At 69.9% G+C, this 54,915-nt stretch carries 50 protein-coding genes and 1 tRNA gene (1 of these 51 cut by a window edge); 25 read left to right on the top strand and 26 right to left on the bottom strand.

The features are described from left to right. The 3 genes from FB384_RS23030 to FB384_RS23020 form a co-directional block, all read left to right on the top strand. A partial coding sequence (locus tag FB384_RS23030; RefSeq protein ID WP_183786923.1) for an ATP-binding cassette domain-containing protein occupies window positions 1-701 on the top strand: 701 nt, incomplete at its 5' end. Next, window positions 698-1,552 (top strand): ABC transporter permease, encoded by an 855-nt coding sequence (locus FB384_RS23025; protein ID WP_183786922.1) that lies wholly within the window; start codon window positions 698-700, stop codon window positions 1,550-1,552. The genes FB384_RS23030 and FB384_RS23025, both read left to right, overlap by 4 nt. A 515-nt stretch (window positions 1,553-2,067) precedes the next feature. After that, window positions 2,068-3,837 (top strand): L-lactate permease, encoded by a 1,770-nt coding sequence (locus FB384_RS23020; RefSeq protein ID WP_183786921.1) that lies wholly within the window; start codon window positions 2,068-2,070, stop codon window positions 3,835-3,837. Between the two features lie 120 nt (window positions 3,838-3,957). Here the strand turns inward: FB384_RS23020 and FB384_RS23010 are convergent, their stop codons facing one another. The 3 genes from FB384_RS23010 to FB384_RS23000 all read right to left on the bottom strand — a co-directional run bounded on the left by FB384_RS23010 (window position 3,958) and on the right by FB384_RS23000 (window position 6,377). Further along, window positions 3,958-4,389 (bottom strand): carboxymuconolactone decarboxylase family protein, encoded by a 432-nt coding sequence (locus FB384_RS23010; RefSeq protein WP_183786920.1) that lies wholly within the window; start codon window positions 4,387-4,389, stop codon window positions 3,958-3,960. Continuing rightward, window positions 4,386-4,850 (bottom strand): MerR family transcriptional regulator, encoded by a 465-nt coding sequence (locus tag FB384_RS23005; RefSeq protein WP_183786919.1) that lies wholly within the window; start codon window positions 4,848-4,850, stop codon window positions 4,386-4,388. The genes FB384_RS23010 and FB384_RS23005 overlap by 4 nt, the downstream gene beginning before the upstream one ends. 207 nt (window positions 4,851-5,057) lie before the next feature. Continuing rightward, a complete protein-coding gene (locus tag FB384_RS23000) occupies window positions 5,058-6,377 on the bottom strand; it encodes a M20/M25/M40 family metallo-hydrolase (protein ID WP_183786918.1) in 1,320 nt (439 codons plus the stop codon). A 110-nt stretch (window positions 6,378-6,487) separates the two neighbouring features. On the opposite strand from FB384_RS23000, the gene FB384_RS22995 reads away from it, so the two are divergent. From FB384_RS22995 to FB384_RS22985, 3 genes are all read left to right on the top strand, one after another. Beyond that, window positions 6,488-6,574, top strand: a tRNA-Leu gene (locus FB384_RS22995). A 424-nt stretch (window positions 6,575-6,998) separates the two neighbouring features. Continuing rightward, window positions 6,999-8,546, top strand: a complete 1,548-nt coding sequence (locus FB384_RS22990; RefSeq protein WP_183786917.1) for a sodium-dependent transporter — start codon at window positions 6,999-7,001, stop codon at window positions 8,544-8,546. Continuing rightward, on the top strand, window positions 8,546-8,659 hold the full coding sequence (locus FB384_RS22985) for a methionine/alanine import family NSS transporter small subunit (protein WP_183786916.1): 114 nt from the start codon (window positions 8,546-8,548) through the stop codon (window positions 8,657-8,659). Before FB384_RS22990 ends, FB384_RS22985 begins: the two co-directional genes overlap by 1 nt. Window positions 8,660-8,687: 28 nt before the next feature. Here FB384_RS22985 and bioD read toward each other — a convergent pair whose 3' ends face one another. The 6 genes from bioD to FB384_RS22955 form a co-directional block, all read right to left on the bottom strand. Further along, window positions 8,688-9,386 (bottom strand): dethiobiotin synthase, encoded by a 699-nt coding sequence (gene bioD / locus FB384_RS22980; RefSeq protein ID WP_183786935.1) that lies wholly within the window; start codon window positions 9,384-9,386, stop codon window positions 8,688-8,690. Next, window positions 9,383-10,516, bottom strand: a complete 1,134-nt coding sequence (locus FB384_RS22975; RefSeq protein ID WP_183786915.1) for an 8-amino-7-oxononanoate synthase — start codon at window positions 10,514-10,516, stop codon at window positions 9,383-9,385. The genes bioD and FB384_RS22975 overlap by 4 nt, the downstream gene beginning before the upstream one ends. Then, window positions 10,513-11,778, bottom strand: coding sequence for an adenosylmethionine--8-amino-7-oxononanoate transaminase (locus tag FB384_RS22970; RefSeq protein WP_183786914.1), 1,266 nt, complete (start codon window positions 11,776-11,778; stop codon window positions 10,513-10,515). The genes FB384_RS22975 and FB384_RS22970 overlap by 4 nt, the downstream gene beginning before the upstream one ends. Beyond that, entirely contained in the window at window positions 11,775-12,848 is a 1,074-nt protein-coding gene (gene bioB / locus FB384_RS22965) for a biotin synthase BioB (RefSeq protein ID WP_183786913.1), read from the bottom strand. The genes FB384_RS22970 and bioB overlap by 4 nt, the downstream gene beginning before the upstream one ends. A 199-nt stretch (window positions 12,849-13,047) precedes the next feature. Beyond that, window positions 13,048-14,274, bottom strand: coding sequence for an ethanolamine utilization protein EutH (gene eutH / locus FB384_RS22960; protein ID WP_183786912.1), 1,227 nt, complete (start codon window positions 14,272-14,274; stop codon window positions 13,048-13,050). Window positions 14,275-14,303: 29 nt separating this feature from the next. Continuing rightward, window positions 14,304-15,566, bottom strand: a complete 1,263-nt coding sequence (locus FB384_RS22955) for a D-arabinono-1,4-lactone oxidase (RefSeq protein WP_183786911.1) — start codon at window positions 15,564-15,566, stop codon at window positions 14,304-14,306. A gap of 493 nt (window positions 15,567-16,059) precedes the next feature. Here FB384_RS22955 and FB384_RS22950 point away from each other — a divergent pair, with 493 nt between their 5' ends. Further along, window positions 16,060-16,806 (top strand): FadR/GntR family transcriptional regulator, encoded by a 747-nt coding sequence (locus tag FB384_RS22950; RefSeq protein ID WP_183786910.1) that lies wholly within the window; start codon window positions 16,060-16,062, stop codon window positions 16,804-16,806. Window positions 16,807-16,837: 31 nt separating this feature from the next. Then, on the top strand, window positions 16,838-17,551 hold the full coding sequence (locus FB384_RS22945; RefSeq protein ID WP_183786909.1) for a cache domain-containing protein: 714 nt from the start codon (window positions 16,838-16,840) through the stop codon (window positions 17,549-17,551). A gap of 133 nt (window positions 17,552-17,684) precedes the next feature. On the opposite strand, the gene FB384_RS22940 is transcribed toward FB384_RS22945, so the two are convergent. The 6 genes from FB384_RS22940 to FB384_RS22915 form a co-directional block, all read right to left on the bottom strand. Further along, the gene (locus tag FB384_RS22940) at window positions 17,685-18,323 is read right to left on the bottom strand and encodes a DUF305 domain-containing protein (protein ID WP_183786908.1); all 639 of its coding nucleotides are present in this window, start codon (window positions 18,321-18,323) and stop codon (window positions 17,685-17,687) included. A 69-nt stretch (window positions 18,324-18,392) separates the two neighbouring features. Further along, entirely contained in the window at window positions 18,393-18,845 is a 453-nt protein-coding gene (locus FB384_RS22935; RefSeq protein ID WP_183786907.1) for a DUF6153 family protein, read from the bottom strand. 185 nt (window positions 18,846-19,030) lie between these two features. After that, the gene (locus FB384_RS22930) at window positions 19,031-19,963 is read right to left on the bottom strand and encodes a dioxygenase family protein (RefSeq protein WP_183786906.1); all 933 of its coding nucleotides are present in this window, start codon (window positions 19,961-19,963) and stop codon (window positions 19,031-19,033) included. 64 nt (window positions 19,964-20,027) lie between these two features. Continuing rightward, window positions 20,028-21,848, bottom strand: a complete 1,821-nt coding sequence (locus FB384_RS22925; protein WP_183786905.1) for an FAD-dependent oxidoreductase — start codon at window positions 21,846-21,848, stop codon at window positions 20,028-20,030. A 130-nt stretch (window positions 21,849-21,978) separates the two neighbouring features. Then, window positions 21,979-22,905 (bottom strand): helix-turn-helix domain-containing protein, encoded by a 927-nt coding sequence (locus tag FB384_RS22920; RefSeq protein WP_183786904.1) that lies wholly within the window; start codon window positions 22,903-22,905, stop codon window positions 21,979-21,981. An 88-nt stretch (window positions 22,906-22,993) separates the two neighbouring features. Further along, entirely contained in the window at window positions 22,994-23,980 is a 987-nt protein-coding gene (locus tag FB384_RS22915) for an AraC-like ligand-binding domain-containing protein (protein ID WP_183786903.1), read from the bottom strand. Window positions 23,981-24,178: 198 nt separating this feature from the next. Here FB384_RS22915 and FB384_RS22910 point away from each other — a divergent pair, with 198 nt between their 5' ends. The 6 genes from FB384_RS22910 to FB384_RS22885 all read left to right on the top strand — a co-directional run bounded on the left by FB384_RS22910 (window position 24,179) and on the right by FB384_RS22885 (window position 29,880). After that, complete coding sequence (locus tag FB384_RS22910) at window positions 24,179-25,132, top strand: VOC family protein (protein WP_183786902.1); 954 nt, start codon at window positions 24,179-24,181, stop codon at window positions 25,130-25,132. A 20-nt stretch (window positions 25,133-25,152) separates the two neighbouring features. Further along, the gene (locus tag FB384_RS22905; RefSeq protein ID WP_221213561.1) at window positions 25,153-26,175 is read left to right on the top strand and encodes an alpha/beta fold hydrolase; all 1,023 of its coding nucleotides are present in this window, start codon (window positions 25,153-25,155) and stop codon (window positions 26,173-26,175) included. Beyond that, on the top strand, window positions 26,172-27,350 hold the full coding sequence (locus FB384_RS22900) for an acyl-CoA dehydrogenase family protein (protein ID WP_183786901.1): 1,179 nt from the start codon (window positions 26,172-26,174) through the stop codon (window positions 27,348-27,350). Before FB384_RS22905 ends, FB384_RS22900 begins: the two co-directional genes overlap by 4 nt. Continuing rightward, on the top strand, window positions 27,350-27,859 hold the full coding sequence (locus FB384_RS22895; RefSeq protein ID WP_183786900.1) for a flavin reductase family protein: 510 nt from the start codon (window positions 27,350-27,352) through the stop codon (window positions 27,857-27,859). Before FB384_RS22900 ends, FB384_RS22895 begins: the two co-directional genes overlap by 1 nt. Continuing rightward, window positions 27,856-28,494, top strand: coding sequence for an alpha/beta hydrolase (locus FB384_RS22890; protein WP_323985412.1), 639 nt, complete (start codon window positions 27,856-27,858; stop codon window positions 28,492-28,494). The genes FB384_RS22895 and FB384_RS22890 overlap by 4 nt, the downstream gene beginning before the upstream one ends. A gap of 594 nt (window positions 28,495-29,088) precedes the next feature. Next, window positions 29,089-29,880, top strand: a complete 792-nt coding sequence (locus FB384_RS22885) for a class I SAM-dependent methyltransferase (protein ID WP_258938445.1) — start codon at window positions 29,089-29,091, stop codon at window positions 29,878-29,880. A gap of 165 nt (window positions 29,881-30,045) precedes the next feature. Here FB384_RS22885 and FB384_RS22880 read toward each other — a convergent pair whose 3' ends face one another. Continuing rightward, window positions 30,046-30,525 (bottom strand): RrF2 family transcriptional regulator, encoded by a 480-nt coding sequence (locus FB384_RS22880; RefSeq protein WP_323985411.1) that lies wholly within the window; start codon window positions 30,523-30,525, stop codon window positions 30,046-30,048. A gap of 206 nt (window positions 30,526-30,731) precedes the next feature. Here FB384_RS22880 and FB384_RS22875 point away from each other — a divergent pair, with 206 nt between their 5' ends. Then, window positions 30,732-31,850, top strand: coding sequence for an NADH:flavin oxidoreductase (locus FB384_RS22875; RefSeq protein ID WP_183786898.1), 1,119 nt, complete (start codon window positions 30,732-30,734; stop codon window positions 31,848-31,850). An 80-nt stretch (window positions 31,851-31,930) separates the two neighbouring features. Here FB384_RS22875 and FB384_RS22870 read toward each other — a convergent pair whose 3' ends face one another. Together FB384_RS22870 and FB384_RS22865 are read right to left on the bottom strand one after the other, a co-directional pair. Beyond that, window positions 31,931-33,277 carry an MFS transporter gene (locus tag FB384_RS22870; protein ID WP_183786897.1) on the bottom strand — a complete coding sequence of 449 codons (1,347 nt, stop codon included), beginning with the start codon at window positions 33,275-33,277 and terminating at the stop codon, window positions 31,931-31,933. Window positions 33,278-33,460: 183 nt separating this feature from the next. Then, on the bottom strand, window positions 33,461-34,081 hold the full coding sequence (locus FB384_RS22865; RefSeq protein WP_183786896.1) for a TetR family transcriptional regulator: 621 nt from the start codon (window positions 34,079-34,081) through the stop codon (window positions 33,461-33,463). A 113-nt stretch (window positions 34,082-34,194) separates the two neighbouring features. Here FB384_RS22865 and FB384_RS22860 point away from each other — a divergent pair, with 113 nt between their 5' ends. From FB384_RS22860 to FB384_RS22850, 3 genes are read left to right on the top strand one after another with little or no spacing between them, the layout of a single operon-like run. Then, entirely contained in the window at window positions 34,195-35,085 is an 891-nt protein-coding gene (locus FB384_RS22860; RefSeq protein ID WP_183786895.1) for a hotdog family protein, read from the top strand. Further along, on the top strand, window positions 35,085-35,915 hold the full coding sequence (locus FB384_RS22855) for an alpha/beta fold hydrolase (RefSeq protein ID WP_183786894.1): 831 nt from the start codon (window positions 35,085-35,087) through the stop codon (window positions 35,913-35,915). Before FB384_RS22860 ends, FB384_RS22855 begins: the two co-directional genes overlap by 1 nt. Further along, window positions 35,902-37,545 carry an AMP-binding protein gene (locus tag FB384_RS22850; RefSeq protein ID WP_183786893.1) on the top strand — a complete coding sequence of 548 codons (1,644 nt, stop codon included), beginning with the start codon at window positions 35,902-35,904 and terminating at the stop codon, window positions 37,543-37,545. Before FB384_RS22855 ends, FB384_RS22850 begins: the two co-directional genes overlap by 14 nt. A 30-nt stretch (window positions 37,546-37,575) precedes the next feature. On the opposite strand, the gene FB384_RS22845 is transcribed toward FB384_RS22850, so the two are convergent. After that, window positions 37,576-38,754, bottom strand: coding sequence for an LLM class flavin-dependent oxidoreductase (locus FB384_RS22845; RefSeq protein ID WP_183786892.1), 1,179 nt, complete (start codon window positions 38,752-38,754; stop codon window positions 37,576-37,578). A 198-nt stretch (window positions 38,755-38,952) separates the two neighbouring features. Here FB384_RS22845 and FB384_RS27400 point away from each other — a divergent pair, with 198 nt between their 5' ends. Both FB384_RS27400 and FB384_RS22835 read left to right on the top strand, forming a co-directional pair. Beyond that, a complete protein-coding gene (locus tag FB384_RS27400) occupies window positions 38,953-40,455 on the top strand; it encodes a fatty acid desaturase (protein WP_183786891.1) in 1,503 nt (500 codons plus the stop codon). Window positions 40,456-40,496: 41 nt separating this feature from the next. Continuing rightward, on the top strand, window positions 40,497-41,135 hold the full coding sequence (locus FB384_RS22835; protein WP_183786931.1) for a TetR/AcrR family transcriptional regulator: 639 nt from the start codon (window positions 40,497-40,499) through the stop codon (window positions 41,133-41,135). Between the two features lie 8 nt (window positions 41,136-41,143). On the opposite strand, the gene FB384_RS22830 is transcribed toward FB384_RS22835, so the two are convergent. Both FB384_RS22830 and FB384_RS22825 read right to left on the bottom strand, forming a co-directional pair. Then, window positions 41,144-41,830, bottom strand: a complete 687-nt coding sequence (locus tag FB384_RS22830; RefSeq protein ID WP_183786890.1) for a response regulator — start codon at window positions 41,828-41,830, stop codon at window positions 41,144-41,146. A 62-nt stretch (window positions 41,831-41,892) separates the two neighbouring features. Beyond that, on the bottom strand, window positions 41,893-43,515 hold the full coding sequence (locus tag FB384_RS22825) for an ATP-binding protein (protein WP_221213560.1): 1,623 nt from the start codon (window positions 43,513-43,515) through the stop codon (window positions 41,893-41,895). A 197-nt stretch (window positions 43,516-43,712) separates the two neighbouring features. On the opposite strand from FB384_RS22825, the gene FB384_RS22820 reads away from it, so the two are divergent. Beyond that, window positions 43,713-45,134 (top strand): CitMHS family transporter, encoded by a 1,422-nt coding sequence (locus FB384_RS22820; protein ID WP_183786889.1) that lies wholly within the window; start codon window positions 43,713-43,715, stop codon window positions 45,132-45,134. Window positions 45,135-45,138: 4 nt separating this feature from the next. On the opposite strand, the gene FB384_RS22815 is transcribed toward FB384_RS22820, so the two are convergent. Further along, on the bottom strand, window positions 45,139-46,056 hold the full coding sequence (locus FB384_RS22815; protein ID WP_323985410.1) for a serine hydrolase: 918 nt from the start codon (window positions 46,054-46,056) through the stop codon (window positions 45,139-45,141). Then, window positions 46,053-47,069 carry a LysR family transcriptional regulator gene (locus tag FB384_RS22810; protein ID WP_183786888.1) on the bottom strand — a complete coding sequence of 339 codons (1,017 nt, stop codon included), beginning with the start codon at window positions 47,067-47,069 and terminating at the stop codon, window positions 46,053-46,055. The genes FB384_RS22815 and FB384_RS22810 overlap by 4 nt, the downstream gene beginning before the upstream one ends. 132 nt (window positions 47,070-47,201) lie before the next feature. On the opposite strand from FB384_RS22810, the gene bla reads away from it, so the two are divergent. Then, window positions 47,202-48,122, top strand: coding sequence for a class A beta-lactamase (gene bla, locus FB384_RS22805; protein ID WP_183786887.1), 921 nt, complete (start codon window positions 47,202-47,204; stop codon window positions 48,120-48,122). Window positions 48,123-48,193: 71 nt separating this feature from the next. On the opposite strand, the gene FB384_RS22800 is transcribed toward bla, so the two are convergent. From FB384_RS22800 to FB384_RS22790, 3 genes are read right to left on the bottom strand one after another with little or no spacing between them, the layout of a single operon-like run. Continuing rightward, window positions 48,194-50,377: a xanthine dehydrogenase family protein molybdopterin-binding subunit gene (locus tag FB384_RS22800; RefSeq protein WP_183786886.1), complete on the bottom strand. Its 2,184-nt coding sequence runs from the start codon at window positions 50,375-50,377 to the stop codon at window positions 48,194-48,196. Further along, entirely contained in the window at window positions 50,374-51,336 is a 963-nt protein-coding gene (locus tag FB384_RS22795; protein ID WP_183786885.1) for an FAD binding domain-containing protein, read from the bottom strand. Before FB384_RS22795 ends, FB384_RS22800 begins: the two co-directional genes overlap by 4 nt. Then, entirely contained in the window at window positions 51,323-51,796 is a 474-nt protein-coding gene (locus FB384_RS22790; RefSeq protein WP_183786884.1) for a (2Fe-2S)-binding protein, read from the bottom strand. Before FB384_RS22790 ends, FB384_RS22795 begins: the two co-directional genes overlap by 14 nt. Window positions 51,797-51,963: 167 nt before the next feature. Here FB384_RS22790 and FB384_RS22785 point away from each other — a divergent pair, with 167 nt between their 5' ends. The 3 genes from FB384_RS22785 to FB384_RS22775 form a co-directional block, all read left to right on the top strand. Continuing rightward, window positions 51,964-52,542, top strand: a complete 579-nt coding sequence (locus FB384_RS22785; RefSeq protein ID WP_183786883.1) for a TetR/AcrR family transcriptional regulator — start codon at window positions 51,964-51,966, stop codon at window positions 52,540-52,542. A gap of 82 nt (window positions 52,543-52,624) precedes the next feature. Next, window positions 52,625-53,770: a polysaccharide pyruvyl transferase family protein gene (locus FB384_RS22780; protein WP_183786882.1), complete on the top strand. Its 1,146-nt coding sequence runs from the start codon at window positions 52,625-52,627 to the stop codon at window positions 53,768-53,770. Window positions 53,771-54,188: 418 nt separating this feature from the next. Then, window positions 54,189-54,915, top strand: partial view of a glycine cleavage T C-terminal barrel domain-containing protein gene (locus FB384_RS22775; RefSeq protein ID WP_183786881.1) — the 5' portion only. It continues 497 nt past the right edge of the window; 727 of the gene's 1,224 nt are visible here — the first part of the coding sequence; the start codon lies at window positions 54,189-54,191; the stop codon falls past the right edge of the window.

Below are 54,915 nucleotides of genomic sequence, written 5' to 3'. Positions count from 1 at the left end.
ACGAGGACCTGACGGGCACCGAGAACCTGGTGTTGCTCGGCAGGCTGCTGGGGCACGGGAAGTCGGCGGCGCAGCGCCGGGCGGGGGAACTGCTGGACGCGTTCGGATTGGCCGCCGCCGCGGACCGGCAGGTGAAGCACTATTCCGGCGGCATGCGGCGGCGGATCGACATCGCCGCGAGCATCATCTCCACGCCGCGCCTGCTGTTTCTCGACGAACCGACGACCGGCCTGGATCCGCGCAGCCGCAACCAGGTGTGGGACATCGTGCGGGTCATCGTCGCGCAGGGCACCACCGTGCTGCTGACCACCCAGTACCTCGACGAGGCCGATCACCTGGCGGGCCGGATCGCCGTGATCGACCACGGCACGGTCATCGCGGAGGGCACGCCCGGCGAATTGAAGGCGTCCGTGGGAGCGGGATCGGTACGCGTGCGGCTGCGCAGCGGCGAGCAGCGGGTCCAGGCCGAACGCGTACTGGCCGCGGAACTGGGTACCGAGGTGCAGTTCGACGCCGATCCCGTGGCGCTGACCGCCCGGATCGCGGGCGGGGAGTCCGGCAGGGGAGCCGCCGAGCACGCCTCGCGCGCCCTCGCGCGGCTGGCGCAGGACGGCATCACCGTGGACGACTTCTCACTCGGCCAGCCCAGCCTCGACGAGGTGTTCCTGGCCCTGACGGACCGGAAGGGGAACCGGGCATGACGAGCACGTCGAACGCGGAGCGCGCGGACGCCGGCGGTGACACGCCCGTCGCGGACAACCTCGGAGCGGTGCTGGCCACCGGTGAACCGCCGACCCCGCCGAGCGCGTGGTCGGCGTCGGTGACGTTCGCGTGGCGGGCGATGCTGAAGATCAAGCACGTGCCGGAGCAGCTGTTCGACGTCACCGCGTTCCCGGTGATCATGACGCTGATGTTCACCTACCTGTTCGGTGGTGCATTGGCGGGCTCGCCGGAGGAATACCTGCAGTACCTGCTGCCGGGCGTGCTGGTGATGAGCGTCGCGATGATCACGATGTACACCGGCGTCGGGCTGAACGCCGACATCCAGAAGGGCGTGTTCGATCGGTTCCGCACGTTGCCGATCTGGCGGCCGTCAGCACTCGTGGGCGCGGTCATCGGCGACGTGTGCCGCTATTCGCTGGCCTCCGTGGTGATCATTCTGCTGGGGCTGGCCCTCGGCTACCGGCCGGGCGGCGGGGTGCTCGGCGTGCTGGCTGGTGTCGGCCTGCTGCTGGTGTTCTCGTTCGCGTTCTCGTGGATCTGGACGCTGCTCGGCCTGCTGCTGCGGTCGGAACGCTCGGTGATGGGGGTCAGCGCCATGGTGCTGTTCCCGTTGTCGTTCCTGAGCAACGTGTTCGTCGACCCGCGGACGATGCCGTCGTGGCTGCAGGGGTTCGTGGACGTCAACCCGATCGCGCACCTGGTTGCGGCGGTGCGCGGCGCGTTGAGCGGCGAGTGGGACGCCTCTGCGACGCTGTGGATGTTCGTCTCGGCCGGGATCATCCTGGCGATCTTCGGCCCGCTGACCATGCGGATGTACAACCGCAAGTGACGCCGACCGCGCGTGACGCCGGGTGACAGTGACGCCGGGTGACGCTGCGACACCGGGTGACGCTGCGGCGGGCTCCGCGCTCGCCGTGGCGTCGGTGTTCGGGAACCGGCCGTTTCCTCACCATGGGCCAGGTCGCCGGACGAGAGCGGCTCCGGTTCGTGGCAGGACGCTCTTGTCCGGCCGGAGCGGGCTCATTAAGGTCACACCATTGGTGCGGAGCGAGGCGATGCAGAGGTGCATTCATGATCTTCCCCTGTGACGGCAGCGCGAGACGATCCCACCCGAGTCTCTCGAGGTTGCGCTCACGCCCTCGGCCGGCGCCCACACTCCTGGCGGACGCAGCGACGATGCGCGGAACCATCCGATGTACCCGGTGACCGACGCCGTGTCCTGATCCGCCCGGACCGAGACGGCGCGCGAGTCGTCGAACATCCCTGCCGCTGAACACTCGGACCCGACCCACGGCTACGACACGGGTCCCCAGACACAACGGTGTGTCGAAGGGTGTGTTTCCCATGGACAACTTGGCCGTTCTGAGTCTCGTCGCGTTGGCGCCGCTTGCCGTCGTCGGGATTTTCCTCGTCGGTTTCCGATGGCCGGCGAAATACGCCATGCCCATCGGCTTCGTGACCGTCGTGGCCATCGCCGCGATGGTGTGGGAAGTTGAGTTCGCCGTCATCGCCGCGGCCAGTGTCGAAGGCCTGATCATCGCGGTCGGGATCCTGGCCATCGTGTTCGGCGCGCTGCTGCTGCTGGGAACGCTGAGCAAGAGCGGCGGCCTGGCCACGATCAGGTCGACGTTCACCGACATCAGTCCGGATCGTCGCGTCCAGGCGATCATCATCGGCTGGCTGTTCGGATCGTTCATCGAAGGCGCATCCGGGTTCGGCACCCCGGCCGCCGTCGTCGCGCCGTTGCTTTTCGCGCTCGGATTCCCCGCCATGGCCGCGGTGATGGTCGGACTGGTCATCCAGTCGACACCCGTGACGTTCGGTGCCGCAGGCACGCCGGTGATCACCGGCATCGGTGACGGACTCAGCGGCAGCGCGGCCGTCGACGAACGACTGCGGTTCCTCGGCCTCGAGATGCCGGAGTACGTCGCACGCATCGGTGTCGACGTGGCTTTCATGCACGCCATCATCGGCACGCTGATTCCGCTGTTCCTGGCCTGCATGGTGACCGGATTCTTCGGGGAGCGCCGCCGGTTCGGCGACGGTCTGGGGGTCTGGAAGTTCGCGTTGTTCTCGGCGTTCGCGATGACCGTGCCGTATGTCGTGTTCGCCATCGTGCTCGGTCCGGAGTTCCCAGCATTGCTGGGCGGCCTCACGGGCCTGGCGATCGTGGTGACCACGGCCCGGCGCGGATTGTTCATGCCGGAGCAGGCGTGGGAGTTCCCCGGCCGCGAGCAATGGGACCCACGCTGGACAGGCACGCTGGAGCCGGAGACCGACGTCGCCGGCCGGCGCATCCACCCGCTGCTGGCGTGGACTCCCTACGTGTTGCTGGCCGTGCTGCTGGTGGTGTCGCGCACGGTGACTCCGGTCCAGGAGCTGCTGACGGGCGTCTCGCTGGATTTCGAGAACATCTTCGGCACCGAGATCAGTGAGAGCATCGAGCCGCTGTACCTGCCCGGTTTCCTGCTCATCGTGGTGTGCCTCGCGACCTACGGCCTGCACCGGATGCGCGCCCGCGAGATCGCCGGTTCCTGGCGGATCGCGGGCAAACAGATCTTCGGCGTGGCCGTCGCGCTGCTGTTCGCGGTGCCATTGGTGCGGGTGTTCATCAACTCCGAGATCAACCTGTCCGGCTACGAGAGCATGCCGTTGACCATCGCCGAGGGGGTCGCCTCGATCACGGGAGGGAACTGGCCGCTGTTGGCACCGGCGATCGGTGCGCTGGGAGCGTTCGTGGCCGGCTCGAACACCATCAGCAACATGATGTTCTCGCTGTTCCAGTTCTCGACCGCCGAGCAGGTCGGCCTGCCGCCGGAGGGTGTGGTCGCCTCGCAGGCGGTCGGCGGTGCGGCCGGCAACATGATCACGGTGCACAACGTCGTCGCCGCGTCCGCCACGGTCGGTCTGCTGGGCAGGGAAGGCGATGTGATCCGGAAGAACCTGCTTCCACTGGGCTACTACGTCGTCTTCGCGGGCGGCCTCGGGTACGTGTTCGCCTACGGCGTCGGGGTCAACCCGGGCACGATCCTGATCGCCCTCCTGGTCGCCGGGCTGGCGGTGACCGCGTGGCTGCTGCGCAGGCAGCGCCGGGAGCAGGACACGCGGGTCTAGATGTAGTGCCACGCCACAGGTGGGATCGGTAGGCCGAGCCGATGTCCGACAGGGCCCGTTCGATGGTGATGCCGTGTTTCGTGAACCCTGCGACGGCGGCTCGGTGCAGAACGCCGACGTTCAGGTGGCGGGTGCGGTGTCGCGTTCGATGAAGACCTCGCGTGCCACGACGCTGGCGTTCACCGCGCGTGGGAATCCGCAGTAGCAGGCGGCGTGCAGGATGACCTCGGTGATCTCGTCCCGGCTGATGCCTACGTTCAGTGCTGCGCCGATGTGGACCTTGAGCTGCGGTTCGCAGCCGCCGAGCGCGATCAAGGAGCCGAGGGTGACGAGTTGGCGGCTCCGGGGATCCAAGCCCGGACGGTCGTAGATGTCGCCGAATCCGAATGCCGCGATGTGGTGTCCGAGCGCCGGGTTGATGTCGGCAAGCGAGTCGATCACGGCCTCGCCGGCGTGTCCGTCGATTCGCGACAGGACTGACTGTCCGTGACGGCGGCGAGCGAGCTGCCCGGGGCTGTCGATGTCGTGTTGGCCAGCGGCCGTGTCGGTCATGGTCGAGGGCCTTCCCGATAGGTGGCGATCTTGTACTCGGTGGCGGCGAGAGCCAGTTGGAGCTGGGCGATCTGGGAGCGCAGGGTGTCGCGGTGCTCCAGCAACATGTCCATGCGTTCAGTGACCGTGTCCCGATCCGCGTCGACGAGGTCGACGTAGTGGCGCAGGTCGCTGATCGACATGCCTGAGGTCCGCATCCGGATGAGGAACACGAGTCGGCGCACCGCGGCCGCGTCGTAGCGACGATGGCCCGCACCGTCGCGAGGTACGCAGACCAGGCCGATGCGCTCGTAATAGCGGAGGGTGTGGGGATTCACCCCGAGGTGAGCGGCAGTCGTCGCGACGTCCCACGCGGTCGCGTCGTCATCGCGAGCGAGCTCACGCAACGCCTCGATCGAGACCCCGCCCGGCGGATCCACCGCCAGCCGAAGCGCCTCGCGCAACGTGTCGTCCGGTTCCATGACCAGGACGCTAGAGGTGTGAGCGCACTCGAAGGCAAGCGCGCCATCGAGCCATGTCCGCGGTCGGTACATCCAGCGGGGAGAACGCGCGCGTCTGAACGCAGGACACGTGGGTTTTAACGCAGGACACGCGGGTCTGAGTGCAGAACACGCGGGTCGCGCGGCGGCGCCGCGGCGGGGCGGGGCCCGTCGCGGCGCCGGGCGCGGTCAGGCGCTGCGGAAGAACCGGTCGAGGACTCGGGTGCCGAACTTGAGCGCGTCCACCGGGACCCGCTCGTCGACGCCGTGGAACAGCGCCGAGAAGTCCAGGTCGGCGGGAAGCTGCAGGGGAGCGAACCCGAAATTGCGGATGCCGAGCCGCTGGAACGCCTTCGCGTCCGTACCCGCGGAAAGCATGTACGGCAGGGTCCGCGCGCCGGGGTCCTCTGCGGTGACGGCGGCGCTCATGGCGTCCACGAGCGCACCGTCGAACGTCGTCTCCACCGGCGGCAGTTCCATCCACTCGCGTTCCACGTCGGGGCCGAGCAGATCGTCGAGTTCGCGGTCGAACGCCTCCAGCCTGCCGGGCAGGATGCGGCAGTCGACGGAGGCCTCGGCCACCGAAGGGATCACGTTGGCCTTGTAGCCGGCGGTGAGCATCGTCGGGTTGGCGGTGTCGCGGAGCGTCGCGCCGATCATGCGGGAGATGTTGCCGAGTTTGGCGACGCTGCCTTCGAGGTCGTCGTCGGGGAAATCCCATCCGGTGATCTCGGTGACGCCGTCCAGGAACTCCCGCACCGAGTCCGACACGACGAGCGGGAAACGGTGGTTGCCGAGTTTCGCCACGGCCTCGGAGAGCTTCGTGACGGCGTTGTCGCGGTGGATCATCGAGCCGTGGCCCGCCGTGCCGCGTACGCGCAGCGTCATCCAGCGGATCCCGCGCTGGGCCGTCTCGACCAGGTAGGCGCGCACGTCGTCCTTGAGCGTGATCGAGAAGCCGCCGACCTCGCTGATCGCCTCGGTGGCACCCTCGAACAGCTCGGGCCGGTTCGACACGAGCCACTGCGCGCCGTACTTGCCGCCCGCCTCCTCGTCGGCGAGGAAGGCGAAGATCATGTCGCGGGGCGGGACGATGCCCTCGCGCTTGTAGTGCCGCGCCAGCGCGAGCGTCATGCCCACCATGTCCTTCATGTCGACCGCGCCGCGGCCCCAGACGTAGCCGTCCTGCACCGCGCCGGAGAACGGGTGCACGGACCACTCGGCGGGGTCGGCGGGCACGACGTCGAGGTGGCCGTGCACGAGCAGCGCGCCGCGCGAGGGATCGGCGCCGGGCAGCCGTGCGACGACGTTGTGCCGGTTCGTCCCGCCGGACTCGACGTAGCTGACCTCGTAGCCGACCTCGGTGAGTTTCTCGGCGACGTACTCGGCCGCCGCGCGTTCACCGACGACCGTGTCGGGGTCGCCGGTGTTGGTCGTGTCGATGCGGATGAGCTCGCTGGTGAGAGTCACGGCCTCGTCGGCGGCCGCCTCGATGGGATTCTCGGTCACAGGACCTTCCTATCACTGAGACCGTTGGTGCAGGTGAGACACGTGGGATCGCAAAGGTGGACCCCCCTGTGCGCGGGGTCGCTCGTGTCCGCTACTCTATTCGCCAGCAAGTCCGAGTGGCGGAATGGCAGACGCGCTAGCTTGAGGTGCTAGTGCCCGTAACGGGCGTGGGGGTTCAAGTCCCCCCTCGGACACCACAACTGCCCACCCGGTTTTCCGGGTGGGCAGTTTTTTATGTTACCGGCGTCGGGGTCGCGGCGCGGTGCTCACGGGTGGTGCGCGGCGTCCGGTACGGCTCGTGGTCGGGAGCTACGCGGCCGGTGACGGCGACAAGCCGGCGGGTGGGCGCTCACGGCGCCGCTCTGGCCGCTGCGGAACTGGGCCGGCGCAGGTCACCCACGGCAGCGGTCCGCGTTCGTTCGCATTTCCGGGTCCGATGCGGACGAACCCGGTGATCATCGAGCCGCATCGGGCCGGGTACCGTACCGCTCTCGCCAGGGGCGACGAGGGTTTCCTGCGTGACAGGCCGGGTAGTCGACGTTTTGTTCCGGAGAGTCACGAGGAATAGAATTTGCCCGATATGCGTGGACCACGTTCCACGGCCGACACCGAGGAGGACGGATGACCGACAACGCCGGCTCGGGGACGGGAGCGCAGGTCGAGGAGACCCGGCGTGGCGGATTCAGCAGCCGACGCGTGTTCATCCTCGCCGCAGTCGGGTCCGCGGTCGGGCTCGGCAACATCTGGCGGTTCCCCTACGTCGCCTACGAGAACGGCGGCGGCGCGTTCATCCTGCCGTACCTCGTGGCGCTGCTGACCGCGGGAATCCCGTTCCTGCTGCTCGACTACGGGCTGGGGCACCGCTTCCGTGGCTCGGCGCCGCTGTCGTTCGCCCGCGCCCGCAAGCGCATCGAGGGACTCGGCTGGTGGCAGGTTCTGATCTGCTTCTTCATCGCCGTCTACTACGCGGCCGTGCTCGCCTGGGCGCTGCGATACACGTTCTTCTCGGTCAACAAGGCCTGGGGTGACGATCCGGAGGCGTTCTTCTTCGAAGACTTCCTCCACCTCGGCGATCCTGGCGTGGCCATGGAGTTCACGCCCGGTGTGCTGGTGCCGCTGCTCGTGGTGTGGGTGGCCCTGATCGTGATCATGGCGCTGGGCGTGCAGCGGGGCATCGGCACCATCGCGATGATCTTCATCCCGATCCTGGTGATCGCGTTCCTCGCCCTCGTGGTGCAGGCGCTGATGCTGCCGGGTGCCGGCGGCGGGTTGAACGCGTTGTTCACTCCGGACTGGGGAGCGCTGCTCGAACCGGGGGTCTGGGCGGCCGCCTTCGGGCAGATCTTCTTCTCGCTGTCGATCGGCTTCGGCATCATGATCACCTACGCGTCCTACGTGAAGCGCAAGACCGACATGAGCGGTTCGGCGATGGTGGTCGGCTTCTCCAACTCCGGCTTCGAGCTGCTCGCCGGTATCGGGGTGTTCGCGGCACTGGGATTCATGGCCCAGGCCTCCGGAGTGGCCGTGGGCGAGGTCGCCTCGGACGGCATCGGCCTGGCCTTCGTCGCCTTCCCCGCCATCATCAGCGAAGCACCGGCAGGAGCGGTGCTCGGCGTGCTCTTCTTCGGCTCACTGGTGATCGCCGGGCTGACCTCGCTGATCAGTGTGCTCGAGGTCGTGATCTCCGGTGTGCGGGACAAGTTCGAGATGTCCCGCACGACCGCGACGCTGGCCGTGGTGATCCCGACCGCTCTGGTGAGCCTGGTGCTCTTCTCGACGACGAGCGGGCTGTACGTGCTCGACATCGTGGACCACTTCATCAACCAGTTCGGCATCCTGGCGGTTGCCGTGATCAGCATGCTGGTGCTCGCCTGGGGTGTCCGCCTGCTTCCGGAACTGGCCAGGCATCTGAACCACCGCGGTTCGATCCCGCTGGGTCGACTGTGGAAGGTGCTGGTCGGTGTGGTGGCACCGGTGGCGTTGCTCTACGTGCTGATCCGGCAGCTCATCACCGACATCAGCGCGCCGTATGAGGACTATCCGGCGTGGATGCTGGCCACGTTCGGCTGGGGCGTCGTCGTCGGTGTGGTCATACTGGCCGCGCTGGCATCGCTGGCGCCGTGGAAGTCGCAGACGAGGCTGGACCTGACCGAGGAGGAGGTGCGCTGATGGACGTCTCGGCCGTGGTGATGATGCTGGTCGCGATCCTGGTGATCTGGGGCGGTCTCGCGCTGGCGATCGTCAACCTGGTCCGGCGCAGTCCCGAGAACCGAGGGGAATAGCGCGCGGCGAGTCGGTGTTCAGTGGTCGTCAGCCACCTGCTGCGATCCTGCCCCCGTGAAGATCGGGGGACCCGGCGAACCAGGAGCGGGCCTGCGCTCGGAAGCGTGCCGGGGCGAGAGCGCCGGCGCCCTCCGGAAGTGCCGCGACGACCGGTACTCCGGTGACGCGGGGCAGATCGGTGAGGTTGCACTGCTCGGCGAGGCCGGGCCGCTCCGGAACGGCGCCGAGCACGAGTCCTGCCGGCTCGATGCCGCGGGAGCGGAGCTCGTTGACGGTAAGTTCGGTGTGGTTGAGCGTGCCGAGGCCGACTCGGGTCACGACCAACACCTCGACGTCGTGATCGCCGGTCAGGTCCGTCGCGAGGTCCGCCAGTGTGCCCCCGCAGGTGTCGAGGTGGACGAGGAGTCCGCCGCTGCCCTCGACGATCACGGAAGCGTGACGCGCCGCGAGTTCGCGGATGCGGGCGGCGTGCGCGTGGACCGGAGGGATGTCCACGCCACGCAGCCGGGCCGCCGTGTCGGGGGCGAGGGGGTCGTCGAGCCTGACGAACTCGGCGGTGGGACAGGCCGCCAGACACTGCACCACCGCGCAGTCGGGTTCGTCGGTGCCGCCTCCCGTCTGTGCGGGTTTGACGACGATCGTGCCGGGGCCGGCGCGCACCGCGAGCGCCGCGGTGGCGACGGTTTTGCCGACGCCGGTGTCGGTCCCGGTGACGACGGTGATCACGTTCGGCACCGGCGCACGGCGGCCGTCAGGACATCGAGGGCGTGCGTCCAGCTCTCGTCGTCGGGTCCGATGTGGGTGGTGATGCGCAGCCGCGAGACGCCGTCCGGCACCGACGGAGGGCGGAAGCAGCCGACGCGGACTCCGGTGGCGAGCGCGTCGGCCTGCGCGGCCAGGGCGGCCCCCGGCGACGGCATCGGGACCGACAGCACGGCACCCGCCGACCGTGGCACGCCGAGCCGTTCGGCCAGTTCGCCGCCGCGCCGGTGGATCCCCGCCGGGCTGAGCCGCCGGTCCCGCAGTAACCGCAGGGCGGCCAGCGCCGCTGCCGTCGGCGCGGGGGCGAGGCCGGTGTCGAAGATGAACGGGCGGGCGCGGTTGACGAGGTGGTCGACCAGTTCCGCGGAGCCGAGCACGGCACCGCCCATGGCGCCGAGGGATTTCGACAGCGTCGCGGTCATGATCACGTTCGGATGGCCGGCCAGGCCTGCGGTGCGGACGGCGCCACCTCCGTCCTCACCGATCACACCGAGTCCGTGCGCTTCGTCGACGAGAAGCAGCGCGCCGGCCGCCGCGCACACGTCGGCCAGATCCGCCAGCGGCGAGGCGTCGCCGAGGACCGAGAAGACCGATTCGGTCAACACCACGGCCCGCCGCCCACCGGCTTCCGCGAGCGCGTCGCGGACCGCGGTGACGTCGTTGTGCGGGACGACCGTGACCGCCGCTTTCGAGAGCCGCGCCGCGTCGATCAGTGACGCGTGGACGTGCTCGTCCGAGACGATCAGGGAATGCCGGTCCACCAGTGCCGTCACCGCGGCCAGGTTCGCGTGGTATCCGGTCGAGCAGACCAGCGCCGCTTCGTGGCCGGTGAACTCGCTCAGCGCCCGTTCCAGGTCGGCGTGCAGGGTGGTCGTGCCGGTGACGAGGCGCGAGGCACCCGCACCGGTACCCCATGTGAGGACGGCGTCGGAGGCGGCGCGGCACACGTCGGGGTGCTTGCTCAGTCCCAGATAGTCGTTGCTGGCGAGATCGATGGTGTCCTCGGCGGCCTGCCGTGGCCGCAGGGTGCGCTGCAACCCCGCCGTCTCACGCGTCGTCCGCTGCTCGGCCAGCCACCCCGTCCACGCGGTCATGCCGCCTCCGCCGCGGCGGCGATCCCGGCGCAGATGGTGGCGATGTCCTCGTCGGTGCACACGTAGGGCGGCATGGTGTAGATCAGGTCGCGGAACGGACGCAGCCACACTCCCCGGGCGAGTGCCGCTTCGGCGGCTGCGGGCACGTCGACGTCGTGGTCGAGTTGGACCACCCCGACCGCGCCGAGGACCCGCACGTCGGCGCAGTCGATCCCGTGCAGGGCCTGCAACCCGGCGTTGATCCGCCGCACGTCGGCTGTCCAGTCGCGTTCGGTCAGCAGGTCCAGACTCGCGGTGGCGATCGCGCAGGCCAACGGATTGCCCATGAACGTCGGGCCGTGCATGAGCACCCCGGAATCGCTGGCGGAGACGCCGCGGGCGACGTCCGCCGTGCACAACGTGGCGGCGAGGGACAGGTAGCCGCCGGTGAGGGCCTTCCCGACGCACATGACGTCCGGGGCCACACCGGCCGCGTCGGCGGCGAAGAAGGTGCCGGTACGGCCGAACCCGGTGGCGATCTCGTCGAAGATCAGCACCAGGCCGTGTTCGTCGGCCACCTCACGAAAGATCGACAGGCACTCGGCAGGGTAGGGGTGCATGCCTCCGGCGCCCTGCAGGAGCGGCTCCACGATCAGGCCTGCCAGCTCGTCCCGGTGCCGCGCCGCGAGCGCACGAAACCCCTCGGCCCACGCATCGACATCGCCGCCGAGCGGGGGAGGCCGCTCGCCGAACACCTGCTGCGGCAGAAGGCCCGACCACATCGAATGCATGCCGCCGGTCGGGTCACACACGCTCATGCAGTCGAACGTGTCGCCGTGGTATCCGCCGCGGACGGTCAGGAACCGGGAACGCTGCGGCCTGCCGCTGCCACGCTGGTACTGCAGCGCCATCTTCATCGCCACCTCGATGCTTACCGACCCGGAGTCGGCGAGGAACACCCGGTCGAGCTCGCCGGGCGCGAGGTCCACGAGGCGACGGGCGAGTGCGATCGCGGGGTCGTGGGTGAGTCCCCCGAACATCACGTGCGACATCCGGTCGAGCTGGCGGTGCGCGGCCTCGTCGAGCGCGGGGTGCCGGTACCCGTGGATGGCCGACCACCAGGACGCCATCCCGTCGACCACGTCGCCGACGCCGTCGAGGGTGATGCGGCTGCCGGCCGCGCCCGTCACGAGCCGCACCGGAGCCGGACCGGTCATCGACGTGTACGGGTGCCACAGGTGCTCGCGATCGAACGCGAGCAGTTGTTCGGCCGGTGCCGTCATGCGTTGGGAAGGACGTCGGTGCCCGCACCACGGCGCCGGATCGCGGGGTCGGCCGGTTCGGGCTGGGCGGCCCGCTCGGCCAGGTCCTGTTCGGAGCCCAGTACGACGAAACCGTTGTCGCGGATCATGTCCAGGTCCGCACGGGCGTCCTGGCCCTCGGAGGTCAGGTAGTCGCCCAGGAACAGGGAGTTGGCGACGTGCAGCGCTATCGGCTGCAGCGACCGCAGATGCATCTCGCGTCCGCCCGCGATGCGGACCTCCTTGTCCGGGCAGACGAATCGCGCGGCCGCGAGGATCTTCACGCAGCGGGCGGGGGACAGTTCCCAGGTGTTCTCGTGGGGCGTGCCCTCGAAGGGCATCAGGAAGTTCACCGGGATCGAGTCGGAGTCCAGCTCACGGAGGGCGACGAGTGCCTCGACGAGCTGCTCGTCGGACTCGCCGAGCCCCGCGATGAGCCCGGAGCACGGGGAGATCCCCGCGCTTTTCGCCTTCTGCACGGTGTCGACCCGGTCGTCGTAGGTGTGGGTCTGCACGATGTTGGCGTGGTTGCTCTTCGCGGTGTTGATGTTGTGGTTGTAGGCGTCGACCCCGGCCGCCTTGAGCTGCTCGGCCTGACCGTCCGCGAGTAGCCCGAGGCAGGCGCACACCTCGACGTCCGGATACTCCGATTTCAGCGACTCGACCATGTCGGTGACCTTGTCCACGTCCCGCGTGGACGGTCCGCGTCCCGAGGCGACCAGACAGACCCGGCTCGCTCCACCGCGCAGTCCCGCACTCGCCTGCGCCAAGGTGTCCTCCTTGGACAGCCACGAGTACTTGAGGATCGGAGCGTCGGAACCCAGCGCCTGCGAGCAGTAGTTGCAGTTCTCGGGGCACAACCCGGACTTCAGGTTCACGAGGTAGTTCACCTTCACCGTGTTGCCGAAGTAGGCGCGGCGCAGCCGGCCGGCGGCGGCGACGACGTGCATCAGCTCGGCGTCGTCGGCGCGCAACACCGCGAGTGCGTCCTCCGGTGTGGCCGGCGTGCCGGCCAGGATCGCGTCGGCAAGCTGCTGGAACGTGTCGCTCATCGCGTCTCCGGTATCGACCGTGGGGTACTGAACCTGAACAGTGTTCAGCTGAACGGTGTTCAGGTTAAACCGGTCGGCGCCGCGCGGTCAACGGAACGGGTCGTGCCGGCGGGGCGTGAACCGAAAGCGGCGGCCGGCGGCGAGGACGTGGATCACGCCTCGCCGCCGGCCGCCTCGAATCCCTCGGCCCGCCCGCGGGTTACGCGGCCGGGGTGGTGTCGGCCTCCTGCTGTTCCTCGGCGGCCAGGGCCTGCACGGCCGGCCTCGTGATGACGACCGCCAGTCCGATGGCCAGCAGCCCGCCCACCAGCTTGCCGATGAGCAGCGGTCCGATGAGGTTCGGCTGGAAGTTCGCCGTGAACGCCAGGTGGTCGCCCACGAGGAACGCGGCGCAGACGGCGAACGCGATGCACAGCACCTTGTCCTTCGGCGGCATGTCCCGGATCAGGCGGAACAGCGCCAGCACGTTGGCCACGGCGGCGAGGAGCCCGGCGGTGCCCTCGGTACTCATCCCGACGCGGCGGCCGAGTGCTCCCAGCGGCCGGGCGAGCCCCTTGCGCAGCACGTAGACCATCGGGAACGCGCCGGCCAGCATGATGCCGATGTTGCCGGCGACCTCGAGGGCCCGGTACTGGTCCTCGGAGTCGGCGATGATCGGGTCGAAACCCCAGCTGCCCAACACGGCGGAGAACACGCCCGTGAAGTGCTCGATGATGCTCACCGCCAACACGAGTTTCAGCGCGGCGTCGAGGATCCGTCCGAACCAGATGAACAGGCGGATCATGAACTTCGGTGCGAACCACAACGCCGCCGCCAGCACCGCGACGAACACCGCGAGCGGCAGCAGGTTGAGCAGCATCGAACCGGCGTCCAGCCCGGACAGCGCGGCGTCGGAGGCGCTGTCGGCGGAGACCTCACCGCGCACCGTCGTGGAGCTCGCGACCAGGATGGTCGTGGTGACCAGCACGCCGATGGGGATGGCGAGCACGCCCGACATCACGCCGAGTGCCATGTACCGGTGGTCCCGTTTGTCCAACATGGCCAGACCGACGGGGATGGTGAAGATGATGGTGGCGCCTGCCATGTAGCCGACCACGGTCGCCATGATCCAGCCGCCGGTGCTGGCCGCGGTTTCCTGCGCCAGTTGGTAACCGCCCATGTCCACGGCGATCAGGCTCGTCGCGGCGATCGCCGGATCGGCGCCGATGGCGTCGAACAACGGCCCGGCGACGGACTCGACGAGGGCGGACAGGTACGGGATGGCGGCCATGATCCCGGCGACCGGGATGAAGATGGCGCCGATGGAGTGCAGGCCTTCCTTGAACTCCTTGCCGAGGCCGTGCTCGTCGTCCCGGATCGATGCCACGGCACCGATCACGACGAACCCCATCATGATGTAGATGATCAGGTTCCCGAAGGACTCCACGTGTCCTCCTCCTTCCGGTGGGGGACGGGTCAGCGCAGGAGCGGACGCAGGTGGTCGTTCAGGAACACACCGTCAGGATCGAACTCGCGACGCACGGCGAGGAACGTGTCGAACTCGGGGAACAGCTCCTCGAGCCGATCGCGGGTCATGAAGTGGATCTTGCCCCAGTGCGGGCGTGCCTGGTACTGCTGCAGCCGCTGGTCGACGGCGCGCAGGAACGGCCAGTAGTCCGTGCCGGGAGCGCCGGACACGGAGATCACCATGGTGTCGCGCCGGTAGTTCGGTGACAGGTACGCGTCGTCGGCCGCGGTCCAGCGCACCTCGATGGGGTAGAGCTGGTCGGGGAACTCGTCGAGCATGAGCCGGCGGATCTTGTTGAGCGCCTCCAGGCCGTACTCGGCGGGCACCATGTACTCCATCTCGTGGAACGGCTCGTCGTATCCGCCCGGGTAGACCCGGTAGGCGCGGTCGGTGCGGTTGCCCACGTCGTCGGAGACGAGCCCGTCCGGCTCGGTGACCTCGACCTCGTCGTAGATCTTGACGTAGCAGTGGTTGTGCATCGGCTGGTCGGGAGGTGCCGGCAGCTGGTAAAGGTCCACCGAGTGGTCCGCGGGGCACCAGAAGAACGAGAAGTGCCGGTGATTGGCGATCAGCTCGTCCCAGGATTCCTCGATCTCCTGCCACGGCCGGTAGCTGATCTCCTCGGCGATGTAGTACTTGGGGGAGACCTCGAGTTCCACCTCGAGCATCACGCCGAGCGTGCCGAGCGCGACCTGTGCGGCGCGCAGCTCGCGCATCCGGTCCTCGCCGATCTCGACGACCTCGCCGCGGCCGTCGACCAGGCGCACCCGGCGCATCGCGGCCGACATGTTCGGCAGTTCGATGCCGGAGCCGTGGGTGGCAGTCGCGAGCGCCCCGGCGATGACCTGCTTGTCGATGTCTCCCTGGTTGGACAGCGAGAGCCCGGCGTTCCACAGCGGCTCACCGAGCTTGCCGACCGTGGTGCCCGCCAGCGCCGAGGCCCGCAACCGCTGTGGATCGGTCGCCGTCACGCCGCTGAGCTGCGTGAGGTCGAGCATGAGCCCACCGGTCGGCACGATCGGCGTGAACGAATGGCCCGTTCCGGCGACGCGCACGTTCATGCCCTGTCGGATCGCGTACCGGACGGCCTCGACGACCTCGGCTTCGTCCCGGGGTTGGGCGTACATGGACGCGGTGACGGTGTGGTTGCCCGCCCAGTTGGTCCAGACCCGGTCGTAGCTGGTGGGTGCGGACAGCGATGGCTCGGTCACGTGCATGCTCCGATCTTGTGCAGCGGATCTCGGTCAGCGTCTCGGCCGCGTTTCCACGCAGCAGGGCGGCGTGACAGTGCGGCCGGCAGCGGCCCCGCAGGTTCGGGACCGCTCAGGACGCGTCGATCACGACGTGCCGCGTCCGGGGAGCGGATGTCGGGCGGTCCTCGTGGAGCCCTGGGGCGGCTCCGGGGACGGACGCGGCCATCGGCCCGGTTCCGGTGGCCCGACTGTGTCGTCGTCATGGGACCTGCTCCCGAAGGCTCGTCGACGGAGTCGGCGGATCGGATTCTGCGGTGAACCCTGCCGGCGGCACCCCGAGTGGACGGCGGCGCAGGAAACATAAAACACTTAAATTTAAATGACAAGTCTGTGTGAAGCCGGGTGACACGGGGTCGCCGAATCGGTGCCGTACCGTGACAGTCGAGCGATTCGTTCCCGTCCGCACGTCGAACCCGCCTGGACTAGCTTGGTGAGCAGAGGAAACACAACGGTGTCGAGCTTCGCCGCGTACCTGCGGTTGGACGCCACCGAAGGTCCCGGCCTTCCGCAGAACGTGGCCCGGCAACTGGAGACGGCGGTCGCCGTCGGGCTGCTCAGCCACGGAGACCGGCTGCCACCGGAGTCGGAACTCGCGGCCGAACTGGGGATCTCCACCGGGACGCTCCGCCAGGCACTCGAGACCCTGCGGCAGCGCGGGGTCATCGAGACCCGCCGTGGCCGCGGCGGTGGCAGCTTCGTACGGAACGCCTCGCAGCCGCCGCCCGAAGCCGTGAAGAAGCGGCTGCGCGAACGCAGTGCCGACTCGCTACGTGATCTCGGTGACGCGTGCGCGGCCGTCGTCGGCGGTGCCGCGCATCTCGCCGCCCAGCGCGCCGTCGGTGAGGACGTGGAGCACCTGCGGTCGCTGGCCGAACAGTTCCGTCTCGCCGAGACCGCCGACGAACGACGTCGGGCCGACAGCCGTTTCCACATCGAGATCGGCGTGATCGCCCATTCGGCGCGGCTCACGCAGGCCATCGTCCATCTGCACGACGAGTTGGCATCGCTGTTCTGGATGGTCGGCGGGGAGGCCGGTCATCACCCGGTGACGGAGAGTGCGCACGCCGCACTCATCACGGCCGTTGACGGTGCCGACGCCGACGCGGCGCGTGACGTGGTGATGCGCAACGTCGAAGGCCGGGTCCAGCACCTGCTCGACCTGCACCTGGACCTGGCGGTGCGGGGTGAACCAGGATGACGGCTACGCGCGGGCGAGAAGGTGAAGGATCGTGAACGAGGGAGACCTGGCGTCGTTGCGCCGTTCCGCGGAATGCATCCGGGAGCGCATCGATCGTGTGCTGGCCGATCTCGCCGAGACGGCGAGCGATGTGATCCGGACACTCGCGACGGCGGAGCGGCCGCTGCGGCGCGCCGCGCTCACACACGTCCAGCCGGCGCTGCTGGCGGTGATCGACCGGCACCGTGGATTCGTCCAGGGCGTGGGGCTCGCGCTCGACGACGGCCACCTCGCCGACGCGGCACGCTGGATGGAATGGTGGCGCAGCGAGGACGGGGAGCCGGCCGAGTTCGTCAGTCACAACCTCGACCCCGCGCACAACTACTTCTACGACTACCCCGGCAAGGAGTGGTTCGCGCTGCCGCGCGCGACGCGACGGGCGGCGGTCACGGGCCCGTTCGTCGACTTCGGCGGAACCAACGAGCACACCATCACGTTGGCCGTGCCGGTGGCCCATTCCGACGGCTACGTCGACGTGCTGGGCGCCGATGTGGCGGTCGAGGGTGTCGAACGGCTGCTGATCGAATCGTTGCGATCGGCTCCCCAGGACATGGTGCTCGTCAACGAGCATGACCGGGTCGTGGCATCGACCAGTGCCCGATGGTGGAGCGGAACCCTGTTGCAGCGTGCGCCCGGCGACGGGTGGTCGCAAGCGGTCGACGTCGGCGGCCACGTGAGCTGGCGGCTCCTGACAGCTCACCGGTGACGGCGAGCTCACCGGTGCCGCGGCGGTGCGGACCCGGCACCACGCTGCCCGGGACCACGCTGCCCGGGACCACGTTCCCGGGCAGCGCGGGCGCGTCGGTCGTGCTCGCGCGCTGCCCGGGACGCTCGTGGGACTAGTCGAGCAGGCCGCGCATCTCGGTGATCTCGGCTCGCTGGGTGTCGATGATGTTCCGGGCCAGTTCCCCGGCTTCCGGATTGATCCCGTTCGCGAGCTGCTTCTTGGCCATCCGGACCGCTCCCTCGTGGTGGGCGATCATCATGTCCAGGAACGACCGATCGAAGGCCGCGCCGCTGGACTGTTCGAGCTGTCGCATCTGGTCACCGGTCATCATGCCGGACATGCCGCCGTGGTCGTCGGATTCGTGGTCGCCTGACTCGTGGCCCCCGGATTCGTGGTCCACTCCGGACTCGGGCGCGTTCCACGCGGCGAGGAATCCGCGCAGGGTGGTGATCTCCGGGGCCTGCGCCTGTTCGATCTTCGCCGCGAGCCGGCGCAGCTCCGGACTGGCTGCCCGATCGTCGGCCAGCTTCGACATCTCGATCGCCTGCTGGTGGTGCGGGATCATGCCCCGGGCGAAGGTGATGTCGGCGTCGTTGTGCTCGGCCGACGCCTGCGTGCCGGACTCCGACGTGGTCGGGTCGGCCGGCGAGGAACTCGGGGTGCTTCCGGAGGTGTCCGCTCCGGTGCAGCCGGTCAGGACGAGGGCAGCGGTCAGTGCCGCGGCGGTGGCCGCCACGTTGGTGCTTTTCATGATGATGGGGGCTCCTGTGCGGATGAGATGTGATCGGTCCGGCTGCGGCGCTGGTGCGCCGAGCGGTGATCAGGTCCGCATCACACAGAGCTGAGCGAGCCGGCGGGAGACCGGCGGCGGCCGCTGCACCGGCATCCGGCCGAAGGGTGACGGTGATCGCCTCGCTGGCGCCGCCGGCCGGACTCTGCCGAGCACCGACCGGGCGGCCGGCACGATGAGTCCGGCCGCGGCCAGTACCGCCAGGCAGAGATGGAGCAGCAGGTCGTGCTGACTTTCGTGATCGGCGGGCGGGGCGTGCTCGGTCTGCGGCTGGGCCTCCTGCGTGACCGCGGCGCGCGGTTCGTTCGCCCTGTGCCCCGCGACCTCCTGCCCCGCGATCTCGTGCCCGGCGGTGGTGCTGGCGGCTCCTGCCGCAGCCGGTGAGGCGGGCGGGGTGACGAGCGCATGCATGCCCACGACGCCGAACAGAACGCACAGGGTCAGCAGCATCAGGAGCCACCACCGTGATCGCCCGTTCCGCATTGGCTTCACTTTACCCGGCCGGGGTATCGGCCGTGTGTGGTGTCGGCCGCCGACGCGGGGCGGGGCAGGGGCAGGGGCAGGGGGCGAGTCCTGACTCACCGTCCGTGGGCGGCGGGTCGGACCTGCCGCGCCGGCGGAGGACGGGCGGGTCGTCCGCGACGGGCAGGCGGCCGGGCCCCACCCGGCTACGCGCCGGTGCCGTCCGGGGCGAGGACGATGTCGAATCGCGCCGCGGTCCACGGGCGCCCGCCCAGATCGCGGCCGTCCGGCGGGGGAGTGTCCGCCTGCTGTTCCTCGAAGCGCTTGACCAGCGAGTCCTTGACCCCGAACACCGAGTCGCCGATCTCCAGCTGGGGGTCGCCGTCGACGAAGATGTGCGTGACGAGCGTGCGCAGGCCCTCGGCGGTCACCATGAAGTGCAGATGCGCGGCGCGGACCGGGGATCGGCCCGCGGCCTCGAGCAACCGCCCGACCGGGCCGTCGTGCGGGATCGGGTACGGCGTCGGCGTCAGACACCAGAACCGGAAGCTCCCGTCCGACTCGGAGAAAAGGCGCCCTCGGCCTGCGACGCGGTCGTCGTCGTACTGCACGTCGTAGAAGCCGTCCTCGTCGGCCTCCCACACCTCGATGCGGGCGCCGGGCACGGGGTTGCCGTCGGTGTCGCGTACGGTCCCTTCGACCCAGCAGGGTTGTCCGGGTGCGCCACCCGCGATGTCGCCGCCGTCGCCCACCAGGGGCGCGCCGGAGACGAAGAACGGGCCGAACACGGTCGCCTCGGTCGCGTCGCGGTAGGCCTCGTTGTTCACGGCGATGGTCTGCATCGACGCTCCGAGCACATCGGACAGCAGGATGAACTCCTGGCGTTTGTCGTCGGTGATGTGGCCCGTGGCGGTGAGGAAGTCGATCGCCTGTTTCCACTCGTCCTCGGTGAGCCGGACGTCGCGGATGAAGGCGTGCAGGTGCCGGGTCAGCGACTCCAGCACCGCGCGCAGCCGGGCGTCGCCCGCGCCCGCGAACGAGGCGACGACCTCCTCGGTCAGCCGCTCCTCGATCCGGCGCTGCGCTTCGGACCCGGCGGGACCGGCGGAGGCCGTGGACGAGTCGTCGGTGGTGGTCATGCGTCGGCTCCTTCTCGGGTCGGACGAGGGCGGCTCGGGAGAGTCCGCGGCCGTGTCGGGTGGGTCATGCTGCCGGTGAGCCGTCGGTGGGGTCGAGGATCCGGCGCAACACGCCGAGCAGTTCGCGTTCGGGGTCGTCGACGAGGTGGTGGCTTCGCCACCCGACATGCTTGTCGGGCCGCACCAGGACGGCCCCGTCCTCGGCCACGCCGCACCGTTCTGCCCAGTCGAAGTACAGATCGGTCACCTCGCGGCCGGGCCCGATCACGACCGGCCGGACGGCTACGCCGAGCTCCGCGGCCGCCTTCTGCGCCGCCGCGGCCCACGGCTCGCCCGTGACGCCGGTCAGCAGGGTGAACCCCTCGTAGGCGGCCAGGTCGTGGGTCGATCGGCGGCGGTTGCTGTCGCCCACCCAGGCGTGGGGCAGGCGGGCGCCGGGATGGGTCGAGGGGTCGTAGTACAGCTCAGGGTCGCGGGTCGGCTCGGGCCGTGGGGTGCCGTCACCGACAACCGCGGCCGACTCGGACGCGTCGTAGTGCTGGCCCAGTTCCACGCCGTGCGCGTTGAACTCGTAGTTCTTCAACGCCATGGCCTCGCGCACGGCGGCACGTTTCGCAGCTCCTGCGGGCGTATCGTCCTTACGCTCCTCCAGCCGTTCCTGCATCTGCTCCGCGTCGGTGGCCGTGTCGAGGCCGAGTGCGGTGAACAGCGCGCCGAACTCGCGGGCGGACGTGTTGGCACGCGTCACGATCTGCCTGGCCACGGGTGCGCGTTCGGTGGTGTAGGTCTCGAGCAGGCCCGCACCGGCGTGCCCCTGCAACACCGCGGCGATCTTCCACGCGAGGTTGTAGGAGTCCTGGACCGACGTGTTGGAGCCGAGGCCGTTGCTCGGCGGATGCTTGTGGACGGCGTCCCCGGCGCAGAACACGCGGCCGTGCTGGAGGCCCGTCGCGTACTGCTCGTTGTTGCCCCACAGTGAGACGCCGGTGATCTCGACGTCGAGGTCCGGGGCGCCCACGAGATTGCGCACGATCCCGGCGGCGTCCTCGTCGGTCACCTCGGGCGGTCCCTGGTCGATGTCGAAGCCCCACACGACGAGCCATTCGTTCCACGGGCGCACCATGCGCACGAGGCCCGCACCGATACCGCCGATGTCCGCGCCGGGCTGGATCACCCAGTACAGCACCGACGGGCGGTGACCGCAGAGGGCGGAGAGGTCGGCCTTGAACGTGATGTTCATCGACCCCGCGATGTCCATCCGCCCTTCGTAGGGCAGTCCGATGTCGGCGGCGACCTGCGACCGCGCGCCGTCGGCACCGATCAGATACCGCGCGCGGATCGTGTACTCGGTGCCGGCGAACCGGTCGAGCACCCGCACGTTCACGCCGTCGGCGTCCTGGGTGTGTCCGAGGTACTCGGTGCTGAACCGGGTCTGTGTGCCGCGCACCGTGGCGTTTCGCACGAGGATCGGCTCGAGGTAGGTCTGCGGGATGTCGCAGGGCATCGACGGTGACGCCAGTTCGTAGTCGGCCCGGCGTGCCGGATGATTGCCCCAGGTGAGGATGCGCCCGATCTCCTCACCGGCGATCGCCGTGCAGAACACCGTGTCGCCCATCAGGTGGTGCGGTGTGGCGTCGGCGAGCACCTGGTCCTCGATGCCCATGTCGCGGAAGATCTCCATCGTCCGCTGGTTGGTGATGTGCGCCCGCGGCGTGTTCGCCGTCCAGCGGTACTTGGTGATCATCGTGTTGCGGACCCCGAGGGTCGAGAGAAACAGCGCTGCGGACGCGCCCGCGGGGCCCGAGCCGACGATCAGCACATCCGTCTCGATCACGGCCGTGGTCGGTTGAGTGGTCTCGGCGAGCCCGTCGTCGAACGTCACCATGGCTGCTGGCCTCCGTCGTCGGCGTCCGGCCTCGTCGCCGGACCGTGGCCGACACCCTGCCAACGGACGGCCACGGGTAGGCCGGCGGCGGCGTCGATGGCGGAAACGAGCAAAACCACCGGGCCGTGGCTCAGTCGCGGGCGGCCTCCCGACGGTCGCGCAGGGGAGTGGTGCCGAAGCGCGCGCGGTAGCTGCGGGAGAAGTGTGCCTGGGAGGCGAACCCGTGACACGCGGCGAGCTCGGCGAGGGACCTGCCACGGGTCGCCGGGTCGGTGACGGCGGCCCGTGCCGCGTCGAGCCGGGCGGCGAGCACTGTTCGGGGGACGCTGTCGCCCGCCGCGGCGAACAGCCGGGACAGCTGCCGCTCCGACACGCCGACAGCGCGGGCGATACGACCCGCGGACAGTTCCGGGTCCGCCAGGTGCGCGGCGATGTACGCGTGCGCCGCCGCGAGATGGCCGCCGTCGGCCGGCTCCGATCCCACGACCGCCGGCAACAGCTCGACGACGCGCGACTCGAGCGCGTCCCAGTCGGTCTCGCCGCGGAGCCCGCCCGCCACGAGCGAGGCGAGCGCACGGCCGTGCGGCGAGCCGATGCCGATCGTGCGGGGCCGCGCGAGCCCGGAGCGGCCGGTCGCCTCGCGCAGCACACCGCGGGGCACCGCGAGCACGAGCTCGGTGAGCCCGCGGGAGAAGTCGCGGCGGAACGGCTGGTCGGCGTCGCACACGAGCGCCTGTCCCGGTGACAGCACCACACGGCCCTCCCGGTGGTGGAACGCTCCTTGTCCGGACAGCGCGAAGTACACGACGACGCCGTCGCCGGGAGACGTCGCGATCTGCCCGGGGCCGCGTTCGACGACGTGCGGTGAGCCCGTGACCTTCGCCAGCCGTAGCCGGGAGAGGCTGAGGTTGAGCTCGGTCCCGGTGAACGGCCGCTGACCCAGCGGCCGGGCGCGGAGCCCGACGAGGGAGCGCACGTTGTGCTCCTCCCACGCCGCCAGTCTGCGGCGCTCGGGGACGTCGCCGGTGTGGAAGCGGGTCAGGCCGTGCACGGTCACGGGCGTCCTCCGGTCACGGGAGCGGGTACGGATCGGGCTCTCATCGGCCGACCGCGGCGGCGGTGGCGGTGGTGGTCCACGGTGCGCTTCATGCCGCGCCGGATGGTTCGGCGAGCGCCTGCCTGCGGAACTGGGCGGGCGTGAGGCCGGTCTCGCGTTTGAAGACCTGCCCGAAGTGCGACGGCCCCGCGAACCCCCAGCGGGCGCCGATGGACGACGCGGCCAGCTGTGCGAGCGCTGGGTCGGCCAGGTCGAGCCGGCAACGTTCCACGCGCCGTCTGCGGATGTACCGCGCCACGGTCGTGCCGGTCGATTCGAACAACGCGTGGAGCGCGCGCGGCGACAGGAAGTGGGCGGCCGCGATCCGGCCAGGGCCGAGATCGGCATCGGACAGGTGCGCGTCGATGTAGCCGAGGACGCGCTCGAGCTGGTGCTCGTCGGGCGAGCTCGGCCGAGTGTGCCGGCCGAGCTCGCTGAGCAGCATGGTGCCGACGAGGGTCATCAGCGAGTGCACCGTCGTGTGCCCGTGGACACCGAGCGCCTCGAGGTTGCGGTTGACGCCCAGAATCGTGCTCCAGACGGCGTCGTTGAGGCCGGGAGCACAGGTCATCGGCCGGGCGGTGAGCTCGGCGAGACGATCGGCGTCGTGCGGCGCGATCGCCGTCTTCGGGAACCGGATGCACGTCGAGCGGTAGCCCTCGCCAACGGTGAGGGCGGCGGGCCTGCTGGAGTCGTAGAGCGCGAACAGTCCGGGTTCGAGAGCGGCGACCCGCTCGTCCTGCTCGATGCGGATCCGCCCGTCGAGTTGCAGGGTGAGCACGTAGAAACCGGTGTCGGCCTCGCTGATCGTGGTGTGGTCGCGGTAGGCGGCATGCGGTTCCGAGGTCATGTCGATGAAACTGACCCCGTGCAGGTATCGCTCCCTGACCGTGCCGGTGAACCGGTCGGGCCGGGGGCAGTCGAACTCGAAACTGAGCACGCTGCGCCGGACGGCGTCCTTCCAGGACGGGAACGTGACCGGGTGTTGCGACGGCCCTGTCACGGTGAACTGCTCCGTGAGCGACGTAAGTGACATCGTTGTCATCTCCACAGCTGACGACTGCACGTCGTTCGGGACACAGTACCCAGCGGGCCGTGTCGCACACCATCACCGAGTTTCGGGCGGGAGGTGGTGCGCGGGTTCGACATCGTCGTGCGCTCTGACGTCACACACCGGCAGGCGGCGTTCCTACAGTTCGCCTCAACGGATTTCTCAGTGTGGAGGAGCCAGGCGATGACATACGTGACAGGGTCGCACCACGTGACGCTCTCCGTGGCGGACGCCCAGGAAGACGTCGATTTCCACGTCAAGGTCCTCGGCATGCGCTTCATCAAGCGCACCGTGCTGTTCGACGGCTCCCTGCCCGTCTACCACCTGTACTACTCGAACGCCGCGGGTGATCCCTCCAGCGTGGTGACGACGTTCCCGTGGGCGCAGGCCGGCTTGTACGGCACCCGTGGCACCAACCAGGCGCGGGAGGTGCTGCTGTCGGTGCCGGACCATTCCCTGGACTTCTGGTACGACCGGCTCGCCGCCCACGACATCGAGGTTGCGAACGTCGAACGGTTCGGCAAGCGCAGGCTCGCCTTCCGGCACCCCTCGGGCATCGAGTACGTGTTCGTCGGCAACAACGGGGACGAGCGGATCGGCAATCCCGGGTACGGGGTGCCGCAGGAACACGCGATCCACGGCATCCACGGTGTGGGCGTGCACATGGCCACACCGGACCGCATGGTCGAGTTCGCGGGCGAGTCCTTCTTCGCCACCGGCGGCCTCACCGAGGAGGGCTCGGTGCTCGGGATGCAGATCGGCGACGCGAAGCACGGCAACCACCTGGAGATCACGGTGAACCGGCGCGACGACCAGGGAACCTGGGGTTATGGTGCCGGCACCTACCACCACTTCGCGTGGAACCTCGACACGCTCGACAACCAGGATGCGGTGAAGTTCGCCGTCGAAGGACGGGGCTATACCGATATCTCGGAGCTCAAGGACCGCAAGTACTTCAAGAGCGTGTACGTCCGTACGCCCAGCGGGGCCCTGTTCGAGCTCGCCGTCACGCACGCCGACGGCGGCTGGACGTGCGACGAGTCGCCGCACGAGCTGGGCAGCCGGTTCCAGTTGCCCGAGCAGTTCGAGCACCGCCGTGAGGAACTGCTCGGCCGACTCGAACCGATCGACATCTGAACACCGGTGAGGTAACTGACATGACGGCACCGCATGTGGCGGGCGGCCACGAGTTGACCGTCCGCCGTGGACAGTTCTGGGTTCCCGGCGAGCGCGTCGCGACCGACTACGGCACCGTGCAGCGCGCACCGATGTTCGTCTCCTGGGAGGCGCCGCCGGAGAGCGTCCACCCCGTCCCGCTCGTGCTGGTGCACGGCGGGGGCGGCCAGGGCACCGACTGGACCGGAACGCCGGACGGCAGGCCTGGCTGGGCGACGCGCTTGGTCGAGGCGGGGTTCGCGGTCTACGTCGTCGACCGCTGCGGACACGGACGCTCGCCGTACCACCCCGACGTGGTGGCACCGATGGGCGCGCAGCTGCCGTACGAGGCCGCGCGGGCCCTGTTCCTGCCCGACGATTCGCGGGCGGCCCAGACGCAGTGGATCTGCGAGCGCGACGTCGGCTCCGATCACCTCGACCAGCTCGTGTGCCCGATGGGGCCGTTGCCGGCGGATCTGGCCGAATCGCAGCGGTTGGACGCCGACCGGCTGGCCAGGCTTCTCGACATCGTGGGCGAGGCGGTGCTGGTGACGCACTCGGCCGGCGGACCGGTCGGCTGGCTCACCGCGGCCGCGCGGCCCGGGCGGGTCCGCGGCATCGCCGCCATCGAACCGGTCGGCCCGCCGTATGCGGAGATCCCGGGGCTCGGCACGCTCACCTGGGGAATCACGAGTGCGGAGATCCCCTGCGACCCGCCGGCCGGCTTCCCCGAGGAGGTTGCGGGACGGCGGATCCCGGGGCTGGCGGACAAGCCCGTGGCCGTGGTGACCGGCGGCGCCTCGGCGTTCGCCGACTTCGCTCCGCAGGTCGTGGACTTCCTGAACGGCGCGGGAGCCGCCGCGCGACGTATGCACCTGCCCGACCTCGGCATCACCGGCAACGGCCACGGACTGATCTTCGAGGCCAACTCGGACGAGACCGTCAAGCCGGTCATCGATTGGATTCTGACCACCGTCGCGCCGCAGCAGCAGGCCGCGGAACGGACCAAAGGACGGACATCATGAACAACCTGCACGTCAGTGAGCACTTCGACGCGCTCATGGAGCGCCTCGACAGCATCACCCCGGTCTTGGAGGAGAACGCCGACCAGGGCGAGGAACTGGGCCGGCTGTCCGACGAGGCGGCGAAGGCGCTGTGGGAGAGCGGGGTCTTCAAGGTCGGCGTCCCCCGCGAACTCGACGGCTACGAGTTCTCCCCGCGGCAGGTGATCGACACGATCGCGAAGGTGTCCTACGCCGACGCCTCGGCGGGATGGGCGTTCATGGCGCTGCAGATGATCACCGGGACGACCGCGGCGTACCTGGGGCAGGAGGCAATCGCCGAGCTGTTCCCGGACACGGCAGACGACCGGTACGCGCTCATCGCCGGCCAGGGCACCAAACTCGGGACCGCGGTGAAGACCGACGGTGGGTACCGCATCAGCGGGCATTGGCATTTCGCGTCGGGGATCTCGATGGCGACCCACATCCACACCGCCGCGCTGTGTGAGGAGACCGGTGAGGCGCTGATCTTCACGCTGCCCAAGGAGCAGGCGACCGTGATCGACAACTGGGACGTCATGGGCCTGCGCGGGACCAGCAGTCACGACTACGTCTGCGAGAACCTTTTCGTCCCGGAGAGTCACGTCTATGACATCGCGACCACGGACACCCGCCACGGCGGCGCGATCTACCGGATGGGACTGGCCAACATGTCCGGCATCTGCCACACCGGGTGGGCGCTCGGGGTCGGCAGGCGGATGCTCGACGAGATGCGGGCACTGGCGGCCAAGAAGAGCGGTGCTCCGAACGCGTCGGTGGACACCCAGCAGTTCTACGCGGAATACGCCCAGGCCGAGGCGAAACTGCGTTCGGCGTGGGCGTGGGCGATGGACGTCTGGGCCGCCAACGAGGCCACATTGGACGCCGGTGAGGTCCTGACCACCGAGCAGGAGACGCTCACGCGGCTGATGCTCAACAACACGACGTGGTCGGTGCACGCGGTGGGGCAGACCGTCTACAAGTGGGCGGCCACCGCGGCGCTGCGACGGGGCGTGCTGCAGCGGTTCTTCCGCGATCTCCATGCGGGTACCCAGCACGTCACCTCGGGCCCGGTGGTGCTGCAGAACTGCGGGAAACTCCTGAGCGGCCTGGCGCCGAACGCGCGGTGGGTGTTCCTGGAGCTGCAGGAGGCATCGTGATGACCGAGCGCGACGAGGACCTGGCCCAGCGGTTCGCGGCCGCGTTCCGTGCCCATCCCGCCGGGGTCGCGATCATCACGGCCGATGACGGCGCGGGACCGGCCGGACTCACGGCGACATCGGTCATCTCGCTCAGTGCCCGTCCCGCGGTGCTGGCCTTCTCGTTGTCGGCGCAGTCGTCGGCGTCCCCGCGCATCGAGGCGGCGGGGACGGTGGTGGTGCATCTGCTGGGCGCCGGGGAGGTCGAGTTGGCGAAGCGGTTCGCAACGGGTGGTATCGACCGATTCGCACCGCCCTGCCGGTGGCACCGGCTGCCGACCGGTGAACCCGTCCTCTCGACCGTGGGCACGTGGCTGCGGGGCCGGATCGCCGACCGGCTCCCGGCCGGCGGATCGACACTCGTCGTGGTCGACGTCGAGGAGGCCGATCCGGGCACGGCGGCGGAGGTGCCGCTCGTGTACCGCGACCGCACCTGGTACGCGCTCGACGAACGGGCGGTGACGACGTGAGCCCGCCGCTGCAGGAGTGGGGCGTTCCGGCCGGCCGGGCCGAACTGGCCGTGCTCGCCGTACACGGCCGGGGCCAGGATCCCGCGTTCATGCGGGACACGTCGATGCGATTCGGCCAGGTGCCGGTCCGGTTCTTCGCCCCGGAAGCCGACGGCAACACGTGGTACCCGCTGTCGTTCCTCGAACCCGTCGAACGCAACGAACCCGCGCTCGGGCGGTCGTTACGTGTACTGGAGGACAGTCTCGTCGGGATCGCCCGGGCCGGGTTCGATGCGCGGCGTGTGGTGCTCTGGGGCTTCTCCCAGGGTGCGTGCCTGTTGTCACACCTGATCCTCACCGCGCCGCGGCCGGTGGCCGGTCTCGTCCTGCTGACCGGTGGTTACCTCGGCACGGAACCGCCGCTGGTGCAGGGGGAGCGGTTCCTGCGTGGCGTGCCGGCCGTGGTGCGGAGCGTCGAGAACGACCCGTGGGTGCCGCGAGACCGCGTCGAGGCGACGGCGGACGTGTTGCGCCGGGCGGGTGCCGCGGTCGACGTGCGCATCGATCCGGGCGATGAGCACATCATCACCGACGAGGCGTGCCGGTCGGCCACCGACCTGCTGGCCGGGGCCGCCGCGCGCACATCGCAGGTGTGACCCGGCTTCCTGCCACATCTGCGCCGGGACCACGATGGGCGCGGTCCGGGAGGCAGTCGTCCCGCGGCGAGATGGATGACTGCCCCCAGGGTCGGGGCACGATCGGGTGAGAATCGCTGCGGGCGGCAGCAGGCGGGACGGCGTTCCGGTCCCCGAGACGGGTGCGGGAAGGGGAGACCCGCCGACCCCGCAGGCGGCTGATCGCCGGGATGTGCAGGCGAAACCGGTATCGGGCGGCCGAGCTCGTGGTGAGCGTGGGCGCGACGGCCGCCCCACCCGTCCACACCACTGGGCGGGCGTTATCGTGGCGCGACAACACGGTGATCAACCCGTGACAACGACGTCGTCGGCGGTCGAATCGGCCGATCCGGTGGCATAGCGCAGAAAACGGCCATGGCGTCGTCCGCGTCGTCGCGCGACGGCGTCCTGTGGTGCGGTCGCACGCGGTCGCCGGTGCATCCGGGGCCGTCGCAGTTCCCGCGTCGTCACCGTTCCCGTGGTTTCGCCTCGCGGCAGTGAGCGGCGGACCGACCCATGGCGTGCCCGCACCGCAGGCCGATCCGTCAATCCCGCCCGGCAGGAGGTATCCGCACCGTGCTCGAAGCGAAGCGTCACAAGGTAGGAAGGGTGGCCCGCGAGGTCTACCGCGCCATGCGTGACCAGGCGCGCACCCAGGACGTCGAACGACTCGAAGCCGAGGTGGCGGAACTTCGCAAGGATGTCAGGCGTGTGCTGGACCGGGTGGTGGAGTTCGAGATCCGGTCGCGGCGCGACACCGTCTACGCGGGGGATCAGGAGGCGGCGCTCGAGAGCCACCATTTCGCCAGGGAGAACATGATCGGGGCGGAGCACTTCCGGACCCCGGCCGAGACGCTGCGCCACGCCGTGTCGCTGGCTCCGACCGGTGGTATGGCGCTCGAGTTCGGCGTGGCCACCGGCAACACGCTCCGGCTGATCACGACGATCCGGGACGACAAGCAGGTCTTCGGGTTCGACTCGTTCCAGGGGCTTCCGGAACCGTGGCTGGTCGGGATCCAGGCGGGCACGTTCGCGCGTGAGGACCTGCCGGAGGTGCCCGGCGCGGACCTGGTGGTCGGCTGGTTCGAGGACACGCTGCCCGATTTCCTCGACCAGCATCCCGGTCCGGTGGACTTCCTGCACGTCGACAGCGACCTCTACAGCTCGGCGAAGACGGTCCTCGATCTGGTCGGTCCCCGGCTGCGGCCCGGCAGCATCGTCGCGTTCGACGAGTACTTCAACTACCCGGGCTGGCAGGAGCACGAGCACCGGGCCTGGCAGGAGTACGTCGAACGTACGGGCACCGAGTTCACCTACGAGGCCTACACGTACGCGAACCGTCAGGTGGTCGTGCGGATCACCGGCTGAATCGCCGCGCGGCCCGTCGCGCCCCGTGCCGCGCCGTTTCCCGTGATGCGGCCGGGGCTCGATTCCACGGCCGTGCGGAGGGACGGGCCGCGGCCGGACGCGGGGCTCGCCGGGCCCGGGGAGCTCGGGTTGCAGGATTCGGGCGTTCAGCCGGGGTCGGGCGGGTCACCGCGCCGTTCCGGGTGCTGCGGCCGTGACATCGAGCGCGCGGACCTCGGCGAGGCTGTCGGCCAGGGTGCGGCTGGCGAGTACATTGAGGACGGCCTCTTCGGTGTCGGCACTGAGCCGGCTGAAGAACTCCGCCGTGTTCGCGGTCACCTCGCAGGACGCGGCGGTGTCGGGGCGGCACGCCCACAGCGGCTTGTCGCCGACCGAACACCGGTAGATCTCGGCGAGGGTGATCTCCTCGGCGGGTTTGGCGAGCCGGGCTCCGCCGGCGCGGCCCTTCGTCGATTCGACGAGGCCGCCGTGGACCAGGGGTACCAGGAGTTTGCGGACCAGGCTCGCGTTCGTCGCGAGGACCTCGGCGAGCTGGGCCGAACTCGACGTCGGCGGATCGGCGGGATCCTGCTCGGCGGTGACGGCGAGGTAGAGCAGCGCCTTGAGCGCGCTCGAGAATCTGATGTCCAGCACGTGCTCGTTCACCGCCCTCCGTGTCGCGGCTCCAGCGTACCGGTGCCGAGCTGCCGAGCCATTCCCGCGCGCCGAATGGTATGTAACACAGTTACAGTTCCGGTGCGGATATGTATGTTTGATGGGAGCAATTTTTGTCCCGGGGCTCGGGTTGCGGCGCCGTCCCCGACGACGCGTCCGGCCCCGACAGTGCACCGTCGAAACGCAGTAGGAGCAGCATGTCCACACGCGCGGCACAGGCCCTCGCCCGCCCGTTCACCCTGGGATCGGCGGAGCTGCCGAATCGGATCGTCATGGCACCGATGACGCGGGCGTTCTCGCCGTACGGAGTCCCGAACGAGGATGTCGCGGCGTACTACAGCAGGCGGGCCGCGGCCGGCACCGGGTTGATCATCACCGAGGGCACGTACATCGATCACCCGTCGGCGGGCGACATCGGCAAGGCGCCGCGGTTCCACGGCGAGGACTCCCTCGCCGGTTGGCAGCGCGTCGTGGACGCCGTGCACGCCGAGGGCGGCACGATCATGCCGCAGCTGTGGCACGTGGGGATCCAGCGAGTCGCCGGGAAACCGCCGTATCCGGAGGCGCCGTCGGTCGGCCCGTCCGGGGTGGCGCTCGACGGTACCGAGCGTGCGGGGGAGACGCTGACCTCGTCGGACGTCGACCGCATCATCGAGGCGTTCGCCGAGGCGGCCGCGCAGGCCGAGCGGATCGGCTTCGACGGCGTCGAACTGCACGGCGCCCACGGCTACCTGATCGACCAGTTCCTGTGGGAGCGCACCAACCGGCGAACCGACGCCTACGGCGGTGACGCGGTTTCGCGGACGAAGTTCGCCGCCGACATCGCGGCGGCCGTGCGCGAGCGCGTGTCGCCCGAGTTCCCGGTGCTGTTCCGGTTCTCGCAGTGGAAGGCCGACAACTACGACGCGAAGCTCGCGACGACGCCGGACGAACTGCAGGCGCTGCTCGGCCCGATCTCCTCGGCCGGCGTGACCGCGTTCCACGCATCCGGCCGTCGTTACTGGGAGCCGGAGTTCCCCGAGTACGACTCGGCGCTCAACATCGGCGGCTGGGCCCGCAAGGTCACGGGCAAGCCGGTCATCACCGTCGGTTCCGTCGGTCTCGACGCCGTCTTCAGTCCGGAGACGTTCCAGGGTGCGGGTGCCGGCGTGCAGAGCATCGAGGGACTGATCGAACGTTTCGAACGCGACGAGTTCGACCTGGTGGCCGTCGGCCGGGCACTGCTCGCGGACCCGGAGTGGGCACGCAAGGTGCTCACGGGTCGCGAATCCGAACTCGTCCCGTTCACCAAGGACTCCGTCCAGACGCTCCACTGACGGCGGGTCGCGGCGCGCGGAGCCGATGCGGTCTCGCTCGGTACCTCACAGCGCGGCCGGCGAATCATCGCGTCGGCGGCTCAGCGCTGTGAGGTCGTGGCGGCCTCCGCGGCCGAGGTGGTGTAGAGGTCCCGCTGGAAGCGTTCCCGGATGGAGGCCACGGCGACGAACGTGACCGCGGCGGTGGCGATGATGTACAGCGCCACCGACCACGAACTGCCGGTCGCCGCGAGCAGTGCGGTCGTGATGAACGGCGCGAGCCCGCCCGCGAACACGGACGCGAACTGGTAGCCGAGTGAGGCGCCGGAATAGCGCACGTCCGCGGGGAACATCTCCGCATAGAGCGTCGCCTGTGGTCCGTACATGGTCGCGTGGATCGTGAAGGCGACCAGCAGGGCGAGGAACACCAGCGGTACCGATCCGGTGTCGACGAGCCAGAACATCGGGAAGGCGAACGCCGCCATCAACACGGTGCCGGTGAGGTACAGCTTCTTGCGGGTGCCCATGCGGTCGGTCAGCGCGCCGAAGAACGGCATGGTGACCACCTGCGTCAGACCCGCGATCATCACGCACCACAGGATCGTCGCCTGGGACATGCCGATGTGTGTGGTGGCGTAGTTGAGCATGCCGCTGATGAGGAAGTAGAAGGTGGCGTTCACGACGAAGAACGCGCCGGCCGCCTGCAGGATCTGCCGCCAGTGCGAGCGGACTGCGTCCACCAGGGGCGCTTTCCGCAACCCGGCTTCGTGTTTGGCGGTGGCGGTCTGTTGCTGCAGTTCGCGGAACACGGGCGTGTCCTCGATCTTCAGCTGGACATAGCAGCCGATCAGCACCAGCAGGAGGCCGGAGAGGAACGGGATGCGCCATCCCCAGCTGGTGAACTGCTCCTCGGTCAGCGCGGTGGTCAGCAACACGAAGAACAGGTTGCCCGCGACGGCGCCGAGAACCGCGCCGGTCTGCACCAGGCTCCCGTAGAACCCGCGGCGTGCGACCGGTGCGTGCTCGGTGAGCAGCAGCGCGGCCCCGCCCCACTGCGCGCCGACGCCCAACCCCTGAATCAGGCGCGCGACGACGAGGAGGATCGGAGCCCAGACGCCGATCGTGGCGTAGTCGGGCAGCACGCCGATGGCGAAGGTCGCCACGCCCATCAGCAGCATCGCGGCGACGAGCGGCGGTTTCCTGCCGAATCGGTCTCCGACGTGGCCCGCGATGATGCCGCCGAGGGGACGTGCGACGAACCCGACGGCGAAGGTGGCGAACGAGGCCAGCGTGCCGGCCACCGGACTGGCAGCGGGAAAGAACAACGGCCCGAGCACCAGTGCCGCCGCCGTGGCGTAGATCAGGAAGTCGAACCATTCGAGGGCGGTGGCGAATACCGCCGCTGCGGCGAGTCGCCCCATCTTGGTGGTGTGATCCGACGGGTTCATGCGCGTCCACCTCCGGGTCGCGTCATTGCGTCCGTGGTGCCGGGACGGGAGAGTTTTGTGGGAACGACAAGAACGATCGTTCGTGCACGTTAGCGAAGCGGTGTGTCCGCGGCAAGAGGTACCGGAGTGACGTACCGGAGTGAGGCGGCGGAGTGGGGCGGCGGAGTGGGGCGGCGGACCCGGTCAGCGGGGTAGCGGCCCCTCGAGTAGTGCGAGGGCGTAGCGGGCGTACTGCTCTGCCAGTTGGCCGCGACTCAGCGCGCCGTCGCGGCGGTACCACGACGCGATCGCCGCGACGGCGCTGAGGATCGCGCGCGCGGCGTCGCGTGCGTACGGCGTCCGGAACGCACCGTCGGCGGCACCCTGGTCGATGATCCGTTCGAACGTCGCCTGGGTGGCATCGCGATGCGACACGAGCGCGGTCCTGTCGTCGGGCTCGAGGTAGCGCACCTCGTTCGTGGCCACGAGCGTCGCGACCTGGTGATCGACGACGAAGCCCACGTGGGCGCGGACCGCCTCGCGCAGCTGCGACGGCGCGTCGTCCCCCGCCTCCTCGACCGCACGCAGCACGCGGTGCTGCAACTCGTCGTTGGCGTGCCGGAGCACCGCGGCCAGGAGTTTCGACTTCGAGGGGAAGTAGTTGTACAGGTTCGACAGGCTCGTTCCCGCCCCCTTTGCGACATCGCGCATGGAGGCTCCGTTGAAGCCCCTGGTGCCGAATGCCTCCAGTGCGGCGTTGAGGATCACGGCCTCGTTGCGGCGACCCGTGTCACGGACGAGAGCTTCGGGCGAACGAGCATTCATACACGTACCGTAGCCGACTGAAACGGGGCACGAGTGGCGCGTTGACAGCAGGCATCGGAGGCTGGTTGTCTCGACAACAAGAACAGTTGTTCATGTCGGCGAAAAGGTGGTCGATGGACGACACCGATAGCGGCCCCTACTTCGAGGACTTCGACGTGGGACGGGTGTTCACCGGCGCCGCGCGTACCTTCTCCGCGGACGTCGTCGCGGCGTTCGCGGAGATCAGCGGTGACCGGGCCGCACTGCACACCGAGTACGGCCGCACGCGAGACGGGCGACCGTTGGTCCACGGGCCGCTCGTCCTGGCCTCGTTCTTCGGCTGGCATCACGATCTCGGGCTGTCGACGCACGTGGAGGCGGCGTTCGGCACCGAATGGGACTTCGTGGCTCCGATCCACGTCGGCGACACGGTCACCTACGAGATGACTGTGACCCGGGCGCGTCGCACATCGGGACTGCGGTCCGGGGTGATCGGGCGGCACGTGACGGTGCGGAACCAGCACGATCAGGTGGTGCAGGAGGGGCGAACCTCCGCGCTCGTCACCGCACGGCATGCCGTCGACGACGGCGAGACCCGGCTCGGTCGATCGTTTCCGACGACGGCGTGGGCGCACGCGCTCGCCGAGCGACTGGAGGCCGCAGCGGCGTTCACGACGGCGACCGGCGAATGGGACGGCACGATCGGGCTCCGCTTCGGCGACGACACCGTGCTCTTCCGGGTGTACCGGGGCCGCGTGCTGGAGTGCGGAACGCGCACGCCGCACGCACCGACGTTCGTCCTCGGGGCGACCGATCTGACCTGGACGCGGCTGATCACCGGACCCGTCAACGATTTCACCGGACGGACGATGCGCGGCGAGTTCTCGGTGTGCGGCAGCGGGTACGAGTATCTGCGGCTGACCTCGGCGCTGGTGGCACTGGTGGACGAGGCTCGGGAGCTGGCACGGATCGGCAGTGCGGCGCCCGCGAACCCGGTGCGGGCCCGAGCGGTGGGTGAGGTGTGATGAAGGCCGAGTATCTCGACGTCGGCGGTACGCGGTCTTTCGTGCTCGAGGAAGGGCAGGGGCGAGGGGTCCTCTGTCTGCACACTGCCGGGCAGAACGGCGTGCAGTGGCGGGACACGCAGTCCGCGCTCGCCGCCCGCGGCTATCGGGTGATCGTCGCGGATCTGCCCGGTCACGGGCGGTCGGAACCCGCGGCCGGCGGTCCGGTCCGTGATCTCGCCGAATACGCGACGTGGTGTGAGGAGCTCATCGACCTGCTCGACCTGGACCGGCCCTTCGTCGTCGGCTGTTCGATCGGTGGTGGAATCGCGCTGCAGTTGGCGGCACGGCGGGGCGGGCGTCTCGGCGGCGCCGTTGTCATGGCGGCGCACGGCGGGTCGGACGTGCCTGGAATGAGCGTGCGGGGTCTGGGCAGGGAACTGGTCGACGCCGCGGCGCCGAGCCGTTCCGACCGGACCTACTTCGGTACCCGTGCGGTCGTCGGACGGAGCGTGCCCGCCGCACGGGCCGAGCTCATCGCGCGCATGCACCGCCGGGAGGATCCCCAGGTGTCGACCAGTGACCTGATCGGCTGGGCGACGCACGACGTACGCGCGGCGCTGCCCACGATCGCCTGCCCGGTGCACCTGGTGGTTGGCGATGACGACCTGTGGGTCGATGTGCGCGACGTCCGCAGCACGGCCGCGGCGATCTCCGACGCACAGTGCAGTGTGCTCGAGGGCGTCGGTCATTACCCGATGGAGGAACTTGAGGACTTCGCGGTCCTGCTGCAGGAATGGCTCGACGACCTGGCCCTGCGATCCATCGGGAGGCAGCGTGAACACACCTGAGTCCGCGACGTTGACGGAGCTGCTCGCGGCCGGCGATCCGGCGTCCGTCGCGATCATCGACGGCGGGCCGGAACCGCGTCGCGTGACCCGTGAACAGTTGTGGCGCCGTGTCCTCGTGGTCCGGGACGAGCTCGAGGCCCGCGGAGTGGACGAAGGTGACTGTGTCGGCGTGTGGTTGCCGAACTGGTCCGACGCCCTGGTCTGGCAGTTCGCCGCCGCGGGACTGGGCGCGCACGTCATCGGGATCAACACCCGCTACGGCATTGCCGAGGTGGCCCACGTCCTCGACCACGCGCGGCCGAAGGTGCTGGCGGTGGCTCACGACTTCCTGGGACTCGACCTCGTCGGCACGCTCTGCGGCGCCGCGGAGCGGAGCGGTGTCCCGGTCCCGTCCGTGGCGGTGATCGCCGGGCCCGGCGGAGATGCGGTGTCGGGCACTGATCTCGCTGAGTACGACATCGGTGCAGGTGCGTGGACCCCGATGGGAGAGGCCGGGCCTGCGGAGCCGTCCGGCACCCTGCGGCACCTGCCGGACGCCCTGGCCGTCGCGTTCACGACGTCCGGTTCGACGGGCATGCCGAAACTCGCGGCGCACCGCGGCGGCGCGGTCGCCGAACACGCGCGGAACGTCGCCGCGGCGGGCGGATGGGACGCCGCCTCGGTGAGTCTCGTCGTCCTGCCGCTGTCCGGTGTGTTCGGGTACGTCCCCGCGATCACGGCCATCGGCTCCGGCGGTGCGGCGCTGCTCGAGCCACGGTTCGACCCGGACCTCGTGCTGCGGCACATGGCCGAATTCGACGTCACCCACCTCGCCTGCGCGGACGACGTCGTGGGCAGGCTCGCGGCCGCCTGGTGGGCACACCCGATCGAGCTGCCCCGGTGGCGCCGGATGCTGATGGCCGACTTCTACGGCGACTCGCACCGGCTGTCGGCGTGGGCCGAGGACGAGACGCATACGTCGGCGATGGGTGTTTACGGATCCAGCGAGGTGTTCGCCCTGGCCGCGTTCTGGGACCGCCGCGACACGGTGCCGGCGCGCTGGCGGGGTGGTGGCAGGCCGGTGTCCGAGCGGTTCACGGTCCGTGCGGTCGATCCGGTGACCGGCGAACCGCCTTCCGAGGGTGAGCCGGGTGAGCTGCAGTTCCGTGGCTATCCCGTCGTCGACGCCTACCTCGGTGACGACGACGGCGTGATCCGCGCCCGCTCGTTCACCGACGACGGCTGGTTCCGCAGCGGAGACCTGGGTGTCGTGCACGCCGACGGGAGTTTCGATTACCTGTGCCGCATGGGCGATTCGCTCCGCCTGAAGGGTTTTCTCGTCGAGCCCGCGGAGATCGAAGCGCGACTCGCCGAGCACGCGAGTGTCGCCCGCGCCAAGGTCGTCGGCGTGCCGCTCGCCGGCGAGACGCACACGGTCGCGTTCGTCGAACCGGATCCCGACGGCGGTGCCGTCGCCGACCCGGACGCGTTGCGGGCGTGGTGCGAGGAGACGCTCGCTGCGTTCAAGGTGCCCCACGACGTGCGGGTGATCGACGACATGCCGATGACGGCGGGGACGAACGGGTCCAAGATTCGCACGGCTGCGCTGCGGGAGCTGGCCGAGCGGATCGTGGCCGGTGACGGCCGGTGAACGCAGCCGGCCGTCACCCGCCTGTGGCGATCAGGACCGCTCCGCCTTCTCCTGCTCGTAACGCTCGGTCATCGTCGCCACGGCCTGGAGCTGTGCTGCGGCGTAGTCCTCGCGGGTGCTGCGGGCGCGCTGCTTCGCGGCGAGCGTCTGGTCCGCGTGCGAGACGGACCCGCCCTGGAAGTGCGGCATCACGTGCTGGGCGATGAGTTCGTAGGAGCGTTTCGTCGCGGCCGGGTTGGCCCATTCGTGGGCGAGCAGCAGCATGCAGCCGAACCCGCCCGACTGGTCCCACAGCCGCTGCACCTGGGCGCGGGCGTCGTCGACGGTGCCGATCGCGCCGACACCGGCCTCGTTGATGAAGTCGATCATCTCCCGTAGGCGGTTCCCTTCGACGGCCATCTGCGGGAACGCGGCCGTCTTCTGGAAGTAGTCGAACCACGTCTCGATGCCGTACTCGACGTCGCGGTAGGCCTGCTCGCGGGTCTCTGCCACGTGCATCAGACCCACGAGACGCCAGTCCCGCCGGGAGACCGGCTGCCCGTAGTGGGCCGCCCGCTCCTCGACGACGCCCCAGTGGTGGGCGAGCGCGTCGAATCCGTCCTGCGTCATCGTGGCGCCGATCGACAGCAGCCCGGCTCCGTACCTGCCGGCAAGCCGGGGGCCCGTCGGGGAGGCGACCGCCGCGACGGCGATGTCGAAGCACGGCTCGGTGTAGGGCCGCAGGTGCAGCCGCGCGTCGACCAGGTTGTGCGTCCTGGTCTGCTCGGTGACGGCCTCGCCGCGGAGCAGTCGCATGATGATGTCGAGGTCGACCTCCATGAGCTCACGCGTGTCCGTCGGCGTGAGCCCCAACATCATCGAGTCGCTCGGCAGCGACCCGGGACCACAGCCGAGCATCGTCCGGCCGCGCGTCAGGTGGTCGAGCAGCACCATGCGCTCGGCAACCCACAGCGGATTGTGGTAGGCGATCGAGGTCACGCCGGTGCCCAGCTTGATCCGCCGCGTTCGTTCGGCGGCCGCGGCCATGAAGATCTCCGGTGACGCGATCAACTCGGTGCCCGCCGAGTGGTGTTCACCGATCCACGCCTCGTCGTACCCGCAGGCGTCCAGATGTTCGACGAGTTCGAGGTCGCGCTGCAGTGCCAGCGTCGGGTTCTCGCCTGCGGGATGGAACGGGGCGAGAAAAGTGCCGAAGCGCAATCGGTCCATGGGGCTCTCCTTGAGCTCGTGGTGCTCACGGCGGTCCCTCCGAACGTAAGCCGGATCACATCCGGTGGTTGTCCAGATATTCGACACCTCGGCCGCCCCGGCTTCCCGCCCGTACGGGTGATGTACGAGGGGGTCACGGTTGTCCATTCAGGTTTACAACCCTTAGTCTCATGTAAAGCCACGTCGAGGAGGTCTGTGATGAGCGCGAAGGCAACGGTGCCCGCCGGCTCGACGGAGCGGTGGACCGACCGCAAGCGGTACCTGTGGTTGATCGGTCTGGTCGTGCCGTCTCTGGTGTTCCTGGCGATCGGCCTGCATGCGGCGACCGGCTGGGGCGTGTGGCTGTGGCTGGGGCCCGTCGTGATCCTGATCGTCGTCCCGGTGCTCGATCTCGTGGCCGGGCTGGACCGGAGCAACCCGCCGGACGAGGTGATCGAACAGCTCGAGAACGACCGGTACTACCGGTGGATCACGTACGCGTTCCTGCCGATCCAGTACGCGGGATTCGTCGTCGCGCTGTGGATGATCATGCGTGGCGGGCTGTCCACCGTGGACAGTGTGGGGCTGGCGATCACGGTCGGCTGTGTCGGCGGCATCGGTATCAACACCGCGCACGAACTGGGCCACAAGAAGGAGAGCCACGAGCGGTGGCTGTCGAAGATCGCGCTCGCCCAGAGCTTCTACGGGCACTTCTACATCGAGCACAACCGCGGGCACCACGTGCGGGTGGCGACGCCCGAGGACCCTGCGAGCAGCCGGGTGGGGGAGAGCTTCTACCGGTTCTGGCCCCGCACCGTCGCCGGCTCGCTGCGTTCGGCCTGGCGACTCGAGCGCAAGCGCTACGCCAGGCGCGACCGGCATCCGTACCGGATCGGCAACGATGTGCTCAATGCCTGGCTCATGTCGGCCGTGCTGTGGGCGCTGCTGATCGCCTGGCTGGGCATCGGTGTGCTGCCGTACCTGCTGATCCAGGCAGTGGTCGGGTTCTCGCTGCTGGAAGTCGTGAACTACATGGAGCACTACGGCATGCTGCGGCAGCAGCGGGGCACACCCGGCCGGCGCCGGTACGAGCGCGTCGACCCCAGCCACAGCTGGAACTCCAACAACATCGCGACGAACGTGCTGCTCTACCACCTGCAGCGGCACAGCGACCACCACGCCAACCCGACCCGCCGCTATCAGACCCTGCGGGACTTCGCCGAGTCGCCGGTGCTGCCCACCGGGTACGCGGGAATGATCGTGCTCGCCCTGGTGCCGCCGCTGTGGCGGCGTGTGATGGACCCTCGGGTCCTCGAGCATTTCGACGGGGACATCTCCCGCGCCAACATCCAGCCGAGCAAGCGGGCGAAGGTCCTCGCCCGGTACGGGCACGCCACCACGCCGGAGGCGCCCGAGGAGATCACTACGCCGGAGGCGCTGAAGGAGGCCACGGCGCCGGAGGCGCCCGAGGCCACCGTGCCCGAGGGGGCCACGACGCCGGGGACCGCGAACGAGGCAGTGGGCGCCGACTTCCGTGGCGACGCGACCGGTGGGGGAATGTGTCCCGGCTGCGGGTACGTCTACGACGAGCGGACGGGGGACCCGCGGGAGGGCTTTCCGGCGGGGACGCCGTGGTCGGCGATCCCTGACTCGTGGTGCTGCCCGGACTGTGGGGTCCGGGAGAAGGTCGACTTCGTCGTCGCGGGGACGGCGCGGGCGTGACGCGGTTCGCGGCGGACCTGACCGGGGAGCGTCCGCCTAGAATGGTGATCATGGGTGACACTCTCGCGGCCGCGACGGCGGTCGGCGGTCAGTATCGGCAGCCGATCGTCGTCGCGGCCATCGAGATCACGGCGCGTGAGGGCTGGGCGGCCGTCACGATGGCCAGGTTGGCCGAGAGTGTCGGTGTCAGCCGCCAGACGGTGTACAACGAGGTCGGGTCGAAGACGGCGCTGGCCGAGGTCATGGTCGGCCACGAGCTCGACCGGTTCCTCGCCCTGGTCCGCGGTGCGTTCGACCGCCACCCGCGCGACCTCCCGGGCGCGGTCTACGACGCAGTCAGGGGCGTGCTTGCTCTCGCAGCCGACAACGTGCTGCTGCGTGCCGTCGCGTCGGCCACCCACGGCGCCGACACCGAGCTGTTGCCGCTGCTGACGACGCGGGCCGACGCGCTGATCACCGATGCGACGACCCTCCTGTCCGAGCGCGTGCGGTCGTATCCGTCGGGCGTGTCCGATGAGCAGGTCGACGTGGTCGTCGACGTGGTCGTGCGCGCCGTCCTGAGTCATGTCATGCAACCGTCGGACACGCCGGAGCGCACTGCCGACGGCCTGGCGTGGCTGGTCCGGAGGGTCCTCGACGACGGTGCCTCGGGGCCCCCGCTGCGGTACGGCGGGCGCTGACCCGCGCGCTACCTGACCCAGCGGTAGCGGTGTTCGGGGCGGCCCGCCGAGCCGTAACGCATGCGCAGTTCGGCCCGGCCGTCGGCGCACAGGTATTCGAGATACCGGCGCGCGGTGACACGGGCGATCCCGGCGCGTTCGGCGACCTCGACGGCCGACAGGTCCGATCCCGCCGCGCGCAGTGTCTCGGCCACCAACCTGGCAGTCTCGGCGGTGAGGCCCTTCGGTAGCTCTTGTCGGGTGGTGGGCCGTTGGACCCCGAACACGCTGTCCACGTCACGCTGCGTGACCTGATCGACGCCGCTGAGCTTGTCCCTCGTGGCGGCGAAACGTTCCAGCTGTTCGCGCAGCGCGTCGAGGTCGAACGGCTTGATCAGGTAGTAGACGGCGCCGCCGTGCATGGCCCTGCGGACACTGTCGACGTCGCGCAGCGCGCTGATGACGAGCACGTCCGCGGGCGCAGTGCCGCCGGCCCCGCTCGTGGTCCGCAGCTGCCTGAGAACGTCGATGCCCGACATGTCGGGCAGGTAGAGGTCGAGCAGCACCAGATCCGGCCGGTGCGCCTCCACCGCCTCCAGCGCCGCCGCGCCGGTGTGCACGACCGCCGTGACGGCGAACCCGCGCATCGACGCGACACAGTCCGCGTGGTTGCGGGCCACGCGCGCGTCGTCGTCGACAACGAGCACCGACAGCACCAGGGCACCTCTCGTGGATCTCGGCGGGTCCGGGGCGCGGCGTCCGGCCGGGGCCGGACGCGCTATCGCGCATCTTCCCGCACGGGCAGGAACGCGCTGAACACGGTCTCCTCGGCGGAGTCGACGTCGACCCAGCCGCCCCACCGGGTGCACGCCTGGCGCACGAGTGCCAGGCCGAGTCCCCGAGGGGCGTATCCACCCGGTGTGCGGTCCTTGGTGCTCACGCCCGCGGTGAACACGTCGTCCCCGAGCGCGGGGTCGATGCCGGGCCCGGAGTCGGTGACCCGTACTTCCAGCAGGCGGTGGTCGTCGTCGTGCAGGCGGACGAGCAGTTCGACCCAGCCGGCGCTGCCGACGGCGTCGAGCGCGTTGTCGACGAGGTTGCCGACGACGAGCAGCGCGTCGTCTCGCAGGCGCTGCGGCAGGTCTGCGGGCACGTCACTGAGCGCAGCGAGCTCGAAGTCGACGCCCTGCTCGGCGGCCTGTGCGGATTTCGCCAGCACGAGCGCGGCGAGCGCGGTGTCGGCGACGTGCTCCGACACCCGGGTCGAGGCCTCGGTCGTCGTGGCCGAGAGCTCGGCCAGATACTGCCTGGCCTCCGGGACGGCACCCAGGTCGAGCATTCCGCTCACCGTGTGGATCCGGTTGGCGAACTCGTGGGTCTGCGCCCGAAGTCCGCCGACCATGGTGCGCACACCGTCGAGTTCACCGCCGAGCCGGACAAGTTCGGTGTGGTCGCGCAGGGTGACGAGCCTGCCCGTGCCCTGATCGCCGATGCGCACGGCCCGGTGCTCGCACACCAGGAGGCGGTCGCCGACGGGCAGGAACAGCTCGCCGGTCGTGTCCTCCGTGCCCGCCAGCATCGCACGCAGCCGTGGGTGCAGGCCCAGGTCGGCCGGGCTGCGGCCGACACAGTCGTCGGGCAGATCGAGCATCGTGCGTGCCGAGTCGTTGGCGAGCAGCACCGCTCCGTCGGAGTCGGCCGCGAGTACGCCCTCGGAGATGGCGTAGAGGAGGGCTTCCCTGCTTTCGAGGAGCTCGGTGATCTCCCGCGGTTCGAGCCCGTGCGTCTTCGCCCGGATCCGGCGCGAGATGAGCCACGCACCGCCCGCGCCGACGACGAGCGCGAGCAGCAGCCCCGCGCCGATCGTGGGCAGTGTGCTGGTGGCCGCGAGCGACACCCGTGAGGACAGCACGCCGACCGACACGTAGCCGACGACGTCTCCCGCCCGGGATTCCACGGGCACCCGGGTGCGCAGGGTCAGCCCGGCGGGACCCCATTCGGTCCCCGTCCAGGTGTTGCCTGCGAGCACGTGTGCGGGGTCGGTGTGCGGCCGCCCGCCGATCTGGGCCGGGTCCGGATGGGAGTGGCGGATGCCGTCTGCGTCGACGATCACGACGTAGCGCACCTCCGCGGCGCGACGGATGCGCTCGGCGAGCGGCGCGATGTCGCCGCGATGCCGGGGGTCGGCGAGGTAGTCCCGCACGCTCGGCAGCTCGGCGACGGACTGGGCGAGCGTCAATGCACGTTCGGTGTACTCGTCGCGCACCTCGCGATACTGATTGACCGTCCACAGTGTACCGGCAGCGAGCAGGGCTCCGAGCAGCAGAATCGTGATCGAGAGGAACAGGTACCCCGTCAGCGACAGCCTGGGACGGCCGCACCGGATGCGGCGGGCCGTCACGACGCCGGCTCCGCGACGGCCGCCGGTGATGCGGGTGAGACCAATACGACCATTACCGATCCAATGCACACAACGCTCGTGGGCGCGGCCACGCCCGGTTCATGATGTCGCAAATCGCCGTACATCCGGGTGAAACACCCTCCCCGGAGCGTGCCGGCGGGCGAACTCGGTGACCAACGGAGGCAGGAGAAGCGCCCATGCTCAGTATCGTCGGCTTCGGGGTGATCGCAGCGATATCGACGCTGCTGATCCTCGGCCGGATCGCTCCCGTCGTAGGACTGACCGTCATTCCGACGGTCGGGGCCTTCCTGGCGGGGTTCAACGCCGAGGAGATCGGCGAGTTCTTCGAATCGGGGCTCGCCTCGGTGTTGAACGTGGCCGTGATGCTGGTGTTCGCCATCCTGTTCTTCGGCATCATGAACGACGTCCGCCTGTTCAACCCGATGATCAACCTGATGGTGCGGATCAGCCGGGGCAATGTCGTCGGCGTCGCCATGGTCACGGTGATCATCGGGGTGGTCTGCCACCTCGACGGTTCCGGTGCCACGTCGTACCTGATCGCGATTCCCGCGCTGCTCCCGCTGTACAAGCGGCTCGGGATGAGCCCGTACCTGCTGATGCTGCTGCTCAGCACCAGCATGGCGATCCTGAACATGCTGCCGTGGGGCGGTCCGGTGGGCCGCGCCGCCGCGTCCACCGGCCACGACCCGATCGAGCTGTGGCAGGGTCTGATCCCGCTGCAGATCGTGGGCATCGTCATGTTGCTCGGCATGGCCGCGCTGCTCGGACTGCGGGAGAACCGGCGGATCGCCGCGCGGGCCGTCGCGATGACGGAGCCGGAACCGGTCCTGGCGGGCGCCCGATCGACCGGCACCGGTGGCAGCTCCGCGGGTTCCGGCGACTCCGCCGTTCCGGACAAGCCGGCGAGCGGCTCCGGTGACTCGTCGACCGGCGCGGACGACTCCGTGGCCGGCGACGGGCACTCCGAGGCGGTGGCGGGCAAGCCGTACCGGCCCTGGTTCAACGGACCGCTCGTCGTGACGCTGCTGGGTGTCCTGGTGGCGGACGTGCTGCCCGCGGGTCTGGTCTTCATGTTGGGCCTGAGCGCCGCGCTCGTGGTGAACTACCCGAGGGTGTCCGACCAGATGGAGCGCATCCGCGCCCACGGCGGTGGTGCCCTCGGTACCGGAGCGATCATCCTCGCCGCCGGCTGTTTCCTCGGCGTGCTGGAGGAGTCGGGCATGCTGCGGTCGCTGGCGACCGATCTGATCAACCTGCTGCCGGACTCGGTCGTGCCGCTGTTGCACCTGATCGTCGGTGTACTCGGGATGCCGCTCGAACTGGCGCTGAGCACGGACGCGCATTACTTCGCGCTGTTGCCGCTCGTGCACGACGCGGCGGCCCAACTGGGTGTCGGTTCGCTCACGGTGGTGTACGCCGTACTCATCGGCAACGTGATCGGGACATACATCAGCCCGTTCAACGCCTCGGTGTGGCTCGGCATCGGACTCGCCGGCGTCGACATGGGCAAGCACATCCGCTACTCGTTCCTGCCGATGTGGGCCTTCAGCATCGCGATGCTCGCGGTCGCCGTTCCGCTCGGGATCGTCGCACTGTAGGTCGTCAGGCCAGGGCTTCGACGGCATCACGGACCGCCGCACCGATGGCGAGGTCGACGTCGTGCTGGATCCTGGCGGTGCGTTCGGAGGTCGTGAGCGCGGCGACCGCGACCCGGGACGTGCCGTACTCGACGACGCCGATCTCGTGGCGCAACGTCAGGAACGAGCCGGTCTTGCCCGCGATCCGGATGTCGTCGGCCTGGAGGTCGGCGCCGATGCGAGGGCTGGTGACCTGCCGGGACATGGCCTCGCGCACGGTCGCGGTGGCGGCAGGCTCGGCGATGTCGCCGGTCCAGATGCGGCACAGGAGGTCGACGAGTGCGGCGGCGGATCCCACGGTCGCGCGGTGCACGTCGAGCGAGTCGATCACGTGACCGCCCCTCGGGCGGGCGCCTTCCACGGCGAGGCGGCGCCCGAGCGTGAAATCGGGTCCGGCGACCCGGGTCGCGGCCTCGTACATCAACTGCATCGGGTGGCGGACGTGGATCGCGTCCACGCCCCACTGGCGCAGCCGGGAGGTGACCTCGGGTGGTGGAACGAGCTCGAACAGCGCGTCCGCGGCGGCGTTGTCGCTGACTGTGATCATCTGGAGCAGCAGGTCGTCGATCGCGCACGTCGCGGGATGCCGGAACGCCGACAGTCCCGTGGGGCCGTGGCTGCGTTCCGCGGGCTCGAGGGTCACCATCGTGCCGCCGGCCAGCTCGCCCTGCGCGATCCGGTCGGCGACCACGAGGGCCAGCGGCACCTTGGCCACGGAGGCGAGCGGCCAGGGCCGGTCGGGGTCGACGCAGAGCTGGCGGCCGGTGTCGATGTTGCGGGCGACGAATCCTCCGTGGACACGGAGGTCGCGCCAGCGGTTGCAGATGTGGTCGGCCAGTTGGAGGAGCTCGGCCGAATCGCCCGACATCGGCGGTGTGGTCACGTCCGCTCCTTCGATCGCAGTGGCGCGCGGCCGGGTGCCACAGCGCCGGGTGAGCCGGAGTCGGGCGCCCCGGAATTGGGTGAGCCGGAATTGGGTGAGCCGGAGTCAGGTGAGTCGGAGTCGGGTGAGTCGGAAGGACTCGGCACCGGGGTGTCCGGTTCGGCGGAGACGGCGGCGCCGAGCAGGTCCAGAGCGTGCGTCCGCAGTGGACCACGGGCGAGCGCGGCCGGCAGGGGATCGCGTTCGGCGAGCCGGTATCCCCGCAGCATCGGGGGATCGGCCAACGGTGCCCACGACAGACCGTGCCGACGAGCCTCGGCCGCGGTGCAGAACAGGTGCGCCCGGCCGGCCAGCGCCTCGGCGAACGCGATGTGGGGTGGCTTCGCCCGCAGCAGCGCGGGCGACAGGCCGGCGGCGTCGGCCGCGGCGTGGAGCCGTTCGCCCTGCGGGGGCTCCAGATCGTGCGGCAGTACGAGGACGGGACGTGCGGCGGCCCCGCGCCGAGGCCGCAGCCCGCTCAACCGGACGGGACGGTCGCTCCCGCCGGGTGCGGACGCGGCACCGAGCCGCACCGTCCACCGTGCCGACGCGGGCTCGCAGCGGACGATCGTCCAGGAGCTGTCGGCGGGTGGCTCACCTCCGTTGTCGCATGTGAGGTCGACGGCCAGCTGCGCGTCGTCGAGCAGCCGCAGCAGCCGGGCGAGCGCGGCGGGATCCGACTCGGAGGGAGCAGCCAGCGTGACGATCGTCGGGTCGGCGTCGCGGATGGTGCGCACGAGATGATCGGCCTGCTCGACGAGATGGCGGGCACGTGGCAGCAGCGCCACGCCGTCCGGTGTCAACGCGATCTGCCTGCGTGATCGGTCGACGAGTTCGACGCCCAGTTCGCGCTCCAACGTGCGAAGGCGACGGCTCAGCAGCGGCTGGTCCAGACCGAGCCGCAGCGCTGCCTCCGACACACTGAGTTCCTCGGCGACGGCGACGAAACCGCGCAGATGCAGCACCAGATCCACAGTGCACAGTATCGCGTACGGGCGGAGTCGTGTCCTATGTCGCGCCGACATGGGCTCATGCGTGTGCGTCCTTGGACGGGCGGGCCGTCCCGGTGCCATCGTTCGCTCCGAACGAACAGGGAGGAGATGCGGGTGGACAGCAGGGAAGGGCTGAGCAGGCGCGCCGTGCTCGCGGGAGCGGCGGCCGGAGCGGTGACGGTCGGCCTGCCGGCCACGGCGGCGGCCGGCAGCGCGCCGCAGCGGAGTGCGGGTGGCGAGGAACGCGTGGACGAGGAGTTCACCGAGCTGGAACGCACGTACCGGCGGCGCCTCGGCGTCGTCGCGATCAATGCGCGCACGGGTGCGACGCTGGAACATCGGCCCGACGAGAGGTTTCCGATCTGCTCGGTGTTCAAGGTGCTGCTGGCCGCGCGGATCCTGCGCGACTTCCCGTCGAGCGTGCGGGACCGAAGGCTCACCTGGACCGCCGACGACCTGGTGATCAACTCGCCGGTCACCGAGGTCACCATCCGAAATGGTCTGACGGTCTCGCAGCTCGTCGAGGCGGCGGTGACGGTCAGCGACAACACGGCCACGAACCTCCTCATGCGCGAGTTCGGCGGCCCCGCCGGCGTCACCGGGTTCGCGCGGTCGGTCGGCGACCCGGTCACCCGGATCGACCGGTGGGAACCGGAGATGAGCACCGGTGCGCCCGGCGACGAGCGGGACACCACCTCGCCGCGGGCGATCGCGCGGACGTTCGGAACACTCGTGCTGGGCAGCGCGCTGCCCAGGGCGGACCGGCGGCTGCTGACCACGTGGATGCTGGCGAACCGGACCGCCGGTCCGGTGTTCGGTTCCGGCGTGCCGGCGGGCTGGAAACTGGCGGACAAGACCGGATCGGGCTGGTACGGCGTGCGCAACGACGTCGGCATCACGTGGACACCCGACGGCGTCCCGCTGGTCGTCGCGGCGTTCACCCGGGGCACGCACTACGAGGACGACACCCTCAGCGAACCGATCGCCGCCGTCGCCGAGTCCGCGTGCCGGCGCCTCACCGGTGGGGACGTCTAGCGACCGTGGCGTGCCGCGGGGCGGGTCTCCGGAACGGTCCCGCAGAACCGCCCCGCGGCGGGGCGGACGTCTCAAACGTCGAGCAGATCCTCCAGCCGGATGGGGATTCGTCGCACGCGGACCCCGGTGGCGTTGTGGACGGCGTTGGCCACGGCCGCCGCCATCCCGACGAGGCCGATCTCGCCGAGCCCACGGGCGCCGAGATCGCTGAGCAAGGTGTCGGGATGCTCGACGAACCGCACGTCCACGTCGGGGATGTCGGCGTTGACGGGAAGGAGGTAGTCGGCGAGGTCGCGAGTGGCGACCCTGCCGTCGGCGTCGAACTCGATGCCCTCGTGGAGCGCTGCGGACACACCCCAGATCATCCCGCCCATGAGCTGGCTCCGCGCCGCCTGCGGGTTGATGATCCGGCCCGCGTCGAACACGCCCAGCAGCCGCGACACGCGGATCTCCCTGGTCAACCGGTGCACTCGCACCTCGCAGAACTGGGCTCCCCACGAGCCGAACGAGTGTTTCGTCGTCTCCTCCCCGGGGGCGGTGGTGCCGGTGGTGCCCAGTGTGTCGCGACCGGTCGACCGCAGCACCTCGCCGAACGTCATCGGTGCGCGGTCCGCGCCGTCGAGGGCGTACACCCTGCCGTGGGCGTAGCCGACCTCGCGATCACGGAACGGGCCGTCGGGTGACGCGGCGAGCGTGAGCAGCTGCTCGATCACCGTGCTCGCGGCCACCATCGTCGCCGAACCCGCGCTCGCGGTCGCCGTGGAACCGCCGGACAGGCCGCCCGGCGGAAGTCGTGAATCGCCGAGCAGCGGGGTGACGCGGTCCCGATCGACGTCGAGCGACTCGGCAGCCACGATCCCCAGCACGCCCAGCAGGCCGGTACCGGGGTCGGCCCCGGAGGCCGCGACCGTGGCGGTGTCGTCGGCATGCAGTGTCACACCGACCGTTGCCGGGAATCGCAGACCCGGGAACATCGCCGTCGCGGTTCCCATACCGACCAGCCAGTCGCCGTCGACCCGGCCGCCGGGTGATCGCTGGGCCCAGCCGAACCGGGCCGCCCCGATCTCGAAGCACTCGTCGAGGTGTTTGCCGGACCACTGCAGGTCCTTGCCGGGAGGGGCGGCCGAATTGTTGCGCGTGCGCAGCGCGATCGGATCCATCCCGAGCGACGCTGCCAATTCGTCGATCGCGCTCTCGAGGGCGAACGATCCCGGACCTTCACCCGGCGCGCGCATGAAGGTCGCGGGCGGGATGTTGAGCGGCACCGCCTTCTGACTGATCTCGAGGTTCTCGGTGCGGTACCACCGACGCGACGTGCCGTGCGAGGTCGGTTCGACGAAGCCGAGGTCCGGCGTGGTCGACGACCACGAGTCGTGCCGCACGGCGACTAGCGCGCCGTTCCCGCGTGCGCCGAGGGTGATGCGCTGCACGGTCGCGGGCCGGTTGGCGGTGGCGGTGAAGACCTGCTCGCGGGTGAGCGCCGCTCTGACCGGCCTGCCGAGCTCCCGTGCCGCGGCAGCGGCGAGCACGGCAGGCATCGACGTGGCCTTTCCGCCGAACGCGCCGCCCACGACGGGATTGACGACCCGCACCGCATCGGCGGGCAGTCCGAGGCCACCGGCGAGGTCGGAGGCCACGAGGTGGGAGGCCTGGTTTCCGGTGTACACGGTCAGCTCGCCGCCCGCCCACACCGCTACGGCGGAGTGAGGTTCCATCGCCGCGTGGTTCTGCGCTGCGGTCTCGTACGTCGCGTCGATCGTCACATCGCTCGCCTCGAGCGCGTCCTCGATCGAGGCGACCCCGTCGGCCAGTACGGAGAGCGAGGGCGGGGCCTCACTCGCGGCGGGCTGCGCGTCGACGGCCGACGCGAGTCCGTCGGCGAACGAGGTGGCCGCCGGCCGCTCGTCGTAGGTGACCTCGACGAGCCCCGCGGCGTCCCGCGCCTGCTCGAAGGTCTCCGCGACGACGAAACCGATCGGCTGGCCGTGGAACGTCACGTTCGTGTCCTGCAGCGGAAGCCACATCGGACCGAGTAACGGCGAGTTGACCGGATGTAACGTGAGAGGCTCGAACGGCGTGTACACGCCGAGCACGCCCGGTGCCGAGCGGACGGCGCCGACGTCCATCGACGCCACCTCGCCATGGGCGACCGTACTGAGCAGCAGAAAGCCGTGGGCGGCACCGTCGATGACGTTGTCGAGCGCGTACGTGGCGCTCCCGGTGACCTTGAGCGGGGCGTCCGGCCTGGCGATCATCGCTCGCCTCCTCCGGTCAGTTCGAGCAGGGCGCGGACGAGGGTCCGTTTCAGCAGCGGCACCTTGAATCCGTTGTGTGCCAGCGGTTCCGCGCCGTGGGCGGCGATCTCGGCTGCCGCCGCGAACGACGATTCGGTGGCCGGTTCGCCGCGTAGCGCGGCCTCGACCCCGGGAAGGCGCCACGGGATCGTGCCGACCCCGCCCGCGGCGATTCGCGCCTCCGCGACGACGCCGCCGGTGACCTCGAGCGTCGCCGCGACCGAACACAGTGCGAACTCGTAGGAACGGCGGTCGCGGATCTTGACGTAGGTCGAGTTGGCCGCGTGCTCGGGATGCGGGACGAGGACGTCCGTGATCAGCTCGCCGGACCGCAGATCGTTCTCGATGTCCGGGGTGTCGCCCGGGGTGCGGTAGAAATCGGTCAGCGGGAGGGCGCGTGTACCGTCCGGGCCGGTGATCCGGAGCTCGGCGTCCAGCGCGACGAGGGCGACGGCCAGATCGCTGGCGTGCGTGGCGGCGCAGTGCCGGCTCGCGCCGAGGACGGCGTGCATGCGGTTGGTTCCGCCGATCGCACCGCATCCGCTGCCGGGACTGCGTTTGTTGCACGGCATCGTGGTGTCGCGGAAATAGCCGCACCGGGTGCGCTGCATCAAATTTCCGCCGATGGTGGCCATGTTGCGCAGCTGTTGTGACGCGCTGAGCGTCAGGGCGCGGGTGATGGCCGGCGGCACGCCGGGGTGCGCGGCGACGTCACTCATGCGTTCGAGGGCTCCGATGCGCAAGCCGTCCTCGGTGCTGATCCCGCGGAGCGGGAGGGCCGTGATGTCGGCGACGCGCGGCGGTGTGACGACGTCGAGTTTCATGAGGTCGACGAGGGTCGTGCCACCGGCCAGAAAGGTGTGTCCGCTCGCGACGGCCTCGTCGACGGTCGCCGGCACGGTGAGCTCAAACGGTCGCATCGGTTCGCCTTTCCTCGGCGCCGGCCCGGCGGACGGCGGCGACGATGTTCGGGTAGGCCGAGCAGCGGCAGAGGTTTCCCGACATGAACTCGCGAACCTCGTCGGGGTCGTCGATACCCTGCGCAGCGGCGGCGACGGCCGACATGATCTGCCCGGGTGTGCAGAACCCGCACTGCAGGGCGTCCTGATCGGCGAACGCCTGCTGCACCGGGTGGAGGCCGTCGGAAGTGGACAGTCCTTCCACGGTGGTGACGGGGTCTCTCACGGTGGCGGCCAGGGTGAGACAGGACAGCGCCGTCCTTCCTCCGATGTGGACGGTGCAGGCGCCGCACTGGCCGCGGTCGCAGCCCTTTTTCGGGCCGGTGATGCCGAGGTGTTCGCGTAAGGCGTCCAGGAGGGTGACGCCGGGGGCGATGTCGAGGTGTTCGGTGGTGCCGTTGATCTGGAGTGCGATGTCCATGGGATCCGTTCCGCGCAGTTCGGATGCGCTTCGAGGGCGGAAGGGAGAGACGGAAGCGGATAGGTATCCGGTCGCGACGCCGACGACACTAGCGGATACCTATCCGTTCGGCAACGGGTACGCTACGCGGGTCAGTGAATCGGGGGCGAGCGAGTGCGGGAGGGGCGATGTCCACCGGGTCGGTGAGCGGCCGGCGCGCTGACGCCCGCCGCAATCACGAGGTGATCCTCGCTGCGGCGGCCGCATCGCTGACGAGGACCGGCGAGGTGTCGTTCAACGCGATCGCGAAGCAGGCGGGCGTGGGTGTCGGCACCGTCTACCGGCACTTCCCGACTCCCGCATCGCTGATCCTCGCGGTGTACGAACGCGAAGTGGACCACATCGTCGAAGCAGTGCCGGCGCTGCTCGCCGAGCGGGAACCCGAGGTGGCGTTCCGGACGTGGATCATGGACCACCTCGCGCACTACATGATGACCAAACGCGGGCTGGCCGAGGCGCTGCGGCGGGTCAGCGCGACTGCCGAGGAATCCGGCTCGCTTCCTGCCAGTGCGTTCGACCGGATGCGCTGCGCGCTGTCGGATCTGCTGCGTGCGAACGTCGACGCGGGCAAGGTGCGGGCGGACACCGAGGTCGAAACCGTCATCCGCTGCCTTTTCGGACTGTTCCATCTCGACCCGCAGGGCGACTGGAAGACCGAGGTCGCGAAGCTGACCGACGTGGTGTGGCGCGGCATCCGCGCGGACTGAGGAGCCGCGGCGGTCGACACCCCGCCGGGCATGAAGGCGTTGCGCGGCCGGGGATCGCGCCGTGGTGCTAGCGTGCATCGGTATGTCCCACGCTGACCCGTCGTCACCACGTCGGATCTATCTCGTCGGCCCCACCGGGCTGCCCAACTTCGGTGACGAGCTGGTCGCCGCGACCTGGCTCCGATACCTGGCTCGCACCGAGCCGGACGCGGAGGTGTGGCTCGACTGTCACACGCCCGGCACGGCTCAGGTGATGCTCGCCGGACTGCACCCCAATCTGCGGTGTACGAACACGCTGTGGCGGCTCGCGGTCGAGGCCCCGGATCCCGAACCGTGGGCGGTCGTGGCCTGGGTCCGCAAGGTCATCCACGACCCCGGGTTGGCGCCGCGTTGCCGGCCCGGGGTGGAGTTGCTCGCGACGGCGGACGTGATCCACCTGATCGGCGGCGGGTACGTCAACGCGCTGTGGCCGCAGCACGCGGGGCTCCTCGCGGGTGCCATCGCCGGGAGCGTGCGTTCGGGCGCTCGCCTCGCCATGACCGGGCAGGGGTTCCTCCCGGCCGCACCCGACGTCGCGGAGCTGCTGTACTCGCTCGCCGCCCGGTTCGACGTCGTGGACGTGCGCGACCGCGACTCCGCCGAACTGCTCGCGGTGGCCGCGCCCGCCGGGTTCACGTGTGACGACGTGTTCCTCGACGTGCCGGAGACCTGGTTCCAGGACTACACGCGCGCGGTCATGGTGTGCGTGCAATCGGACATCGGCGAACTCGGCCCTCCCGCGCTCGCGGGCCGGGTGAAGGGGATTCTGCGCAGTTGGGACGTCGAGCCGGGTGACGTGACGTTCGTCGAAGCGATTCCGCGGGTCGACCGTGCCGTGTACGACCTGCTCGCCGCCGATCTGCCCGGCGCGTCGTTCATGCCGTTCTCGGACCTGTGGCGCGACGGTGTTCCCGCGCTCGAGGGGCAGCTGTGGATCTCGACCCGATTCCACCTGCACCTGATCGCCGCGGCGGCCGGTGCGCGTGGCGTCGCGATGAGCGTGTCGCCGGACTACTACGACACGAAGCACCGCAGCCTGATCGAACTCGGCAGTGGCTGGACGATGCTCGACGCTGCGGGAACCGACGTTCCCGATGTGCCGGAGAAGGGCGGATATCCGGCCGACACGGTGGCGGAGCTGCGGGGCCGTAAGGCCGCGGTGGCCGAGCGGATCTACGCACGGTCCTGAGCGCGCCGCGAGTGCGGCCGCCGCGCTGCCCGAAGATCCGCCTCGCGTGTGGTCGGAGCGCACCCAGGGTAATCCCGGAGTGCGCCGCGGCGCGTTCGGTGGCTCAGCGACGCCGTGACCGCGGGTGACGATCGCGCTGCGGTCGGCGATGTCGACCTTGCGGCTCACGTCGGGCGGCGGCGCGTCGACGGTCGCTGTTTCCGCAGGTAGGCCGCAATTTTTGGTCTCGTGCACCCCTTGACGCGCGATGGGGTGCGGCGCATGCTGAAAGCACGCAGTTTAGTAATGCAGAACTCGTTGCGAATGACACAACCGGCATCGGTAGCCGGTAGGCAACTGCGTGAAGGCAACGAGGCGGCGGGCATTCGCCCACTTCTCGGAATACATCGAACGGGCCGGAAAGACCGAGGGGGCCCTCATGACGGATGTGCTCAACACCGCCGCCCGGCCGGACATCGCGGGGGAGCCCCACGCGATCGTCGAACGGCCCGCGGTGATGCTCTACACGCGACTGCGAAAGTCGCCTTACTTCTGGAAATCCCGGGCCTGTGGCGCGGCGTGCTACAGCGTGTACAACCACACCTACCACCCGCGTCACTACGGTGACCCGGTCGGTGAGTACTGGGCGCTGCTCGACGGTGTGACGATCTGGGACGTCGGTGTCGAACGGCAGCTCGAGATCTCGGGCCCGGACGCGTTCGACTTCACGAACATGCTCGTGCCACGGGATCTGACCAAGTGCGAGGTCGGGCAGTGCAAGTACGTGTTCATCACCGCGCCCGACGGCGGGATCGTCAACGACCCGGTCCTGCTGCGGCTCGAGGAGAACCGTTTCTGGTTGTCGCTGGCCGATTCCGACGTCGGACTCTGGGCGATGGGTCTGGCCCACGCGGGTGGATGGAACGTCCACATCGCGGAGGCCGACGTGGCACCGCTGCAGGTGCAGGGACCACGGTCGAAGGAAGTGCTGCGCGACCTGTTCGGCGACGGGGTGCTGGACGTGCCCTACTACCGCATGCGTGAGTTCACCGTGGACGGAATGCGCGTCGTCGTCAGCCGCACGGGCTACTCCGGCGAGGTCGGCTACGAGCTGTACCTGCGCGACGCGTCGCGTGACGCGGAGCGGTTGTGGGACGCCGTCTGGC

Origin of the sequence: Prauserella sediminis, from assembly GCF_014195435.1 — a bacterium.
Taxonomy (GTDB): Bacteria; Actinomycetota; Actinomycetes; order Mycobacteriales; family Pseudonocardiaceae; genus Prauserella; species Prauserella salsuginis.
This window is presented reverse-complemented; position numbering and strand designations above follow the sequence as displayed.

Excerpts from the sequence above, each read along its gene's own strand:
- FB384_RS22970 (WP_183786914.1), bottom strand. The coding sequence starts at position 11,778 with ATGACGGCACCGGCCGAACAACTGCTCGCGTTCGATCGCGAGCACCTG.
- FB384_RS23005 (WP_183786919.1), bottom strand. The coding sequence starts at position 4,850 with ATGGAACCGGACGACACGTTGCGCGAGGCGCTTCGGCTGGCGGTGGAT.
- FB384_RS27400 (WP_183786891.1), top strand. The coding sequence starts at position 38,953 with ATGAGCGCGAAGGCAACGGTGCCCGCCGGCTCGACGGAGCGGTGGACC.
- FB384_RS22870 (WP_183786897.1), bottom strand. The coding sequence starts at position 33,277 with ATGAACCCGTCGGATCACACCACCAAGATGGGGCGACTCGCCGCAGCG.
- FB384_RS22845 (WP_183786892.1), bottom strand. The coding sequence starts at position 38,754 with ATGGACCGATTGCGCTTCGGCACTTTTCTCGCCCCGTTCCATCCCGCA.
- FB384_RS22795 (WP_183786885.1), bottom strand. The coding sequence starts at position 51,336 with ATGCGACCGTTTGAGCTCACCGTGCCGGCGACCGTCGACGAGGCCGTC.
- FB384_RS22895 (WP_183786900.1), top strand. The coding sequence starts at position 27,350 with ATGACCGAGCGCGACGAGGACCTGGCCCAGCGGTTCGCGGCCGCGTTC.
- FB384_RS22975 (WP_183786915.1), bottom strand. The coding sequence starts at position 10,516 with ATGACCGCGTGGACGGGGTGGCTGGCCGAGCAGCGGACGACGCGTGAG.
- FB384_RS22915 (WP_183786903.1), bottom strand. The coding sequence starts at position 23,980 with ATGTCACTTACGTCGCTCACGGAGCAGTTCACCGTGACAGGGCCGTCG.
- FB384_RS23025 (WP_183786922.1), top strand. The coding sequence starts at position 698 with ATGACGAGCACGTCGAACGCGGAGCGCGCGGACGCCGGCGGTGACACG.
- FB384_RS22910 (WP_183786902.1), top strand. The coding sequence starts at position 24,179 with ATGACATACGTGACAGGGTCGCACCACGTGACGCTCTCCGTGGCGGAC.
- FB384_RS22925 (WP_183786905.1), bottom strand. The coding sequence starts at position 21,848 with ATGGTGACGTTCGACGACGGGCTCGCCGAGACCACTCAACCGACCACG.
- FB384_RS23020 (WP_183786921.1), top strand. The coding sequence starts at position 2,068 with ATGGACAACTTGGCCGTTCTGAGTCTCGTCGCGTTGGCGCCGCTTGCC.
- FB384_RS22835 (WP_183786931.1), top strand. The coding sequence starts at position 40,497 with ATGGTGATCATGGGTGACACTCTCGCGGCCGCGACGGCGGTCGGCGGT.
- FB384_RS22930 (WP_183786906.1), bottom strand. The coding sequence starts at position 19,963 with ATGACCACCACCGACGACTCGTCCACGGCCTCCGCCGGTCCCGCCGGG.
- FB384_RS22905 (WP_221213561.1), top strand. The coding sequence starts at position 25,153 with ATGACGGCACCGCATGTGGCGGGCGGCCACGAGTTGACCGTCCGCCGT.
- FB384_RS22985 (WP_183786916.1), top strand. The coding sequence starts at position 8,546 with ATGGACGTCTCGGCCGTGGTGATGATGCTGGTCGCGATCCTGGTGATC.
- FB384_RS23010 (WP_183786920.1), bottom strand. The coding sequence starts at position 4,389 with ATGACCGACACGGCCGCTGGCCAACACGACATCGACAGCCCCGGGCAG.
- FB384_RS22990 (WP_183786917.1), top strand. The coding sequence starts at position 6,999 with ATGACCGACAACGCCGGCTCGGGGACGGGAGCGCAGGTCGAGGAGACC.
- bioB (WP_183786913.1), bottom strand. The coding sequence starts at position 12,848 with ATGAGCGACACGTTCCAGCAGCTTGCCGACGCGATCCTGGCCGGCACG.
- FB384_RS22780 (WP_183786882.1), top strand. The coding sequence starts at position 52,625 with ATGTCCCACGCTGACCCGTCGTCACCACGTCGGATCTATCTCGTCGGC.
- FB384_RS22865 (WP_183786896.1), bottom strand. The coding sequence starts at position 34,081 with ATGAATGCTCGTTCGCCCGAAGCTCTCGTCCGTGACACGGGTCGCCGC.
- FB384_RS22935 (WP_183786907.1), bottom strand. The coding sequence starts at position 18,845 with ATGCGGAACGGGCGATCACGGTGGTGGCTCCTGATGCTGCTGACCCTG.
- FB384_RS22820 (WP_183786889.1), top strand. The coding sequence starts at position 43,713 with ATGCTCAGTATCGTCGGCTTCGGGGTGATCGCAGCGATATCGACGCTG.
- FB384_RS22875 (WP_183786898.1), top strand. The coding sequence starts at position 30,732 with ATGTCCACACGCGCGGCACAGGCCCTCGCCCGCCCGTTCACCCTGGGA.
- FB384_RS22855 (WP_183786894.1), top strand. The coding sequence starts at position 35,085 with ATGAAGGCCGAGTATCTCGACGTCGGCGGTACGCGGTCTTTCGTGCTC.
- FB384_RS22940 (WP_183786908.1), bottom strand. The coding sequence starts at position 18,323 with ATGAAAAGCACCAACGTGGCGGCCACCGCCGCGGCACTGACCGCTGCC.
- FB384_RS22900 (WP_183786901.1), top strand. The coding sequence starts at position 26,172 with ATGAACAACCTGCACGTCAGTGAGCACTTCGACGCGCTCATGGAGCGC.
- FB384_RS22800 (WP_183786886.1), bottom strand. The coding sequence starts at position 50,377 with ATGATCGCCAGGCCGGACGCCCCGCTCAAGGTCACCGGGAGCGCCACG.
- FB384_RS22790 (WP_183786884.1), bottom strand. The coding sequence starts at position 51,796 with ATGGACATCGCACTCCAGATCAACGGCACCACCGAACACCTCGACATC.
- FB384_RS22785 (WP_183786883.1), top strand. The coding sequence starts at position 51,964 with ATGTCCACCGGGTCGGTGAGCGGCCGGCGCGCTGACGCCCGCCGCAAT.
- FB384_RS22860 (WP_183786895.1), top strand. The coding sequence starts at position 34,195 with ATGGACGACACCGATAGCGGCCCCTACTTCGAGGACTTCGACGTGGGA.